This is a genomic window from Brevibacillus migulae, assembly GCF_004521915.1.
GTDB classification, from domain to species: domain Bacteria; phylum Bacillota; class Bacilli; order Brevibacillales; family Brevibacillaceae; genus Brevibacillus_F; species Brevibacillus_F migulae.
In genome coordinates this window covers 1-57,671 of the sequence record NZ_SDKD01000020.1, presented here as the reverse complement: position 1 = coordinate 57,671, position 57,671 = coordinate 1, and the positions used below count along the sequence as shown (strand labels likewise).

45 protein-coding genes (1 of these 45 running past the window's edge) are annotated in these 57,671 nt (G+C 50.7%); 38 read left to right on the top strand and 7 right to left on the bottom strand.

From position 1 onward, the window contains the following. The 9 genes from EIZ37_RS20035 to EIZ37_RS19995 form a co-directional block, all read left to right on the top strand. A protein-coding gene (locus EIZ37_RS20035; RefSeq protein WP_134686543.1) for a sensor histidine kinase crosses the window boundary here: on the top strand, window positions 1–526 show its 3' portion. It extends 749 nt beyond the left edge of the window; 526 of the gene's 1,275 nt are visible here — the last part of the coding sequence; its start codon lies beyond the left edge, outside the window; its stop codon occupies window positions 524–526. 139 nt (window positions 527–665) lie between these two features. After that, window positions 666–2,285 (top strand): response regulator transcription factor, encoded by a 1,620-nt coding sequence (locus EIZ37_RS20030; RefSeq protein ID WP_134686542.1) that lies wholly within the window; start codon window positions 666–668, stop codon window positions 2,283–2,285. Beyond that, window positions 2,286–4,043, top strand: a complete 1,758-nt coding sequence (locus EIZ37_RS20025) for a sensor histidine kinase (RefSeq protein ID WP_134686541.1) — start codon at window positions 2,286–2,288, stop codon at window positions 4,041–4,043. It abuts the gene before it with no gap. Window positions 4,044–4,054: 11 nt separating this feature from the next. Then, window positions 4,055–5,029: a substrate-binding domain-containing protein gene (locus EIZ37_RS20020; protein WP_235828118.1), complete on the top strand. Its 975-nt coding sequence runs from the start codon at window positions 4,055–4,057 to the stop codon at window positions 5,027–5,029. Between the two features lie 78 nt (window positions 5,030–5,107). After that, on the top strand, window positions 5,108–6,844 hold the full coding sequence (locus EIZ37_RS20015) for a methyl-accepting chemotaxis protein (protein ID WP_134686539.1): 1,737 nt from the start codon (window positions 5,108–5,110) through the stop codon (window positions 6,842–6,844). A gap of 203 nt (window positions 6,845–7,047) precedes the next feature. Further along, the gene (locus EIZ37_RS20010) at window positions 7,048–8,106 is read left to right on the top strand and encodes a galactose ABC transporter substrate-binding protein (RefSeq protein ID WP_134686538.1); all 1,059 of its coding nucleotides are present in this window, start codon (window positions 7,048–7,050) and stop codon (window positions 8,104–8,106) included. 147 nt (window positions 8,107–8,253) lie between these two features. Further along, a complete protein-coding gene (locus EIZ37_RS20005) occupies window positions 8,254–9,771 on the top strand; it encodes a sugar ABC transporter ATP-binding protein (RefSeq protein ID WP_134686537.1) in 1,518 nt (505 codons plus the stop codon). A 14-nt stretch (window positions 9,772–9,785) separates the two neighbouring features. Further along, window positions 9,786–10,805, top strand: a complete 1,020-nt coding sequence (gene mglC, locus EIZ37_RS20000; protein WP_134686536.1) for a galactose/methyl galactoside ABC transporter permease MglC — start codon at window positions 9,786–9,788, stop codon at window positions 10,803–10,805. Between the two features lie 190 nt (window positions 10,806–10,995). Continuing rightward, entirely contained in the window at window positions 10,996–11,580 is a 585-nt protein-coding gene (locus EIZ37_RS19995) for an acetylglutamate kinase (RefSeq protein ID WP_205683859.1), read from the top strand. A 108-nt stretch (window positions 11,581–11,688) separates the two neighbouring features. On the opposite strand, the gene EIZ37_RS19990 is transcribed toward EIZ37_RS19995, so the two are convergent. The 4 genes from EIZ37_RS19990 to EIZ37_RS19975 all read right to left on the bottom strand — a co-directional run bounded on the left by EIZ37_RS19990 (window position 11,689) and on the right by EIZ37_RS19975 (window position 18,948). Further along, on the bottom strand, window positions 11,689–11,883 hold the full coding sequence (locus EIZ37_RS19990; protein WP_134686535.1) for a hypothetical protein: 195 nt from the start codon (window positions 11,881–11,883) through the stop codon (window positions 11,689–11,691). A gap of 655 nt (window positions 11,884–12,538) precedes the next feature. After that, window positions 12,539–15,739 carry a S8 family serine peptidase gene (locus EIZ37_RS19985; protein ID WP_134686534.1) on the bottom strand — a complete coding sequence of 1,067 codons (3,201 nt, stop codon included), beginning with the start codon at window positions 15,737–15,739 and terminating at the stop codon, window positions 12,539–12,541. A gap of 236 nt (window positions 15,740–15,975) precedes the next feature. Further along, entirely contained in the window at window positions 15,976–17,646 is a 1,671-nt protein-coding gene (locus tag EIZ37_RS19980) for a DUF6583 family protein (RefSeq protein WP_134686533.1), read from the bottom strand. 261 nt (window positions 17,647–17,907) lie between these two features. Then, complete coding sequence (locus tag EIZ37_RS19975; protein WP_134686532.1) at window positions 17,908–18,948, bottom strand: hypothetical protein; 1,041 nt, start codon at window positions 18,946–18,948, stop codon at window positions 17,908–17,910. 229 nt (window positions 18,949–19,177) lie between these two features. On the opposite strand from EIZ37_RS19975, the gene EIZ37_RS19970 reads away from it, so the two are divergent. The 13 genes from EIZ37_RS19970 to EIZ37_RS19910 all read left to right on the top strand — a co-directional run bounded on the left by EIZ37_RS19970 (window position 19,178) and on the right by EIZ37_RS19910 (window position 35,219). Then, complete coding sequence (locus tag EIZ37_RS19970; RefSeq protein ID WP_134686531.1) at window positions 19,178–21,349, top strand: NAD-dependent epimerase/dehydratase family protein; 2,172 nt, start codon at window positions 19,178–19,180, stop codon at window positions 21,347–21,349. After that, window positions 21,342–22,244 carry a hypothetical protein gene (locus tag EIZ37_RS19965; RefSeq protein ID WP_134686530.1) on the top strand — a complete coding sequence of 301 codons (903 nt, stop codon included), beginning with the start codon at window positions 21,342–21,344 and terminating at the stop codon, window positions 22,242–22,244. The genes EIZ37_RS19970 and EIZ37_RS19965 overlap by 8 nt, the downstream gene beginning before the upstream one ends. Continuing rightward, window positions 22,234–24,075, top strand: a complete 1,842-nt coding sequence (locus EIZ37_RS19960; protein WP_134686529.1) for a DUF2194 domain-containing protein — start codon at window positions 22,234–22,236, stop codon at window positions 24,073–24,075. The genes EIZ37_RS19965 and EIZ37_RS19960 overlap by 11 nt, the downstream gene beginning before the upstream one ends. After that, a complete protein-coding gene (gene pelF / locus EIZ37_RS19955; RefSeq protein WP_134686528.1) occupies window positions 24,072–25,496 on the top strand; it encodes a GT4 family glycosyltransferase PelF in 1,425 nt (474 codons plus the stop codon). The genes EIZ37_RS19960 and pelF overlap by 4 nt, the downstream gene beginning before the upstream one ends. A 4-nt stretch (window positions 25,497–25,500) precedes the next feature. Further along, complete coding sequence (gene pelG / locus EIZ37_RS19950; RefSeq protein WP_134686527.1) at window positions 25,501–26,949, top strand: exopolysaccharide Pel transporter PelG; 1,449 nt, start codon at window positions 25,501–25,503, stop codon at window positions 26,947–26,949. After that, on the top strand, window positions 26,950–28,668 hold the full coding sequence (locus EIZ37_RS19945; protein ID WP_134686526.1) for a CotH kinase family protein: 1,719 nt from the start codon (window positions 26,950–26,952) through the stop codon (window positions 28,666–28,668). A 22-nt stretch (window positions 28,669–28,690) separates the two neighbouring features. Continuing rightward, window positions 28,691–29,398: a polyphosphate polymerase domain-containing protein gene (locus EIZ37_RS19940; protein WP_134686525.1), complete on the top strand. Its 708-nt coding sequence runs from the start codon at window positions 28,691–28,693 to the stop codon at window positions 29,396–29,398. Between the two features lie 14 nt (window positions 29,399–29,412). Next, window positions 29,413–30,093 (top strand): DUF4956 domain-containing protein, encoded by a 681-nt coding sequence (locus EIZ37_RS19935; RefSeq protein WP_134686524.1) that lies wholly within the window; start codon window positions 29,413–29,415, stop codon window positions 30,091–30,093. Window positions 30,094–30,177: 84 nt separating this feature from the next. Continuing rightward, window positions 30,178–30,825, top strand: coding sequence for a PAQR family membrane homeostasis protein TrhA (gene trhA / locus EIZ37_RS19930; protein ID WP_235828116.1), 648 nt, complete (start codon window positions 30,178–30,180; stop codon window positions 30,823–30,825). A 170-nt stretch (window positions 30,826–30,995) separates the two neighbouring features. Continuing rightward, a complete protein-coding gene (locus tag EIZ37_RS19925; protein ID WP_134686523.1) occupies window positions 30,996–31,655 on the top strand; it encodes a type 1 glutamine amidotransferase domain-containing protein in 660 nt (219 codons plus the stop codon). Window positions 31,656–31,694: 39 nt separating this feature from the next. Further along, a complete protein-coding gene (locus EIZ37_RS19920; protein WP_134686522.1) occupies window positions 31,695–32,906 on the top strand; it encodes an MFS transporter in 1,212 nt (403 codons plus the stop codon). 81 nt (window positions 32,907–32,987) lie between these two features. Further along, entirely contained in the window at window positions 32,988–33,857 is an 870-nt protein-coding gene (locus tag EIZ37_RS19915; protein ID WP_134686521.1) for a LysR family transcriptional regulator, read from the top strand. Between the two features lie 420 nt (window positions 33,858–34,277). Next, complete coding sequence (locus tag EIZ37_RS19910) at window positions 34,278–35,219, top strand: cation diffusion facilitator family transporter (RefSeq protein WP_134686520.1); 942 nt, start codon at window positions 34,278–34,280, stop codon at window positions 35,217–35,219. 244 nt (window positions 35,220–35,463) lie between these two features. Here EIZ37_RS19910 and EIZ37_RS19905 read toward each other — a convergent pair whose 3' ends face one another. Beyond that, the gene (locus tag EIZ37_RS19905; RefSeq protein ID WP_134686519.1) at window positions 35,464–36,522 is read right to left on the bottom strand and encodes a cation diffusion facilitator family transporter; all 1,059 of its coding nucleotides are present in this window, start codon (window positions 36,520–36,522) and stop codon (window positions 35,464–35,466) included. 164 nt (window positions 36,523–36,686) lie between these two features. Between EIZ37_RS19905 and EIZ37_RS19900 the strand changes: the two genes are divergently transcribed. Further along, window positions 36,687–36,890 (top strand): hypothetical protein, encoded by a 204-nt coding sequence (locus EIZ37_RS19900; RefSeq protein WP_134686518.1) that lies wholly within the window; start codon window positions 36,687–36,689, stop codon window positions 36,888–36,890. A 116-nt stretch (window positions 36,891–37,006) separates the two neighbouring features. Here the strand turns inward: EIZ37_RS19900 and EIZ37_RS19895 are convergent, their stop codons facing one another. Continuing rightward, window positions 37,007–37,777: an alpha/beta fold hydrolase gene (locus EIZ37_RS19895; RefSeq protein ID WP_134686517.1), complete on the bottom strand. Its 771-nt coding sequence runs from the start codon at window positions 37,775–37,777 to the stop codon at window positions 37,007–37,009. Window positions 37,778–37,924: 147 nt separating this feature from the next. Between EIZ37_RS19895 and EIZ37_RS19890 the strand changes: the two genes are divergently transcribed. Beyond that, complete coding sequence (locus EIZ37_RS19890; RefSeq protein ID WP_134686516.1) at window positions 37,925–38,626, top strand: metallophosphoesterase family protein; 702 nt, start codon at window positions 37,925–37,927, stop codon at window positions 38,624–38,626. Between the two features lie 69 nt (window positions 38,627–38,695). Here the strand turns inward: EIZ37_RS19890 and EIZ37_RS19885 are convergent, their stop codons facing one another. Continuing rightward, on the bottom strand, window positions 38,696–40,360 hold the full coding sequence (locus EIZ37_RS19885) for an MFS transporter (RefSeq protein WP_167569036.1): 1,665 nt from the start codon (window positions 40,358–40,360) through the stop codon (window positions 38,696–38,698). A gap of 156 nt (window positions 40,361–40,516) precedes the next feature. Between EIZ37_RS19885 and EIZ37_RS19880 the strand changes: the two genes are divergently transcribed. The 14 genes from EIZ37_RS19880 to EIZ37_RS19815 all read left to right on the top strand — a co-directional run bounded on the left by EIZ37_RS19880 (window position 40,517) and on the right by EIZ37_RS19815 (window position 57,578). Then, complete coding sequence (locus tag EIZ37_RS19880; RefSeq protein ID WP_134686514.1) at window positions 40,517–41,089, top strand: TetR/AcrR family transcriptional regulator; 573 nt, start codon at window positions 40,517–40,519, stop codon at window positions 41,087–41,089. A gap of 313 nt (window positions 41,090–41,402) precedes the next feature. Then, window positions 41,403–42,581, top strand: a complete 1,179-nt coding sequence (locus EIZ37_RS19875; RefSeq protein WP_134686513.1) for an ROK family transcriptional regulator — start codon at window positions 41,403–41,405, stop codon at window positions 42,579–42,581. 26 nt (window positions 42,582–42,607) lie between these two features. Beyond that, window positions 42,608–43,726, top strand: a complete 1,119-nt coding sequence (locus EIZ37_RS19870) for an extracellular solute-binding protein (protein WP_134686578.1) — start codon at window positions 42,608–42,610, stop codon at window positions 43,724–43,726. A gap of 138 nt (window positions 43,727–43,864) precedes the next feature. After that, entirely contained in the window at window positions 43,865–44,941 is a 1,077-nt protein-coding gene (locus EIZ37_RS19865) for an ABC transporter ATP-binding protein (protein WP_134686512.1), read from the top strand. A 12-nt stretch (window positions 44,942–44,953) separates the two neighbouring features. After that, window positions 44,954–46,687, top strand: coding sequence for an ABC transporter permease (locus EIZ37_RS19860; RefSeq protein ID WP_134686577.1), 1,734 nt, complete (start codon window positions 44,954–44,956; stop codon window positions 46,685–46,687). 112 nt (window positions 46,688–46,799) lie between these two features. Continuing rightward, complete coding sequence (locus EIZ37_RS19855) at window positions 46,800–49,304, top strand: NEW3 domain-containing protein (protein ID WP_134686576.1); 2,505 nt, start codon at window positions 46,800–46,802, stop codon at window positions 49,302–49,304. 76 nt (window positions 49,305–49,380) lie between these two features. Next, on the top strand, window positions 49,381–50,892 hold the full coding sequence (gene argH, locus EIZ37_RS19850) for an argininosuccinate lyase (protein WP_134686511.1): 1,512 nt from the start codon (window positions 49,381–49,383) through the stop codon (window positions 50,890–50,892). Then, entirely contained in the window at window positions 50,889–51,890 is a 1,002-nt protein-coding gene (locus EIZ37_RS19845) for an N-acetylglucosamine kinase (protein WP_134686510.1), read from the top strand. Before argH ends, EIZ37_RS19845 begins: the two co-directional genes overlap by 4 nt. A 4-nt stretch (window positions 51,891–51,894) precedes the next feature. After that, window positions 51,895–52,644: a PIG-L deacetylase family protein gene (locus tag EIZ37_RS19840; protein ID WP_134686509.1), complete on the top strand. Its 750-nt coding sequence runs from the start codon at window positions 51,895–51,897 to the stop codon at window positions 52,642–52,644. 142 nt (window positions 52,645–52,786) lie between these two features. Then, on the top strand, window positions 52,787–53,242 hold the full coding sequence (locus EIZ37_RS19835; protein WP_134686508.1) for a VOC family protein: 456 nt from the start codon (window positions 52,787–52,789) through the stop codon (window positions 53,240–53,242). Window positions 53,243–53,351: 109 nt separating this feature from the next. Continuing rightward, window positions 53,352–53,939 carry a TetR/AcrR family transcriptional regulator gene (locus EIZ37_RS19830; RefSeq protein ID WP_134686507.1) on the top strand — a complete coding sequence of 196 codons (588 nt, stop codon included), beginning with the start codon at window positions 53,352–53,354 and terminating at the stop codon, window positions 53,937–53,939. 138 nt (window positions 53,940–54,077) lie between these two features. Next, complete coding sequence (locus EIZ37_RS19825) at window positions 54,078–55,307, top strand: MFS transporter (protein WP_134686506.1); 1,230 nt, start codon at window positions 54,078–54,080, stop codon at window positions 55,305–55,307. A gap of 87 nt (window positions 55,308–55,394) precedes the next feature. Beyond that, the gene (locus EIZ37_RS19820; RefSeq protein WP_134686505.1) at window positions 55,395–55,850 is read left to right on the top strand and encodes a MarR family winged helix-turn-helix transcriptional regulator; all 456 of its coding nucleotides are present in this window, start codon (window positions 55,395–55,397) and stop codon (window positions 55,848–55,850) included. Between the two features lie 309 nt (window positions 55,851–56,159). Then, window positions 56,160–57,578: an MDR family MFS transporter gene (locus EIZ37_RS19815; protein ID WP_134686575.1), complete on the top strand. Its 1,419-nt coding sequence runs from the start codon at window positions 56,160–56,162 to the stop codon at window positions 57,576–57,578. Window positions 57,579–57,671 lie beyond the last annotated feature (93 nt).

Here is a 57,671-nt window from a genome sequence, read left to right as displayed (position 1 = left end):
GGTGGCTGATCTGCTTACCTTGGCGCGATCCGATTCCAATGAGATCCAGATCCTGCGCCAGCGCATCAGTGTCGATGAAATTGTGCAAAAAAGCGTGCAATCCTTCCGACCGCTTGCTGGGATGAAAGGGATCGAGATCGAGACGCATATCGAACAGGCATTGGAGACGATGGGAGACCCTGAGCGCCTCCATCAGCTGATGATCATCCTGCTGGACAATGCCTTGAAATATAACGAAGAGCAGGGGAAAATCCATGTAGCCTGCCAGCGAGACGGAAATTGGGTCTCTATCGTCGTCAAAGATACCGGGATCGGCATTTCCAGAGAAGAGCTGCCATTCATCTTTGATCGATTCTATCGCGGGGATAAAATGCGCTCCCGCAGCAAGGACGGGACGGGATTGGGGCTTTCTATCGCCAAGTGGATCGTGGATGCCCACGGCGGAAAAATTCGTGTAGAGAGCGAAGAGGGCAAAGGAAGCAGCTTTACCATCACGCTGCCGTTCAAAACGAAGGAAGCAGCCTGACAGCATGGGCAAGCAAGCCGGATTCCCGTGACACCAGTGGGGATCCGGCTTGCTGTGTTCTTCCACTTGCATCATGCGAACGTTTTCCTTCATTATAAGGAATACAGAGACTTCGGCAAAAGGAGGGGGAGCGACGGCCATGTATAAACTATTGCTTGTAGACGATGAAGCCGACGTACGCGAAGGCTTGATGCAAGAAATCGATTGGGAGGAAGAGGGGTTTGAGGTCGTCGGAACAGCCGAAAACGGAAAAGAAGCATTAGAGCTGATCGAAAAATATATGCCGGACGTTGTGGTCACGGATATTAAAATGCCTTTCATGGATGGCATGCAGCTGTCCGAGGCGGTTCGCAAGCAATATCCGACGACCAAAATCATTATCCTGACCGGCTTCGATGAATTTGAATATGCGCAAAAGGCGATCAAGCTCCACATCGACGAATACGTACTGAAGCCATTTTCGACCAAAGATCTGCTGCAGGCTGTCGGGAAGGTAAAAGGAAAGATAGCCGAAGAGATCGCGGAAAAAGAGAACATCCAAGCTTTGCAGGAGCATTATCGGGAAAGCTTGCCTGTCCTGCGGGAGGTATTTCTCGTTTCGCTGATCAACCGCGTGCTGCCCGAAAACGAAATCAGGGAGAAGGCCAGCAACTATCAGATTGATTTGGATGGAAAGCATTATTTACTATGTACGATCAGTATGGATCACCCGGGTGAGCATGCTCGTTTCTCACCGACGAATGAAAAAGAGCTGCTGCTGTTTGCGATTTTGAATATCACGGAAGAAGTGATCAATCGCGATCACCGTGCGATCGTCTTTATCCATCAGGATCGGGTCGTGATTCTCATGACATTCTCCGAGGATAACCAGCAGGACCTGTTGGGGAATACGTTGCCCGCGCTGGAGGAAATCCGGCTGAGCGTAGAAAAGTACCTGCGGCAAACGGTCACAGTCGGTGTTGGAACCTTGCGCAGCGAGCTCACCGAGATTCCGTATTCCTATGAAGATGCCATCTCGGCCCTCGATTATCGCTTGATTCTCGGGAATAATCGCATTATTTGCATCGATGACGTCGAGGAGCGTTCGGAAGATCAGCTCCGCTTTGATGAGCTCAAGGAGCAGGCCTTGGTACGCTGCTTGAAAGTGGGAACGCTTTCAGAGTTGAAGGAGATCGTGGAAGAGCTGTGCAGCAACATCGCCCACGCACATGTCTCGATCAAGGATTGTCAGATCTACCTGCTGGAAATCCTGACGGCCATCCTGAAGGTAGCGAAGAGTGCCAACCTGAATGTAGATGAGATTTTGGGCAGCAGCGTGCATTTGTTTGCGGAAATCAATAAGTTCCACACGCTGCAGGAGGCATCGGATTGGATTATCGGTGTGTGTACCAAGATTATGAACAGTATCGCCAATGAGCGCCAGTCTTCGTACAAGCATCTGGTGGAAAAGGCGATTGCCTACACCAAGGAGCATTTTCACGAGAGCGACATCTCGATCAACAAGGTGTGCAGCCACCTGCATATCAGCACAGGCTATTTCAGCAGCATTTTCAAGAAAGAAACCAAGATGACGTTTGTCAGCTACTTGATGCAAATCCGTATGGAGGCTGCCAAGGAGTATTTGCGGACGACCGATTTGAAAGCGTTTGAGATCGCTGAAAAGGTAGGGTATGCCGATCCCAACTATTTTAGCTTTTCGTTCCGCAAGATGTGCGGCATGTCGCCCAAAGAGTACAAAAACAGCGCTCGAGGGGAATAAATGAAAAAGCAGATACGCGCATTCATCGACCAGTTGAAGATCAAAAGCATCCAATTCATCATTACGGCTTCCTTTACCCTTGTCACTTTATTGGTGATGCTCTTTGTGGGTGTGATGCTGTACAGCAAATTCTCCGAGACATCCGAAGAAAACGCCATCTTGAATACCCAGCAGATGATCGAGCAGGTTCATTACAATCTGGAGGATTACCTGGCCAGCATGACCGGACTGTTCGAGCTGGTAGATGATAAGATCCATCAGTCGAAGCAATTTCCTGATGGGAATCTGACCAAGCAGCTGGAAATGATCCTCGAGACACGAGAGGACATCGTCTCGATGGCGGTGTTCAGCAAATATGGGGAGCTGCTGGCGGTTGTTCCGCAAGCGGATATGCGGCGCAATACGCGGTTGACGGAGCAAAGCTGGTTCCAATCGGCCCGCAGAGACCCCTATGATATTTCTTTCTCCTTGCCGCATATCGAAAACCTGTTTAAAGGGCCGTATACATGGGTGGTTTCCATGAGCAGGGGAACAACCATTGCACAGGGCGGGGAAAAGGCCGATGCCGTATTGTTGGTCGATGTCAATTTCAAAAAGCTGGACAACCTGTTCCAGCGGGTCAGCTTGGGGAAAAAGGGGTATGTCTATATCATCGATCTGGCCGGCAATATCGTATACCACCCCCAGCAGCCCATGATCTATGCAGGATTGAAAAATGAAAATCGCTCCATCGCCCTGCAAAATTCGTATGGCAGCTATGTGGATGAATCCACCGGGGAGAGACGGCTCATCACGATCAAGACGGTCGAGCATATCGGCTGGAAAATTGTCGGGGTCTCCTACATGGATGAGATCGCAACGACCAAGCAGGAGATCAGCGGCTTCATGTTTTGGCTCCTGGTGTTTGTGATTGTAACGGTTCTGTTTCTGCTGACGTATATTTCCGCCCGCATTTCCCGTCCGATCAAGATGCTGGAGAAATCGATGGAAAAAGTGGAGCGGGGAGATTTTACCGTCAACCTTTCCATTAAGGGCAGCCATGAGGTCGAACAGCTGTCGCGGCGGTTCAATGTGATGGTGAAAAGGGTCAGGGAGCTGATGGATCAGGTCATCTTGGAGCAGGAGCAGAAGCGCAAAAATGAACTGGAAGTGCTGCAGGCCCAGATCAATCCGCATTTTCTGTACAATACGCTGAATTCGGTGGTACGTATGGTGGGGATTGGGAAGAACGAGGAAGTCATCACGATGATTACGTCGTTATCCCGACTCTTCCGCATCAGCCTGAGCAGGGGGAAAAATATTATTTCCGTGCAGGAGGAGCTGGAGCATGTCCGTCACTACCTGATCATTCAAAAGATGCGATATAAAAATCAGTTCGAGTATGCGATTGATGCGCAGGAAGAGGTACTTCGCTGCAAGACCTTGAAGCTGATTTTGCAGCCGATCGTGGAAAACGCCATTTACCACGGGATTGAAAAGATGGCCGACCCCGGTATGATCTGGATCAAGGTGGAGAAGATCGACGACAACCTTCTGTTTCAAATCCGCGATAATGGCCTCGGCATGCCCGAACACGTCAGGGCGAACATTCTCACGGGTCAGTATAAAAGCGAGGACGGCTCGGGTGTTGGCACCCGCAATGTGCATGAACGAATCCAGCTGTTTTTCGGCACGGAATACGGACTGGAGATCGAAAGCGAACTGGAGAACGGCACGAATGTGAAAATCTGGCTTCCTGTGCTGAAGGATGAGGAGTAGGGGGGATGAGCATGAAAAGAACGACCCTGGCAGGCGGGTTGGTCCTCCTGCTCTTGACCATCATGGTAGCTGTCAGCTCATGTACAGTCGCGACCGATGATGCGGATAAGAAAAAGAACGTGGCGTTGATTGTCAAAATGAAGCACGGTGACTACTGGAATACCGTCAAAATGGCGGCGGAAGTGGCTGCCAAGGAGTTTGACGTCAATTTGAACTTCTATGCGCCCGATTATGAAGAGGATATTCTGGGGCAGGTGGAATTGATCAAACAAGCGATTCAGGATGGAACGGATGCGATTGTGCTTGCGCCAAGCGACCCGATGGCGTTGGAAACGGCCGCACAGCCTCGGGTGGGCAAAAGTATTCCCGTTATCATCATCGACTCGGAGATGGAGTCGGCCAAGGCGAAAAGCTTCATCGGCACCGACCAGTACGACTCCGGGCTAAAGGCGGGAGAACGGCTGGCGCAGCTTGTAGGAGAGTCAGGCAAGGTAGCGATTTTAAGCTATGTGACAAAAGCGGGGAATGCGGAGCACCGGGAGAAAGGTCTGCTTGAAGCGCTCCGCCGCCACCCGGGGATTACGATCGTGGCAAAGGAATATACGGCTTCGGATAAACAGTTGGCCAGTGATTTGACGAGCCAGCTCATCACGGAACATCCTGATCTGGACGGCATCGCCGCGCTGAATGCCACGCTTTCTCTTGGCGCAGCGGAGGAGATTGATAGAAGGGGCTTGGCAGGCAGCGTGCGGATCGTGGCCATTGACAGCCCATCAGAGGTTCTTTCCTATATTCAGGAGGGCGTGATACAGGCGACCATTACCCAACAGCCGTTCACCATGGGCTATCTGGGTGTAAAGCATGCGGTTGATTCCTTGCGGGGAGTACAGGTGCCTGCCCGCGTGGACACCGGTACCAAGGTCATTGATTTGGAAAATATGTTCTGGTCGGAAAATCAAAAGCTGCTGTTTCCGTTTGTGAAATAGTTTCCAAGGGATAATTATATTAATAAAAATTAGTTTATCTATATCGTGAGAAAGGGAAATCATCTTTATGCTTGATTTATGACAACTCTTAAAAGGAAAGAAGGCATAAGGACGATGCGGTTCAGTATTCGATTAAAACTTGCAGGTTGCCTATTATTGACCGGTATCATTTATATAGCAGCCTGTCTCATGGGTGTCATATTTATGGGGAATGTCGGTGAAAAAACAGAGGAGATCCAGAACGTCTGGGTACCCAATCTTGCTATTCTCGGGAAAATTAATGGACAAGTCGTCGACACCGAACGCTTGGTGCTGCGGATATTGTCCGAGCCGAAGCAGACCGAGAGAGATAGATTAACGACAGAAGTTAACGACACACTTGCGTCTCTTGAAAGCAATTTGAAAACCTATACGGCCAACGCCGTCACTGCGGAGGAAAAGCAAAAAATACAAGAATTCGAAGCGAAGTGGGGGGAATTTACTCAGCAAATCCCGCCCATTTTGAGCGCTATCAGCGCCAACAATCAATCGCAGGCATTGGATCAGTTTATGAAAGCTCATCCCATTTACCGAGAAGCCGATGATAAGATCGACGAATTGATTGAGACCAATAAAAAAGGTTCGGACGAGGCAACAGCAAGATCAATGGAATTAGTCCAATCAGGCCGAAGCCAATCAATCACGTTGATCATAGCGGCAGCCCTGATCGCCTTGGCGATCGGGAGTCTTGTATCACGAGCAATCGTCATTCCCATTCGAAAACTGGCGGTGCAAATCAAAACCGTTTCAGATGGGGATCTTACCGTGCAACCGCTCATCATCAAAAACAAGGATGAAATCGGGGACTTGGCCAATGCTTGCAACAAAATGGTCGGCGATCTGAAAAGCATTGTCAGCCAAGTGAAGGATGCCTCGATGCAGGTGGCTTCATCGTCTGAAGAGTTGACCGCCAGCGCAGAGGAAAGCGCACATGTCACAGAAAAAATCAATCTGGCCATGCAGCAATCTGCGGAAGGAATGGGTATGCAATTGCAAAAGGTAACCGAGGTTACTGATTATATTCAGCAGCTTTCCGCAGGCACCCAAAAAATTGCGGGCAATGGCGATGAAATGTCTATGCTGGCAGATACGGCATCCCGGGCATCCGAGAGTGGGATCAATGCGGTCAGTGAATTGATTGGGCAGATTGACAAGATCAATCGGGCGGCATTGGATACCGGCACCGCGATCAACACGCTGGGAGAAAGCTCTAAAGAGATCGGAAGCATCGTCAATCTGATCACAGATATCGCGAACCAGACCAATTTGCTGGCGCTGAACGCAGCGATTGAAGCGGCGCGTGCAGGGGAGCACGGACGCGGCTTTGCCGTCGTAGCTGATGAGGTACGCAAGCTTGCCGAGCAGTCTGCGGCTTCGGCACAGCAAATCGCGGGCTTGATTCAAGTGATTCAAAAAGAAGTGGAAAATGCCATGCAGTCCGGCGAGCAAAGCGCTCATGAAATTCAAGAAGGCCTGGGGAAAACACAGGAGGCAAGCCGTTCCTTTGCATTTGTTCAGGATGCAATCGCAAGCCTTACGTCGAAAGTGAAGGAAGTTTCGAAAGCGGTGGACCGCCTGAATGAAGGCAGCCAGCTTGTCGTCAAAGCAACCGATGAGGTCGCAGGGATGGTTTCCGAAGTGGGAAGTGCCAGCCAGCAAAATGCGGCGGCAACCGAGGAACAGCTTGCCATGATGGAGGAAATCGCCTCTTCCTCCAATGACCTTTCGCGCTTGGCGGAAGAGCTGCAGTCGACGTTAACAAAGTTTAAAGTATAGGAGAAAGGATCGAGAAAAGTGAGACGCCAGCCCTATCGGCCGGCGTCTTTTTTCTTAAATAAGGACAGTTGATAGGTAAATTCTCACATGATGAGAATTTTTATATTTTTGCTCGGAATATTCAATTACGAATTTTGCTGAAATCGCTTACATTAAATGTGTGACATAACACTTTTTTAAAGAGTCCAAAGGGGGATTCAATCGTGAAAAAGATCGTTTCGACCACTCTTATTGCCGCACTGGCTTTGTCCATCGTAGGATGCTCTAGCTCTGGTGGCGGCACTCAGTCTGGTGCAGGTGGAGGAGCAACTGGAGGCGAAGCTGCCGCTGGTCTTCCAAAAATCGGTGTAGCCATTTACAAATTTGACGATACTTTCATGACTGGCGTACGCAACGCGATTTCTGATGCTGCAAACGGGAAGGCAGAGGTTGACATCGTAGACAGCCAAAACTCCCAACCAACACAAAACGACAAGGTTGACCTGTTCATCACCAAGAAAGTGAATGCGCTTGCAATCAACCCGGTTGACCGTACGGCTGCTGGCGTCATCATCGACAAAGCGAAAACCGCAAACATTCCGGTTGTGTTCCTGAACCGTGAACCAATGCCGGAAGATATGCAAAAATACGACAAAGTGTACTACGTAGGGGCGAAAGCGGAAGAATCCGGAACCATGTCCGGTGAGCTGATCGTGGACTACTGGAAAGCACACCCAGAAGCTGACAAAAACAAAGACGGCGTACTGCAATACGTGATGCTGAAAGGTGAGCCAGGCCACCAAGACGCTGAGCTGCGCACCAAGTTCTCCGTAAAAGCGATTGAAGACGCTGGCATCAAAGTAGAAAAAGTAGCGGAAGACACTGCAATGTGGGATCGCGTAAAAGGCCAAGAGAAAATGGCAGCTTTCCTTGCTTCCTCCGGAGACAAGATCGAAGCGGTACTGGCTAACAACGACGATATGGCCCTCGGCGCGATCGAAGCGCTGAAAGCGGCTGGCTACTTTAAAGACGGCAAATACGTTCCGGTAGTAGGGGTTGACGCGACTGCTCCAGCTCTGAAAGAACTGGAAGCGGGCACACTCTTGGGTACAGTATTGAACGATGCGAAAAACCAAGGGAAAGCAACATTGGAAATCGCTGCAGTATTGGCAAAAGGTGAAACGCCAACCAAAGAAAACACTGGTTTCGATATCACTGACGGCAAATACGTATGGATTTCTTACAAAAAAATCACCAAGGATAACATGGCTGACGCGCAATAAGCCTACCATCTGACAGGCTTGCCAAGTGGCTTAAACCAGCAAGGGAGCAAACTTACACTGCTAACGTTGCTCCCTTGCTTTTACTTATTATGTGGGGATAACCCAGGCTCAGCCGTCGCCTAGTATTGACCTGTAGGAGGCGTTACGATGACTCAACATGAATTTTTATTGGAAATGAATAACATTTCTAAGGAATTCCCCGGAGTGAAGGCGCTCGACGGCGTGACCCTGAAGGTTCGTCCCGGTACCGTTCATGCGCTGATGGGGGAGAATGGCGCAGGAAAATCGACATTGATGAAATGTCTCTTTGGCATTTACAAGCCTGACGAGGGCGAAATTTTGATCAATGGCCAAAAAGTTGAGATTCAAAATTCGAAAGATGCGTTGAACAACGGGGTCTCCATGATCCACCAGGAGCTCCATCCAGTACCGTTTCGCAATGTAATGGAAAACATCTGGCTCGGCCGTTTTCCGGAAAGAAAGTTTGGTCCGATTTCCTTTGTGAATCATAAGAAAATGCTTGAGGATACACAAAAGCTGTTTGCAGACTTGAACATGGATCTGAATCCACATGACATTGTGAGAGATCTGTCTGTTTCCAAAATCCAATCGATTGAAATAGCGAAGGCTGTCTCCTTCCATTCCAAGATCATCGTCATGGACGAACCTACCTCCTCCTTGACCGGAAATGAAGTAGAGCAGCTGTTTACGATCATAAATGAGCTGAGAAGCCGCGGCGTTTCCATCATCTATATCTCCCACAAGATGGAGGAAATCCTCCGCATCTCGGACGAAGTGACCATCATGCGCGACGGTAAATACATCGGGACATGGGCGGCGAAAGAGCTGACCACCGACCTGATCATTTCCCGAATGGTAGGACGCGATTTGACCCAACGTTTCCCTCCGCGCAGCAATGTGCCGGGTGAGGATATTTTACAGGTGGAAGGGCTGACCTCGCCATTCCCGAACTCCTTCAAGAATGTCTCCTTCAATCTTCGCAAAGGGGAAATTCTCGGGGTCGGCGGACTGGTCGGGGCGCAGCGTACAGAGGTTATCGAGGCGCTGTTCGGATTGCGCTCGGTCGCTTCCGGAACCATCTCTATCAATGGCAAAAAGGTGAAAATCAAGTCGCCGACTGATGCGAAAAAGCACAAGATCGCACTGTTAACGGAAGAGCGTCGCGTAACAGGGATCTTCCCTGTACTGAACATCTTGGAAAATACGGTCATCGCGAATCAGAAGCGCTACGAGACACCTTATGGACTGCTTAACAGTAAAAAGCAAAGAGAAGAAACCGTCCAATATATCGAGATGCTGCGGACGAAAACACCTTCGTGGAAGACGCTGATCAAGAACCTGTCCGGGGGGAACCAGCAAAAGGTCCTGTTGGCGAGATGGCTGCTCACTGAACCGGATATTCTCCTGCTCGATGAGCCAACCCGAGGCATTGACGTAGGCGCCAAATATGAAATCTATTCCATTATTGCTGACCTGGCCAAGCAAGGCAAAAGCATCATCATGATCTCTTCGGAAATGCCGGAATTGCTCGGCATGTCCGACCGAATCATGGTGATGTGCGAAGGGAAAATGGCAGGTATCGTCGATGGCAAAGACGCGACAGAACAAGAAATCATGCGCCTTGCTACTAAGTATCTGGTTTAGGAGGAGAGAAAAACATGAATACCGTTGGTGTAAAACGCGTTCAACATTTCCTGACACAAAACGCCATCTATGTGGTATTGATCGTTCTCATTGCGGGAATCGCTTTATACGATAGCACATTCTTATCGTTTACTACATTTCGCGATATCTTGCTGCAATCATCTACACGCGCCATTATTGCTCTCGGCGCGGCCTTCATTCTGATTGCCGGAGGGACAGACCTTTCCTCCGGACGCGTAGTCGGTTTGACCGCGGTAATCTCGGCTTCCATGCTGCAAACCATGGATTATCCGCGACGCTTTTTCCCAGACATGCCGGAATTGCCGCTCTGGCTGCCGATCCTGCTGGCCGTCATCGCCGGCTTGATCGTAGGCTTGATCAACGGTGTGATCGTGGCAAAGTTCAACGTACCACCGTTCATCACTACGCTCGGTACGATGGTTATCGTATATGGCGTGAACTCCCTGTACTTTGACATGAAACCAAACGAATCCCAACCGATCGGTGGTCTGCGTGAAGACTTTGGTCATTTGGGGACCGGCTTCTTCGGACCAAGCGGACCATACTCAGTGCCCTACATCGTCGTCATCGCGATCGTGATCGCCGCTCTGGTCTGGGTTGTCTTTAACAAAACGAAGCTTGGCAAAAACATGTATGCCATCGGTGGCAACGTACAAGCGGCAACCGTATCCGGGATTAACGTAGCAGCCAACCTGATCATCATCTACGGAATCGCAGGTGCTCTTTACGGTATGGCTGGTGTGCTGGAAGCGGCGCGTACAGGCGGTGCAACCAACAACTACGGTAACATGTACGAGTTGGATGCGATCGCAGCCTGCGTGGTCGGTGGCGTATCCGTTAACGGCGGGGTAGGTACCGTTCCAGGCGTATTGGCTGGGGTATTGATCTTCAGCGTCATCAACTACGGTTTGACGTTCATCGGTGTCAGCCCATACTGGCAGCTGATCATCAAAGGTTTGATTATCGTCGCGGCTGTTGCGTTCGATATCCGTAAATATGTAGCAAAAAAATAAGCGATTGCTGATGTGAAATCCCCGGCAGGAGAGCCTGTCGGGGATTTTTGCGTCCATTGTACGGCATCGATCCTGGAAAGCGTGTTTCCACCCTTATCGCCTTTCTGTGAGGGCTGTAATCACGAAAGAGACTCTTAGCCCATATGCTGTATGAAAATCCAGTAAAAAAGGAGTTCGTGACAGCACATGAATGGCTATTTGCCATTATGGCGGATATGTCCTTGGACAGGTCTCTTACACCGCTTGGACGCCGTCTCAGGTACAATTGAACCAAAAGCTTCGGGCATTGTGGGAGCAGCATATCTATTGGACAAGGTTAGTGGTGAACAGCATAATCGGAGAAACTCCCGATCAAGGTGAAACAATCAAGCGACTTCTTTTTGCTGCTGTTCTGGAACCTTTTTATGGAACGGCGATTGCTTCTAAGTTTGCCGAGTTGTTGCGTGGCCATCTTACAATCGCGGCCGAGCTTGTCCAGGCGCTGCATAAAGGCAATTTTGCTGCAGCTGCCGATGCACAAAGACGGTGGTTCGCCAACGCCGACGACATCGCTATCTTCCTCGGCAGAATCAATCCATATTGGTCGACTGAGGAATGGAGAAGGATGATGCATGAACATCTAACCCTGCTCAGCAGTGAAGTGGCTTCTCGCATTGCGGGAAACTATGCGGAAAATATCGCACTCAATGATCGGATTGAACCACAGGTGCTTGGCATGGCAGACGTGATGACGGTCGGTATCATCCATCAGTTCCCGACGGCTTTTTTGGGTTAGTCAAAACGGATTCAACCATTTTTATTTATCCCTTTCATTTTCTTTTTGTATAATAAGGGAAGGGCTCCAAGGCGATACTTTCCAGGTGTACCTTGTGCCCATTCAAAGTTATTGGGGATTCCGTTCTTCTACCGGAGTCTCCTCTTTTTTTGAATCTTGTTCTTCTTCTACTTCGTTCTCTTTATTTGCCTTCAGGTTAACATCCAGGATGTTATTGATCCGAATTTGCAATTCGACGTGTTTAAAAGCGACCACAAGCACGAGGAAACAAACCACGATGGCTAAAACAGTTATCCAGTCCATCTTTTCTGCCCCCTAATCTCCCCATGGCGGATTCTCTTGTCATCTTCCATTTTTGGGCTACTTCTTCTTCTGTCTTTCCTTCAATGATTATGCTCTTGATGAAATCGGGTATTTGTTGCAACAGTTGCTGGATATTCATATCCGATAGACTCGACGACATCACATCCTTACCGTGGATTTCCTCCACCAATCCGTGTTCCCTATGGTGTTTGATTTTTGCATGATACGGAAGCTGCCATGCAACGCGTTTAAGGAGCTTACGACACTACTCTTTCATCTGTTCATCATTCATACCGATTGGATTCCTCCCTTCAGGGCATGGGAACACTTGTTCCTATTATAGCATATTTCTGGAAGTGGATGGGGAATACATCGCCCCCACTGATATAGGTAATTTTTTTGCGGAAAACGCAACCGACTTCCCCCAAAATTCTATTATTTCCTCATGCTTCTTTGACAAAAAAAGAATCGACTCCCTCCAGGGGTCGATTCTGAGAAGTGCAAAATATATAAACAGGAACATCAACAAAAAGGATTGCGTTTTATAAAAATAGAGTTTATAGAGACAATTGGACAAATGAATGGCAGTCCAGACCTGTTGACGGTCCGAGACTGCCATTTTGCCTTACAGATAAAAGAGGGGAGCGGTCCTCAATCAAGTGGTTTCAAGTGTTTCAGCTTGCTCTGCTTCTTCCTCTTGGATATCCTCTTCCTCCGGCGATTGCGGTTCAATCGTCACCTTCACCTTGACAGTTTCCTTGATCGACTCATCTTCGGTAGAGGAAATGGTCACAGTCAGGGTCACGGTTGCCTTCTTCTGGTTAGGGATGGCGGTCAGAACTCCCTCGTCGCTGATGAAAGATTCGTCCGAGCTGTTTGTCACTTTGAAGGTGAGTCCTTCTGCATCATTAGGCAGTTCCAGTACTTGTTCACCCAGCTCCGAAGTATTGACTACCTCCGCTTTGAAGGAATCCGCTGCTTGTCGGACCAATTGTTTTGCTGAACCGGAAGCAGGGGTCTGTGCTTGTTGATCCATGTCTTTGATTGCAAATGCTTTCCAAGCTTCGTACGTTTTGACGAGCTGCTGACCCTCTGGTTTGGATGGGTCAATCAACGCGCCGACCAGACGCAGCTTGTATTTGCCATTGCCCAGCTGCTTGGCTTCTTCCGTGCCGTCATAATAGGTGCCGTCCAGCTTGTTGAATTTGATTGGACCGCGCGGAATCAGCGCATAGTTGCGGAAGAGGGAAGCCATCGTGCCGATATAAGTGTCATCGTAGCTCCATACCTGGACTTCGATGGCGTTCACATCGGTGACTTGCAGGAGAGCCTCCAGAGTAAAGTCGTCTTCCTTGCCGTCGCCATTTGGCGAAATCGTCGTATCGGAGAGCCTGATATTGGCGAAACCAAAGTTGTTCTCTTCCGGTCTGTCCCCGATATGCACGGCAAATGGCAGGTGCAGGTCCGGATGGCCGTCCTTGCTCTTGAGCAGGACTTCCCCTTCGTATACGCCTACTTTTGTCCGGCGATCGGAGGACAGGCTCAGTGTGAACGTCTCGGTGTCGTTGCCACCAGCACGCACCTCATCGGTAGAGAGGCTGACTTTGATATTGTCCACATTTGGTGTCGGCTGTGGATTGTAGGGATCCGAGGTCACCTCATCGTGCATGATGACCTCGGCTTCATAGGCAGCATCCTCGTCTCCGGTATTTTTCAGCTGCAGCGTCTTGGTGATTTCCTTGCTGCCTGCACGCACAAGTCCAAAGGAGAGGTTCTCTCCATTGTACGTGATGGTTTTCGGTTCGAGATTTTCATCCAGGATGGTGATTTCCTCTACCGTCTGAAGCAGGGCAGGGGTTTGTGCCGCTGCAGCGCCGTCGACGCGGCCAGCGCCTTGCGAATAGACATCATACGGCGTGCCTTCCTCATCTTTGATCCGCTTGGCGGTATTGGACAAGGCAGCTTTCACATCAAATGGCGTCCAGTCCGGATGGGCCTGCTTGAGCAAGAGGGACAATCCGGTGACGTGCGGTGCCGACATGCTGGTCCCGTTGTAGCGGGCGTACGCGAGATTGTAGTTGGCATCATCGAGCTCTTTGCCCCATGCCGCCACGCTGGAGAGGACGGAGACGCCCGGTGCCGTCACATTTGGCTTGATGCTGTACTCTTCACCCAAAACCGGACCGCGGGAGCTGAAGCTGGCCATCAGGTCGCCGGAGCTTTGCGTCACTGGATAGTCGGACGAAAAGCTGAAGGTGAGGGTGCTTGCCTTTTCCGGATCGGCGAGCAGCTGCTTGGCCAGCTCACGTCCTTCCACGCCGACCATGTCAAAGGTGGGGATCGCCTCCAGCTGATCGCCCAAGACGGTGCCGATATAGCCGGCGCGATCAGGGAGATCAAGGTCGGCCTGGCCGTCGCCATTTGCATCATTGCCGTTGAAAATCACAATCGCTTTGGCACCTGCTTTTCGCGCATTGGCGATTTTGGCATCAAAGGCTAGCGTGCCGCGGGAGACGAGGGCCACTTTTCCATTGACATCCACCTTGGCAAAGTCGCTTTCCGAGCCGAGGTTGGCGTAAACGACAGGGAGAGGATCCGTGCCGAGAAGCTCGGCAAAGTTATCTTTGTTGATTTGATAGGCCATCACATGGAAGTCATAGCTTTCGCCAAAGGAGGATTGGGCGGAACCGTCATACAGGACGCTGGGCGAATCAACCGCGCCGACCGTGATCGGCAGCTTGGCGCCGGATGGGGAGCCCGCCGTATAAAAGTAACGGCCGACCTCATCGTCCGCAGAGTTTCCGCTGGAGACGACGGTCACGACACCTGCCAGCATCGCGTTGTTGACAGCGATCGCGTCAGGGGAGTCCGCATTTTTCTCCATGGCAGAGCCCAAGGAGAGGTTGATGACATCCATTCCATCCTGGACAGCCCGCTCGATTCCGTCGATGACTTGGGCAGTGCTGCCGCCATGACGACCCAATACACGGTAGACGTAGAGATCGGCCTCATAGGCGACCCCTTTCACCTGGATGTCGGAAGTCGGATTCGCAGCGCGGCCCGCGATGGTGCCGGAGACGTGCGTTCCATGCGCTGAGCCCTCGTACCCGGTGCCTTCCGGATCTTCCTCAACCGGGATAGGCGGCTCTTCGTATGGGTCGGAGTCTTTATCATAGGCGTCGTATCCGCCTTTATAGGCATCGGCGATATCCGGGTGCAGGTAGTCGACACCTGTATCGATGACGCCTACTTTTAACCCTTCCCCGGTCAGGCCTTGTTCCCACATATCCAGGACACCGATTTGTTTTAACGGACCAATATCGTACTTCGGTTTGTCCGTGCTGTCGTCGAGCATGTCAACTTTCACTTCAGGTGCCGCATACTGGGTATTTTCGTAAATGGCTTTTACGTTCGGGAGTTTGGCCAGTTCTTCAATTTTATTAGCGGGCAGCGTAAGCTCCACAGCATTCAGTACGTGCGAAAATTTACGTCCTACTTTAATCTTAATGTTTTCGCTTTTTGCTTTTTTCAAAAAGGCATCTTGCTCTTTGTCTACCTTCCGTTCCAGTTCTTTCGCGGACATGGAGCTTGCCTTTTTTCCTGCATGCTTGGCCACAATGCCTGGCTCGCTGGCAAGCTGGACGATGACGCTCACATTTTTGCTGGATTTTGTGTTGAGCTGAGGATCGATTGTGACTGAGCCTTCTGCATACTCAGCCTCCGCCTTGGTGACCTGGTTGACCTTTTCCAGATCATGCTGGAGCAGTTCCTCCGAGGCGTAGGCACTGTAGGGAATGCCGCCGAGGAGCATGGCTGCCGCAAGTGTGAGAGAGGACAAGCGGGTAATCTTCTTCATTTTTTTCAATCTCTCCTTTTCAGGAATAATGGTTGAAAAAAGCTAGACAACCATTTCCGTGGTAGGGGAGAGAATTCCTTTTACTGTAAAAAAGAGTTTTTCTTGGCTTTTCAACATGCTTTGACAGGACCTGATTATCATTACCGTCACTTTTCCTCGGAAAATTGCTAAAGATATCGAGGTGTCGAAAAAATAGGCCCCCCTTCCGTCCGAGGGACGAAAGAGGGGCTTTTGGCCTACATGCTTGGCATAACGCCAAGTTCTTGGAAGAGCTGCATATTGTTCATCATGAATTGTTGGACTGCAGGCATGGCTTCTTCTGCGATCTGATTCATTTCCGCATCTGTCGCCGTCGCCAGATTCACAGAGTTTTCCGCTGTGATGGATGGCAGCTTCACTTCACCGACGATCTCCGTAGAAGATTTCATGGAGAATCCAAGGCTGCGCGGCATATCAGGAGTGGTTGGTTCAAAAGTAAGCTTGAACGCCATGTCGCTATCCTGTTTTTTGTCCGCTTTCGTCACAGTGGAATCCAGAGTACCGGAGAATTTCACCGGATCGGTGCCAGCTTCTTCGGCGTTTACAGTGAAATCATACTTGCCGGTTTCCTTGTTATCCGCCTTGCTGGTCGAGAATTTGCTGGTCAAATCAAATTTGAACTCAGGTTCGCCATTTGTTTCTCCGTTAAAAGAAAGCGATACATTTCCTTGTTTTTCTGCATCTGTACCGGTTGCTTTATAGGAATAGACAATCTCACCGCTATCTTCAGCTGTGTCTGTGCCGGAGATCTTCACATAGACGTTTTCCTCGTCTTTGTTTTTCCAAGAAGCGATTTCCACGACATCGCCGGAATCCTTTGGCGTTGTGCTGATCAGCTTGCGGGACAGGATCTTGTCTTCGCTATCCACGAAGACGATCATCTTGGTGCCGTAATCGTATTCCTCGTCCTTCAGAGCTTCTTTCATTTCATTGATGGAATCAGTGAATTCCTTTTTCAGCTCTTCACGGTTGAGCGGCTCGATGTCAGGGGCTCCGCTGTCGATCAGCAGCTTGGTAACCTTATCGGCACGGCTGAAGTACAGGTCAAACAGCTTCTCATCTGCCAGCGCTTTGTCTAAGATCTTGCCGAGCAGGGTTTTCATTTCTTCGTTGCTGAAGGTGACGGTAATTTCCTGAGCAGAGGTTTTGAAGCCGTCGCGCTCGAAGGTTGCATTTTTGTTCACTGTGATCTGTTTGTCAGTAAGGGCATCCGCATACAGCTTCACATATTCTTGGAAAATCGGCATGATATCTTCTTTGCTTACCTTTACGGCTTCGATATACTCAGGTCCGGTTACGAAGCGTTTTGGCAAATCGCTAGTGCCGAGTTTCTGGTCAAGGGCTTCTCTATCATTCAAATCAAGAACCCCGTATTTTTTATAAAAGTCAGGGAGCAAAAAGCTGATGCGGGTTGGTTCCATCAAGGTCTCTGCTTTGAGGAAGTCCTTGTCTTTCAGCATCAGGTTCAGCTTGGAGTACTGTACTCCTTTTTTCTGATCCGCTTGGCTGTCTACCTGGAGCTTTGCTTGCTTCAGCAGGTCAAGCACCATCATGGCTTGCGGATCTGGAATATCGGCATCGATGGAGACATTGGACAGCTCCATCGTCGAATGGACAGGGTTATCGATGTAAGGTTTTACATCCGCGTCATAGCGGCTCATCATCTCATCAAAGCTGGACTCCAGCTCCTTGAGATTGTTGGCTTCGGCTTCCAAATAGATCGACTTTGTGCTTTTGAACAGATCAAGCTTGGCATACGCGGTTCCAAATCCGACCACCAGCACGATCGCAACCAGCACCCCGATGAGCAGCGCCTTTTTACTTGTGGATGGTGGCGATTTCTGTTCCACGTTAAGATTGGTTTCCATGTTTTCCTCCTTAAAATCTTTAAATACGGAAAAAATTTCCGAAACAACTCCAATATTGTAGCAAATAATTGGGAAATTGCTATCATTTGTGAAAAAAATAGGAGCTATGACCCATAGGAGGGCTTGTTTTATAGGTGATGAGAACTGCATGAAGGCATAAGGCGATAGGCGATTTTCGAAAGTGCTGCAGCCATTTTCGAAGTATGTCTGCATAAGCTGAAGGCCCGGAGAAAAGCTCCGGGCCTTAGAGGATGATGGTATCTAGTCGTAATAGGTAACCTCTGCGGGAAAATGGAAATAGTGGTCATTGGCTCTGGAATGGATGCGGAAGCCCTCTCTTGCAAAATCCTGATCCTGATATTTGGCCACGTAAGTAAAGTCGATATCATAAAAATCAAAATAATTTTTGATAAAAGGGAAGAAGCGGACTTCATTGGTGCTTTTACGCGGACTCGCACTGAAATGAAGAGGCGCCACGCCATAAGCGTCGAGTGAAAAGACGCCGGCTGCCGCTTCAGTCATCCGGAAAAACTTGCGGACAGCGTTTGTTGAGTAGGCAGTATAGTCGATCTCACTGACGGCCATCAGCTTGATTCCCAGTTCTTTTCGAAATGCAAGAGCCTTGTCCACTTTTTGGCGGAAAGACTTGCTGAACACGCTGGGAGCTTTTTTTGCTGTGATATCTGTCGGTTCCAGAAATTCTTCAAAAAGATAGATATCGTTTTTTCCCAATGCGGTGGCGACCCCTTTCGGATTGAAAACCGGATCAACCGTACTGGCAAAAATATCCTCAGGCTTCCAGGCGTTTGCAAAGACAGAAAGGTCGAGTTGGTGGATATATTGGACTATTTCGTTTAAGCGTTTGCGTGAAACCTTATAATCGTAGCCGGCATCATCCAAAAAGATGCCATCTACCCCCATGTCCTTCCACTGTTTGCTTCTGGACTTCAACTCAGCAGAGGAGTAGTTAACGGTGGTGACACCAAGATCGACATAACCAAAGATCTTTGCTTTTTGATTAAGGTCTTTGATCTGTTTGATAATGTTCTGGGTTGAGAGGTGGTGGGAATGAGATTTTTCTTCAAGGCTCTCCCCAAAAACAATCACGTCATAACGGGCAAATAGGTTGGCTGCCTCCGTGTCATCCCAGACCTGATTAATGCCCTGTGGAATGCCATAGTAGATGAGAAGTCTGTGACCGGTTGATTCCTCAGCCTCCGCATTGAAAGAGAAGGAAGTTATCCATAGCAAGTTGCATACAAGAAAAAGAAGCACTTTTCTAGCAATATGTCGCATCAACATCGAGTTATACGCCTCCTAGTCGCCAAACTTCCCCATAATACTATCAAAGCTAAGGACGTAATGGCTACGACAATTTTCCTGCTTGATTAGAAAATGTAGAGATTGAGTGTGTAGAATGAGGTGACAATTTCTTTCAGCGTGTTATATGATTGTAGTCATTGGGAACTATTGGAATTAGGTATTTAGAACTATTTGATGGAATGCAAAGTAGTTAGGATGGGGAATGCAAATGAACGTTTTAATCACTGGAGGCTATGGATTTATCGGTTCGGCGGTAGCCGAGAGATTCCACAAAGAAGGCTATAAGGTTTATATCATTGACAACCTGTCATCAGGAAATCAAAATAACTTGTCCATCCCGCACAAATCGTACCGGTTGAATGTGGAAGATCGAGGGTGTGAGGAGATTTTTCGCAGTGTTGGGTTTGACGTAGTGGTCCATCTGGCGGCACAGACAGATGTATCTACATCCATGGAGCGGCCCGTCAGCGATACACAGACCAACATTCTCGGATTGGTGAACATGCTAAACTGCTCCCGTCAGCATGGAGTCAAAAAATTCATTTTTGCTTCTTCAGCTGCGGTTTATGGCCACTGTGATGAGCTTCCGTTAAAGGAGGGCACCGTATGCGCTCCGATTTCTCCTTATGGCATGAATAAGCTGCTGGGCGAAATGTATTGTGAAAAGTGGAGAGACATGTACGATTTGCCCACACTATGTTTGCGTTTTGCGAATGTTTATGGACCCAGACAAAGCAGCAAGGGCGAGGGGGGAGTCATTTCCATTTTTCTGCGCCGCTTGCTGGAAGGGCAGCATCTGACTGTGTACGGCGATGGGAATCAAACTCGTGATTTTATTTTCGTTGATGATATTGCGGATGCCGTGTATCGTGGGGCAACTTCAGATGCAAGCGGGGTTTACAACGTATCGACTGGAAAAGAGACCAGCGTCAAAGAGCTTATAGAGGTCATGGGCTCGTTTGCCAAGATCCGACACGTTCAATATCTGGGGGAACGTCCAGGCGATATCGCCCGTTCTTCGATGGACAACACACGCATTAAGCATGATCTCGATTGGGTGCCGCTTTACTCCTTACAGGAAGGTCTGCACCGCACATTTGAATGGGCCAGCCAGCAAGAGGTAGCCGCTGCAGAAGAGGTTGTCCCTAAGCGAAAGAAGCCGCAGTGGTGGAAGAGCGTTCGTCCCTTCTTGGAGAACGCCGGGGCCTTTGCGATCGTTCTCTTTTTGTCTTGGGACCAAGGCGGATTTTTGTATCAGGATAACTTCGACTTCCGGCTTATTTATATTTTGCTGATGGGCCTGGTTTATGGAGCGCGTCAATCAACCTTGTCAGCTTTGCTGGTCATTGCATTGTACGTTGGGGATAGCTTTGCGAACGGGCGTGACTGGGCATCGCTCCTGTATGATCCGGAATCGCTCTTTATTTCTGCGATCTATCTGTTCTTTGGACTAGCTGTGGGATTTGTTACCGACAAGAACCGGAAAGAGCTTCAGTTTGCCCATAATGAGTTGGCGATTGAGCAACAGCGGTACAAATTGCTGCTGGAGGTTCACAGGGATACAAGGAATGTCAAGGATTCGCTGCAACGTCAGGTCCTTACGAACAGGGATAGTCTCGGACGATTGCACACGATATTGACAGAGCTGGAGAGTCAGGAGCCGGAGCAGGTCGTAAGTGGCGCTGTCAAGGTTCTTGAGGAATTAATGGAAACCAACCGGATCTGCATTTATTCTGTTTCCGGTTCAGACTATTTGCGATTGCGCCTGAAATCGAACGATACAGAATGGCATGTCTCTCGCTCGCTCCATGTAAAGGAAGCACCTGAGCTGGAGAAGATTATCAAAAAGCAGCGGATATGGGTCAATAAAAAACTTGTCCCGGATCTCCCGTTGCTGGCGGGTCCGGTTGTCCATGAAGGAAGAACGGTTGCATTGGTATGTGTCTATGAGCAAAATTTTGAGAACTTTACCTTGTATCATGAGAATCTGTTCAAGGTTGCGGTAGATCTGATCTCCCGTTCGCTTTCCCGTTCCTTTACATTTATCGATGTGACGCGCAACGATCGCTATGTAGAGGAAACACAAATCTTGAGAGAGGCAGCGTTTCAGGAGATATTGCGGAGCAAGCAGGCTGCCAAAGAGCGTTACCAAGCCGATTTCACGCTGCTTACGGTCCAGCTTCCTGATGAAAGGATGGCACAGATCGCTGAACGATTGTATGTCCAACTTCGTGAAACCGACTATATCGGTCTTTGGAAAGGACAATTGGTACTGCTCTTGTCCAATTCAGGGGTGGAAGAGGCTCAGGCAGCGATGAAGCGCCTCGAACGCCAAGGAATCCATACCGGACAGGTAAGCGAGGAAGCGTTGTATGCTTGAGTGGATGTTCGTTTTGTACTATCTGGTGGTCGCGGTTTACTCGGGTATCTTATACCGGGAACGAGGGTGGGCCGGGAGCAGCCTTGCTCTTACAGCCGTATTAATCCCGTTTGCGGGAATCATTTTGGCAACGACAGCCGACAAGGCAGCGGCCAAAACACTTTCAAAACCGATGAATCCCAGACGCTTTGAAGAGATCTTGGATATCAGTGAACAGGCGGAGATGATCAACCGGGTAGAGCTGCAAAAAGAATTATCCGTTATACCGATTGAAGAAGCATTGGCAATCGGCGACCTGACAACCCGGCGTCGGGTGATTCTTGATGCGTTAAAAGAGGAGTCGCTTGATTTGGTAAGTTTCCTTGCCAAAGCATCGCGGAATGAGGATAGTGAAACCTCCCACTATGCTGTTTCCGCCATTTTGGAGATGAAAAGGGGAATGCTTGCGGAATTGCAGCGATTCTCCGTGGTGATGGAGAGAAAAGGACATGATGCTGACTTTCTGTCTTCTTACGCTGCCGCGCTGAAAAAATATCTGGGCACGGGGTTGATGGATTCGGAGACAGAACGTACTTACAGATATTTACAAAGCGAAGTTCTTGAGCGATTGAGCAAGGATACAGATCCTGGGGAGGATGTATACGCCGAGTGGATCTCATGTGAGCTCAATCTGGGGAGATATGATCGTGCTGAACAAGCGAGCATGCTGTTTTTGGAAAAGCATCCTCGATCGGAGATGGCTTATTATATGGCACTTAAGCTTTACTTTACATTGCGTGCAGGAAATCGGTTTCAGGAAGTATTGGAGCTTTTGAAAAAGTCCCGGGTCCAAGTCTCACATCCTACATTGCAGTTGATTCGATATTGGGGTAAGGGTGCTACCTATGAGGATTAATTCAAAATCGTTAAACCGAATTCTGTTGTTTGTCCTGTGTGTATTGCTGCTAACGGTGCTGATGCAAATATCCCGATCAGACCTCTTGCTGCAGTGGAACCTTTCGAAAGAATCGCAACATACAACCCGTCCGCAGATAAAAAATGCCCTTACCGCCGAGGAGACAGCTCGATTGCAGACAGAGCGGTTCCTTATCATCTATGACTCCCAATGGCCGTTAAGCGAAAAAATCAAGTGGAATGCGGAACAAGTGCTCACAGCTATGAAAAAAAACTATCGGAGCGTGGAAGTGGGACAACTTCACCAGATGGGCGAACATCCGACGGCGATCATCGTAACCATGTCGGATTGGACGGCCCTCCTGCGTGACGATTGGATTGACTCATACGTAAGGGAAGGGGGCCGCGTTTTATTCGCTGCTGCCCCCGAAAATAACGATGCGCTGTTCGCTTTATACCGGAAGCTGGACATGCTCGAGGTAGGGGGCTATCTCGATACGTCCGAGGTCCATTTGAAAACAAGTATTCTACCGGGGTTCGCAGATCAAACATACAAGGATCAAGCGTTACTGAATACGGTGCTTAGGGTGAAGCTTGGTGAGAAAGCCATTATCCACGCGACGGCAGGAAACGGCCTGCCGTTATTGTGGGAGGTTCCTTACGAGAAAGGTTCATTTGCGATCTTTAACGGCACCGTTCTTCAGGATAAAGTCAACCGTGGATTGCTCTCAGGGGCGATTAGCGTACTGATACCGGATTTCATTTACCCCATCATGAATGCAAAGGTCATGTATATCGACGATTTTCCGGCTCCTTTTCCGCAGACAAGGGATCCAGCCCTGTTCCGGGACTATCACATGGATGTACCTTCCTTTTTCAAACGCGTATGGTGGCCAGATATGATTCGCCTGGCTCGTTCCTATGATCTGAAATATACAGGTGTGCTGATCGCAACTTACGACGATCGGGTCAGCCCCCCTTTTGATTGGACCACGGAGGTTGATAAGGAAAGTCTGGTCACGTACGGGCGTGAGTTGTTGCGGGATGGAGGGGAATTGGGTATCCACGGATACAACCATCAGTCATTGACCTCACAGTCTCGGCAATCGGATGCACTCGGCTACAAGGTGTGGAATGGGGAAAGAGAAATGTACGATTCACTGGTAGCCGTGCGGGATTATGTACATTCCATCTTTCCGAATCAAGAACTCCATACATATGTACCGCCTTCCAATTCCCTCGATGAAGAGGGGAGGAAGGCATTGAAAAGAGCGCTGCCGGATCTCAAGAATATCTCCTCCTTATACGGTGAGGACCCCCATGATATCTCCTACATTCAGGAATACGGAGTTGGCAGCGACGGAATCATCGATTTGCCAAGGGTAACGTACGGTTATCAGATTGGCACATACGAAAAGTGGATGATGGCCAATGCCGTCGCATCGGTTGGTGTTTTCTCCCACTTTGTCCATCCGGACGATATATTGGATCAGCAGCGAAGCAACGATGCATCCTGGTCTGAAATGTATGAGAACCTGGAGCGATTCTTGAGACAGGTGAAGGAGCGGGCAGGCTGGCTGCGGAGCATGACTGCCTCCGAAGCGAGTGATGAAGCGGAGCGGTGGATCAAAGGAGAGCCGGTCTTCGAATACCGGGACAACGCCCTGTTCGGCTACATCAATCATTTTGCCGGTACGCAGTACTTCTTGCTACGCTCAGATAAAAAGGTACGGCGGCTGCATGGCTGCGAAATACAAAAAATTGATTCCGATGTGTACCTGGTCAAAGCGAATCATGAGAAATTTTCGATCGAATGGATGGAAGGAAAATGAAGATTTGCCTTGTAGCGGAAGGGTCCTATCCGTACATTACCGGTGGTGTGTCCAGTTGGATTCATACACTGATTGCCTCGATGCCTCAGCATGAATTTTGTATTTTTGCGATTGGGGCTGAAGAAAAGAACCGCGGAAAGTTTCAATACAATCTGCCTGATAACCTCATAGAGGTGCGAGAAGTTTTTCTGGATGCCTACCTGCAGGAAGAAGGGCATTGGGGCCAATCCTACTCATTGAGCAGAGAAGAGAGGCTCGCAATGCAGGGCCTTATCTCCGGCGATAGCGATACCGATTGGGACGCGTTGTTTCAATTAATGCGAGACAAACGCTGGAAGAGCTCCACCGAATTTCTGATGAGCAAAGATTATTTCGACTTGCTTAGTGAATTGAGCCGCGAGCGTTATGAGGAGCTGCCGTTTCGAGAGATGTTTTGGACGGTGCGCTCGATGCTTCTGCCGCTTATGCAGATTGTCCGTCATGAGCTGCCCGAGGCTGATGTGTATCACACGGTATCGACGGGATACGCAGGGGTCATTGCCAGCCTCGGCAAGCATCTGTACAAAAAACCGATGATCCTGACAGAACACGGTATCTATTCACGGGAACGCGAAGAAGAAATCATTAAGGCTGACTGGGTAAAGGGATATTTTAAAGACCTGTGGATTCGATATTTCTACGGGTTGTCTCGATGCGCTTATGGCTATGCCGATCATGTGGTGAGCCTGTTTAACCGGAATAAAGAGATTCAAATGGAGCTTGGCTGTGAGGAATCGCTCATCAAGATTATTCCAAACGGGATCAAAATCAATGAGTATACGGCACTCCCTGCGAAGGAAGAGAATGACTCAACCCTTCATATCGGGGCGATTGTACGCGTGGTTCCCATCAAGGATATCAAGACCATGATCCAAAGCTTCGCGCGGGTGAAAAAAGAGATCCAGGAAGCGAAGTTTACGATCATGGGGCCAGTTGACGAAGACCCCGAATATTACCAAGAGTGTCTGGAACTTGTGAAGTTGTTGGGTGTCGAGGATATTACATTCACTGGCAGTGTAGCGGTTAAGGAATACATTGGGCGAATGGATGTGATCGTCCTCACCAGTATCAGTGAAGGTCAGCCGCTTGCGGTTCTCGAAGCGATGGCGGCTGCCAAGCCTGTCGTAGCAACGGATGTGGGCAGCTGCCGGGAATTGCTTTACGGGAATGAGGTCGACGGTGTCAGTGGGCGTGCTGGGTTAATCACGCCCGTGCTCGATGACAAGGAGATCGCTCGTGCCATTGTCCTATTAGGCAAAAACCCGGCGCTGCGTAAGGATATGGGGGAAACGGGACGGGCACGTGTTCTTCATGCGTATACACATGAACAGTTTATCTCCCAATACACCGAACTTTACGAAACATTGAAAGAGAAGGGGTGATACGGTGGCTGGTATCGGGTTTCAATTAAAGCGCTTGTTTGACCGAGAAGGATTGGTGGGGCGTGTTCAGGCGATCTCTTACGCATCCATGGTTACGGTTGGCCCCATTCTCAGCTGTATGCTGGCCGTTGCTTTCATTCATTGGTTACTGGTTTCCCATCGTGCCCCCTTCCTTGCTCGTGAATTGTTTCAAGGGGGAACCTCATACGCGTTTGCCTTCTCCTTTATCGTGACCGGGCCGTTTTCCATGTGGTTAACCCGCCTGGCTTCCGATCAACTATACGAGAACATGCATGATCAGCTGCTTCCTACCTTCTACCGATCGTTGCAGATAACCATGCTGTGTGCGGTTGTGCCAGCGATTCTTTTTCTGTTGTTGGTCCCGCTCACCTTCGGAGAAAAGCTGAGTCTGTTCATCTTGTACATGGAGCTCGTCGTCATTTGGATGGAAGTCGTCTATGTTTCAGCCATGAAAGCCTACCGGCGGATCGCCAATGCTTTCGCGGGAGGGATGGGGTTAGCGGTTATCAGCACATGGCTGTATATCTGGTTGGCAGCGGAACAGGTATCAGCTGCTGGGCTCTTTGCCTGCTTGGCGGTCGGCTTCCTTTTGACTGCTGCCGTATTGCTGTGGGAAATTGAGCGGTTTTTCCGTACCCCATATTCACATGCATCCTACGAATTAGGAAAAGAATTTCGAAAGTACCCTTCCCTGAAATTGATCGGATTGTGCACATCAATATCCATGTTTGAGCATCAGTTTGCTCAATGGGTGTTCAACGGGGTCTGGCTGAAAGACACCTTTCTTCTATCACCGGAATATGATGTCGCCACCTATTATGCCGTATTGTCGGTTCTGCCCACGCTTGTCTGGTTTGCAGTATCGGTAGAGACAGCCTTCTATCCAAAGTTTCGCCAATACTATGATCTCATTTTGGGCAAAGGGACGATTCACGATATCGATCGGGCAAGGAATGAAATGGAGAAGGTCTTGTTCGGGGAATTGGCCCGGATGATGGGGATACAATTCGCTTTTTCACTCGTTTCGGTAGCCTGCGGCATTCGGTTCTTGCCCTATATCGGGTTTACCGCGCAAATGATCGATACTTTCAATATTTTGGTAATGGCTTTTTACGTGTATATCATGACAAGCATTATGGTATTACTTCTGCTTTATTTTGACGATCGGAAAGGTGCCGGTGTTCTTGCGGTCATTTTTTTGGTCAGCAACATCACGGCATCGATATTATTGCGGGACGAGCAGTATCAGGGGCTATCCCTCTTTGCAGCATCGTTTCCGCTGTTGATTGCGACAATTGCCAGGTTGGTTTTCCGGTTGCGTCAGCTTCACTATGCGACGTTTAGTGCTCAGCCTCTTTATGAAAGGAAAGGACTAGATGTGCGAGTAAAATCCGGTCATCAACCGACTTTTCAAGGTAAGGGAGTAGGATGAATGAAACAATGGCAATATGGCGTGCATCTGATCCTCATCATGACGATGATCGTCTTTGGTGGGGGCTGTGCGCCGAATGGTGAAGGCAAACCTGCAGAAGTCAAGCAAGAGAATCAAGTTCAAGTACAGGCTTCACACTCCCCAAGCACATTGCAGGAAAACAGGCTCATCTACAAGGAGGATCAACCGGATTCCATTGTCCATTTCTACCTGACGATTACCGAGGATAATGTTACAGCCGACCCTCCCATGACATGGGCTGAGTTGAACCGGATTGCATTTGTGGAGCAGAAGAGTGACAAACGAAAAGTAAACGTCATTTTACAGGAGGGCACCGATCAGGGACCCGGCGCAGGAATGTTTGGATATGGGGAGTCACAGCCGAATGCCACTGCAAAGGTAAGGGGAAACTCGAGCATCAAGGCACCGCAGAAATCCTATAAAATCGATCTGTTTGATCACGCGGGATACTGGAGAAACCAGCAAACGATTAACCTGGTCAAGCACCCCTATGACTTTACGCGGATGCGCAACAAGCTGAGCTTTGACTTTTTCAAAAAGATCCCTCACTTCACCAGCTTGCGCACGCAATTTGTCAATCTGCATGTCAAGGATTTGACGGGTGGGGCGAAACAGGCAGAGTTCGTGGATTACGGACTGTATACACAAATTGAGCAGCCAAACAAAGCGTTTTTGAGACTGCACGGACTGGATCCGTATGGCCACTTGTATAAAGCCGTTTCATTTGAGTATTTCCGCTATGCAGATCAGCTGCGGGTGGTTGATGATCCGGCCTATAATGAAAAGCAATTCGAAACCATTCTGGAGATCAAAGGGTGGAATGATCATACCAAGCTGATTCGGATGCTTGCGGACATCAACGATTTGAATCAGGACTTTGATGTGGTCTTTGACAAGCATTTTGATCGGGACAATTTCATGACCTGGATGGCGGTTAATATTCTCATGGACAACGTGGATACCAATTCACAAAACTTCTATCTCTATTCACCGCTCAATTCGGAAAAATGGTATATACTCCCTTGGGATTACGATGGCGCGTGGGGGTATTATGATGGACCGCTGAAGTCAAATCGTCGAGCCCCATGGCAGCGGGGAATCGCCAATTATTGGGGGACGACCGTAGTCAAACGGTTATTCAAAAATCCGAAAAATGTCGATGAGCTGGTCGCCAAGGTACAGGAGCTGGGAACCATCATCACCCCTGAGGAAAGCAAGAAGATGATCGATACGTACAAGCCGATTGTCAGCCCCTATGTCCACCGAGCTCCAGATAGCCGGTTTTTGCCTGGGCCATTGGATATATATGAGAAGGAGCTTGCCCGGATTGCGCAAACCCCCAAGGACAGTGAGCAGAAATTCATGGAGAGTCTGCAGCGACCGATGCCCTTTCATCTGGGAGATGTGGAGCAGGCGAACGGCAAGCTGATATTCAGGTGGGACATGTCCTATGATCTGCAAGGCGATGAATTAACCTATCACTTTCAGTTGGCAAAAGACCCGTCCTTTAGTCGCCCGCTCATTGACCGTCAGAATTTGACTGGCACTACGCTGGAGGTACAGGAGACGGGGAAAGGGCGCTTTTATTGGCGGGTGATCGTGAAGGACGCGAAGGGAAATGAAATGACTGCCTTTGATACGTTCCAGGACGAAAATGATAATTTTTACCATGGTGTTCGCGAATTTTATGTGAAATGAAAAGGCAGGGGGAGGCTCCAGCATGCAATGGCATGGCAAAAAACTTCGGCATGAGTTGAAATACTATCTCAGTCACCATGAATATGTGGGGCTCCGCAATCGCATACGTTCCCTCCTCCCGCTCGATCGCCATTCGGTGACAGAGGACGGCTATCATATCCGAAGCCTTTATTTTGACGATATTCCGGAGAATGCCCTGCACGACAAGATTAATGGCGTTTTTCAGAGGAAAAAGTACCGCATTCGGATTTATAACGTCAGCGATCGGATGATTAAACTGGAGCGAAAGAGCAAATGGAATGAGTACGTGTCCAAGGAAGCAGCCCCCTTACAGCGAAAGCAGGTCGATCGGCTGCTTGAGGGGGATATCGATTGGCTGCAGGATGAGGAACATCGGTTGTGTCATGATTTTTACCAAGACCTGCAAAGAGGGACCATGAAACCGTCCGTGATCGTGGATTATGTACGGGAAGCATACATTGACGAACTGACGGATACACGGATCACCTTTGACAAACAACTGGCTTCCGGGCTACATTCCTATGACCTTTTTGATCCCGATCTTCCCACTTGGCAGGCAGTCGAAGGGCAGCGATTGATTCTCGAAGTGAAGTATAACAAATTCCTGCCCGGACAGGTCGCGGCCTTGCTGCAGATGTCCGCACATCAGCGTTCCACGATATCCAAATACGTGCTTTGCAAAGAACGGCAAAAAGTATATTGGTCATAACAGGGAGAGAAGATATGGACGATTTGGTCAATTTTCGAGATATTATCAAAAAAAGCGCGCTGAACTTGAATTCCTTTGAGAGCGTGTCCTATGTTGACATGCTGCTGGGATTACTGGCCTCTTTTCTCATCGGAATGTTTATCTACTATGTCTATCGAGCGTGCTATCGCGGGGTCGTTTACAGCCATAACTACAATGTAACCTTTGTTCTCATGACGATCATCACCAGTCTGATCATCATGACTATCAGTACGAATATTGTATTATCCCTTGGGATGGTAGGTGCGCTTAGCATCGTTCGTTTTCGGACAGCTGTAAAAGATCCGATGGACATCATCTATATGTTTTGGGCGGTGTCGGCCGGAATTGCGACGGGAGCCAAGATTTACCCTTTGGCGATAGTCGGCTCTCTCGTGGTGGGCGCCACGATCTGGTGGCTGTCTCGGAGGAAGGTTGCCACAGCCCCTTATCTTCTCATTCTCCACTATGAAGCCATTGCCGAGGAGGAAGTAAAGCGCTCAACCCGGAGGCTAAATGCCGTCGTCAAATCCAAAACGGTGCGAAAAGACCTGACGGAATTGACGGTAGAATTGCGGCTGCGTGGAGACAACACCTCTTTTGTCAATGAGCTATCCGCAGTGGAGGGTGTAAAGGATGTATCGCTCGTCAGTTATAACGGGGAATATGCGCAATAAGTGTTTTCTACCTTGTTCCTTGGAAGCAATTCGCCTATTGTTTAGGTAACGGATTGTGACAAGGTGAAGGGAGAGAGCTTACCAATGAAGTGGTGGAACATGAAAGAGCCTGTGAATACGTGGACGCATTTTGTTCCGTTTCTTGCGGGGATCGTTGGACTTGTATTCCTGGTGATCGAATCCAGGCATAATGCTTCCAAGCTGATCACGATGAGTATTTTTGGCGTCAGCATCATTTTGCTGTATGGGGCGAGTACAATCTACCATTGGATTCGGACTACCCCCTCCAAAGAATTGATTCTGCGAAAGATCGACCATATGGCTATCTTCGTGCTGATTGCAGGCACGTATACGCCGGTCCTCTACTATGGCTTGGAGGGCGGCTGGAGATGGACGATGCTTGTGGCCGTATGGGTGCTCTCAGCGATCGGAATTGCGATGAAGATCTGGTTCATGAATCTGCCCCGATCGGTATCGACGGTCTTCTACGTCGCTTTAGGCTGGCTGGCCGTTGTTCCTTTCTACAAGTTGATTGAAAATCTGCCGATACAGGCGATCATGCTGATGATAGCAGGCGGAGTTGCTTATACGGTAGGCGGAATAATCTATGGTACGAAAATATTTAACTTCGTCCCCAATAAATTTGGCTTCCATGAGGTGTTCCATCTCTTTGTCGCTGCAGGGACGCTGCTTCATTATTTGATGATTTTCATCTATGTCGTGCCGATGTAAATAATCAAAACGAGGGAAAGCGACCCTCGTTTTTTCTTTGTCCGCAATCAACGTGACTATTACCATAAATATATTTATGATTAAACCGATAAAACATAATTTGTTTTATAGCTATATCGGCCTTAGAATGACGCTGTAACCAAATACAGTACAAACAGGAGGCTTTACAAATGGCAAAGAAAGTATTAATCGTTGTCACGAATCATACAGAACTTCACGCAGGAAAGACGACGGGGATCTGGTTGTCCGAATTTGCGGAGGCATACACGGCATTCACAAAGAAAGGGTACGAGGTCACGGTAGCAAGCCCGCTTGGGGGAGAAGGTCCGGTCGACCCGGGCAGCGTGGATGAAAACACGCCGCAAGACATTCTGGAGGCAAAAAAACATTTGGAAAACACAGTGAAGCTTGAAGACGTATCCGCCCAAGATTTCCATGCGATTTTCTTGCCGGGCGGTCACGGGACCATGTTTGACCTTCCGAAAGATCGCAAGCTGCAGGAATTGCTCCGCGATTTCTATGAAGGAGAAAAGGTCGTTGCCGCTGTATGCCACGGACCGGCTGGACTGGTTGGGGCGACTCTGTCTAACGGCCAACCGCTCGTCGCCGGTAAACGGGTGAATGCGTTTACCGACAGTGAGGAAGCCGCCACAGGATTAGGTCCACATCTTCCGTTTCTGCTGGAAAGCAAGCTTCGCGAGTTGGGCGCTATTTATGTGGCGGCTCCGGATTGGTCCGCACATGTCGAGGTGGACGGCAAACTGGTTACAGGGCAAAATCCTCAATCGACGATGGCTGTCACAAAAGCTGTGATTGAATTACTGGGTTAAGGGAAGTATGGGAAAAAGAATGGAAGGGGAGGGAATCGTATGAGTGCAGATCAAGCTGCCCATCGTTCGGAAAGAGCAACCGTGCCTAAAGCGGCGACCATCGCCTTATATGCGCTCACGCTGGGGGCATTTGCCATCGGGATGACCGAATTTATTATCATGGGACTGCTTCCGGAAGTGGCCGAGAATCTCCAGGTCTCCATTCCGCTAGCGGGCCTGCTCATTACCGGATATGCACTGGGCGTGGCGGTCAGTGCTCCTTTCATCACGATTGCCACCCACAAGATGCCACGCAAGGCGCTGCTGCTCCTGCTGATGCTTATATTCATCGCAGGAAATGCGCTTGCCGCTCTCGCCCCGAACTACGGGGTGTTGATGGCGGCGCGCATTTTGGCTGCATTAACGCACGGGTCCTTTTTTGGAGTAGGGTCTGTCATCGCGGCGCAGCTGGTTCCGAAAGAAAAACGGGCGGGGGCCATCGCGATCATGTTTACGGGCTTGACGCTGGCAAACATTCTGGGAGTACCGATTGGAACGTTTTTGGGGCAAGCATACGGCTGGCGCTCTACCTTCTGGGCGATCACGGTGATCGGTCTGATCGCGTTCCTTGGTATCGTCATGCTCGTCCCGAAAGTGACAGCTGCGCCGTCCAGCCTCCGCCAAGAGCTTGGCGTGCTGCGGCGTTCTTCCGTCCAGATTGCGCTGTTGATGACCGTATTCGGCTTTGGAGGAGTTTTCACCGCATTCACCTATATTGCCCCGATCTTGGTCGAAATCACAGGCTTTGCCCCGAGTTCGGTATCTTACATCCTTGTGTTGTTTGGCATAGGGATCACGGTCGGAAATATTTATGGCGGGAAATTGGCTGACCGCAAATTGCTGCCTTCGCTTATCGGCATGATGGTCTTGCTGGCTGCTGTTCTCGCTTTATTCAGTCTGACGGATCAGCATAAGCTCCTCACATTACTCACCGTTTTCCTTTTAGGGATCGCCGCATTTGGTACCGTTCCGGGGTTGCAGCTCCATATGCTGAATACGGCCAAGGAAGCGCCTACTCTGGCTTCTACGCTTAACATTGCAGCCTTTAACCTGGGGAATGCGATGGGTGCTTATATAGGAGGCGTAGTGATCGATTTGGAGATTGGCGGGGGGCTGCATGCTGTGCCGTGGGTGGCTTCACTGGTGACCATCGTGGGAATCCTGTTTACTTTATGGGGGGCAAGGCAGCATAAAACAGAAGCTCGTCTGTGACGTTCGTGATCTGTTTGCTGAAAAGACCGGCTTTTCTCCTTTATAATGGATGGGACAATCACGGGATGAAAGGAAAAACGAATGGTTGACTTTGAATGGTACCGAAGTTTTATCTATATTTATAAATACAGCTCCGTATCAGAAGCAGCCAAGACCAGAATGATGACCCAGCCTGCCATGAGCCAGCATCTGGCGTCTTTGGAGGCAGAGGTGGGAGAACCATTATTTATTCGAACACCGAGAAAAATGGTTCCCACCGAAAGAGGAAAAGAGCTGTATACGCAGTTGGCTCCTCTGATTGAATCATTGGAAGAGACGACAAGAAACTTCAAGACGACTTCATCATCGACGGTGCCGGTAGTGAGAATCGGTGCAGCGCATGAATTTTTCCGGGAGAATATTGCCCCCAAGCTGGGGAGTTATCCGATGCGGGTCATTGCTTCCTACGGCATTGCCTCAAGCATTCTGGATTTGTTGATGGAAGATAAGCTCGACATCATCGTGACCTCGCAAAAGCTGGCGGCACCCGGGGTGGAATATATGCACTATGTGGAAGAAGAGTTTGTCGTGGTCGCCCCAGTGGATTTTTCCGAACCGGACTTTACGAAGCAGGAAGATCTTGAAGCTTGGCTTTGCAAACAACCGTGGATCAGCTATGGCCTTGAATTGCCGATCATTCGCAGGTTTTGGCGCCAGCACTTTCAAAAACGACCGCGTATACAACTCACGCATGTTCTGCCGGATCTCCACAGTATTTTGGCTGCTGTTGAACATGGAGGGGGGATTAGTTTATTGCCGGCGTACATGCTGGCAGATCCCCTTCAGCGAAACAAAGTGAAAATCATTTGTGAACCATATAAAGTAAAGAATGATTTATATCTCGCTTATCCGGTAAAAAATCGTAACTTGCCCAACTTGCAAGCCGTGATAAAGCTGCTTATGCAGATATAAAAAGTATGCAAAGCTCAGAAACAACCATCGTCTACTTTAAGGGTGACGGTGGTTGTTTTTTTCATATAACACAGGCAACGAGGAAAAGCGCATTTTCTGGTGGAGCGCCTGCGGAGTCCCGCCAAGCGAAGAGTCGAACACGTGGATCCGAAGGGCAAACTTGAGTCATCGTCGAATCATCCCTGCTTTTTGTCCTTCCCACGTGTTCGATTCGGAGCGGACAGTAAATACATCCTTGCGGGCGGAGAATGAAGCGGAGCCAGAAAATGCACTTCTCCCCAACCACTACAGCTACGAAAATAATTTTTCCGAAAATCACCAACAAACCGATGGACAAAATTATAAAAACTACTATATAATAATTATTATAAAAAAGAGCCTAAAACAAATTTCTGTGCAACACCAGGGAGGAGGGCAACGATGAAGTTCTATGATTATCATCATCTCAACCATATGAAGGAACAGGTTAAATCGAAAAAGACACTGTGGATCACACTGCTACTCACATTGTTTTTTACCATCGTCGAAATCGTTGGCGGACTGATGTCCAACTCACTCGCCTTGCTGTCTGATTCCGCTCATATGATTTCCGATGTCATCGCGTTGTGCTTGAGTATGGCGGCCATTTACATGGCGACGAGAAATCCCAACCGAAAATATACCTTTGGCTACCTGCGCTTTGAAATCATCGCCTCATTTTTAAACGGTTTGGCACTTGCCATCATTGCCATTGGAATCTTTGTCGAAGGGATTCAGCGGATGCTGCATCCACAGACGGTCGACCTGCAGCTGATGCTGACCATCGCCTCGATCGGACTGGTGATCAATATCATTTTGACGGCCGTGCTCAGCAGCAGCATGAAGGAAGAGGACAATCTGAATGTGAAGAGTGCGCTCTGGCATTTTATCGGGGATTTGCTCAGCTCGATTGGGGTCATCCTCTCAGGTGTCATTATCTATTTCACCGGATTTGTCATCTTCGACCCGATTATCAGCATGGTGATCGGAGCGATCATTTTTACAGGCGGTGCGAAAATTACACGGGAATCCTATTTGATCCTCATGGAGTCGGTACCTGAGAAATTTGATCTGGATGAAATCCGTGCTTCCATCGGCCAAGTGGAAGGTGTAGAGGATGTCCACGAGCTGCATCTCTGGGGCATCTCTACCGACCACTACTCCCTATCCGCTCACGTATTCATCCGCGGCGATATTCAACCATTCTGTGTGATCCTGGCGATTAATGAAGTCCTGAAGGAAAAATACGGGATCGAGCATTCGACCATTCAAATCGAAAATCCGGTCATCCATAATCATGGAGAGTACGGGAAACGGTTTGTGGCGGAAATGGCCGCTAAATGATATCGAAAAAGGAAAAAGCAAGATCGTATCGCTTGCGCGATGCGGATCTTGCTTTTTTNCGCTTGCGCGATGCGGATCTTGCTTTTTTTGGTCGATAAGAATTTATAAAATTCTCATCGACATAAGAGCAACTAAAGCTCCGCCAAGGACTTGGCGGAGCTTAGTTTTTTCTAAATGGATAAGAATAAGCACCGCCAAAGGTTTGGCGGTGCCAGGTTATTTGTTTGAGGTACCGATATGCTGGTCATTTATGGCTGTCTTCTTGCTCATGTGGGTGATCATGATGATGATGCTCGTGGTCATGGTCATGGTCATGATGCTCATGGCTATGTTCATGATGATCACGCGCATCCACATGGTTTGGCCCGGACTGGCACATCATTTCGGCATGAAACAGAGCGGAATTTTCAATTTGGATCGTGGAGTGCGTAATCCCGAATCGTTTTTTCAGCATTTCCAAGGCCTCACGCAGCACCTGATAACTGGAAACGTCGTCATCCACATGCAGATGGCAGGTAAGGGAGTCAAATCCGGATGTAACGGTCCAGACATGCAAGTCATGAACACTTTGCACGCCCGCAATTTCGCCCAGCGCACTGCTTACCTGTGTCGTGTCGATCGAGGAAGGCGTTCCTTCCATCAGGATATTCACCGAATCCTTGGTCACGCGCCAAGCGCTGGTAATAATCAGGATGGCAACGACGATACTGATGATCGGGTCGGCGATGTACCAGCCGAATTTCCACATGAGGAAGCCGGCCACGATAGCGCCGACAGAGCCAAGCATGTCGCCCAATACATGGAGAAAGGCGCTGCGCATGTTCAAATTGTTTTTAATGTCTCCGCGCATTAACACATAGGCGGCAGCAATATTGGCAAGCAGACCGACGAAGGCGATGCCCATCATTGACAGACTGGATACTTCGGGAGGGGCAAGCAGTCGCTCATATGCCTCCCAGAAGATGTATAAGGAAATCAAAACGAGTGTGACGCCATTAAATAATGCAGCCAGGATCTCAAAGCGATAAAAGCCATATGTCTTTTGCGGCGAAGGTGGTCTAGAAGCGAAGATCATGGCGATCAGACTGAGCAGAAGGGCGGAAGCGTCGCTCAGCATATGGCCGGCATCGGATAAAAGCGCAAGGCTATTTGTCAGAAAACCGCCGATCACCTCGACGATCAAAAATGCGGTAATGATGATGAGAGAGAAGAGCAACGCTTGTTTGTTTGCTCCTTTCCCGTGATGATGACCATGGCTGTGATCATGTCCGTGTCCATGACCGTGGTGATGATGAAGACCCATGGAAAAACGCCTCCCCGGAGTGTTCTCTAACGTATTATGTACTTTTTCAGTATAGTGTGCCAGCAACAAACATTCAAGTAAATGTTTGAATGTTTCTGCAAGACACCTGTCCCTCTTTTTTTGCTATAATGAAACAGAATTTGAGTTCGGAAGGTGGATATCACTTGGGTATTGTCGATTTAACCAGTTTAACATGGGAGCAGTTCTGGATTGGTGTGGCCTACATCATGATCAGCGGCACACTATTTAGCTTGGGGATTCTTCGGCTGGTGCAGCAGCGGGTGCGTGCGGGGCTTATCATGCTGGGCTCGGCTGTCGTAAGCGCGGTATTGATTTTTTCCGTTATTTATCACTTCTTCTTACCGTAAAAAGAGACAAGAGCTCAATGCTCCTGTCTCTTTTTTATTGAAAAATCCTCATCGGTTATAAGAGCTACTAAGCTCCGCCAAAGAATTGGTGGAGCTTACTTATTCAAGCGATTCAGCTAGCACGCTTCCTTTTGTTTCGACAGGAAGCGAAGATACATGGTGCGAAAGGCATCCGGCCGAAACAGATGAGCCGCATGACCAGCGAACGGGATTTCCCGATAGATGACATGCGGAATGAGCGTGGGCAGATCATACAGACAGGATTTATACAGATGGTCAAAGCCGCCCATCACCCACATCACGGGAAGGGTCAATTGTTTCAATCGCGCCTTAAGATCGAACTGAATGCGGTGGCGGAGAGATTCCACGATCACGGAGGGATGCATGGTTAACCCGAGACGGTAATAGACCTTTTTGGAAATGAAATAAAACGGATCAATGCCTTGGCTCCACAGGGGGAAAATCTTGCTCGTATAGTCATTCAGCCAATGGGAGTAGGGCTCATCACGACGGTTCCAGAACTCTTCAAAGACGGAAAATAAGGCGGAGGGATTGTTGTAGTGTCCGCCAATGCAGCACAGGCTGGTTACTTTTTGGGGAAAGAGGGTGGCGAAAATCGCGCCGATATAGCAGCCGTAGCTCAAAGTGCACAGATGCGCTTTCTCCACTTGGTGCAGGCGGTAAACGTCCTCCAGCTGCTGGACCAGATCGCCAAGCCGAAACGGTGCCTCTGTGCCTTTGTCGTTCCCATGGCCCAATAGATTGTAGGATATGACCCGATAATGGGGGGATAGGGCGATTTTCTCTTTTTTAAAAGCCCGATCATTTCCGACCAATCCATGGATAAAAATGATGGTTTCCTTCTCTCCAATCCGTTTGTTTGCCAAGCGAGACGTTCGCTCCTTTCCGTGTTCCGATGTCTCCTTTTGTACGAAACGAGGGGCAGGATGGTTTCACATTTTTCCGCATGTATTGTCAAGGCGTCCAAGATCCACTAGGGTAAAAGAGAGAAGAAGACGGAAAGAAGGGCAACCATGAAACGATATTTAGTCATCAGTGATATCCACGGGGAATTGGCTAAGCTGGAGACGCTCCTGCAGCTGGCTGCGTACCATCCGGAGGAGGATCAATTGATTTTGCTGGGAGATTATGTCGATCGGGGGCCGGATGCCAAGGGCGTATTGGACAAAGTGATGCAGCTGAAAGAGCAGGGCGCCATCGTGCTGAAAGGAAATCATGAGGACATGATGGTAAAAGCGATGAATGGCGACCGGCATGTCTGGAACCGCTGGACGAAGGTGAACGGCGGTGAACAGACGCTGAACAGCTATGGTGTCACGCTGCCGCTTGAGCCAGCTGAGGGAGAAGAAGAAACGATGCTCTCCCGCGGCGTATGTGCGGCACTGGACGAGCATGTCAATTTCATCGCGGAGTTGGATGTCTATCATGAAACCGAAGAATACATCTTCGTCCACGGCGGCGTTCATCCGAGCACGCCGCTTGCGGAAACGGACCCGTATCTGCTGCTCTGGATTCGCGACGAATTCCATAAAGGGTATGCGGGAGAAAAGCCGGTCATTTTTGGCCACACCTCTACCGATACGTTTCATGGAACCGGAAAATATGAGGTGTATTTTGGCTCCAATCAAATCATCGGCATCGATGGCGGTGCTGTCTATGGCGGCCGATTGAATTGTCTGGAACTGCCGAGCCGAAAGGTATTTCATGTCGAATAGCATCGATTGCTGATAGCAACGCGGCTTCGCCTCAAAGGGCAGGGAAGCCGCGTTCTTTCTATATGGTATTCATGTGCGCTTTGTTTTTTTGGCCAAGACAAGTACAGGCAAGAGGAGCAATGCCGTATAGGCAGCCAGCACAAATAAGACAAACACAAAGGAATGCGTATAATTACGTGCATTGGCCTGATGGATCCCATCATCAAACAAGCGTTTTGCTTCCACCGAAACGGCATCGAAGCGGCATTCGGATGGTACGGTGGCGAGATTGCCGGATCGCGCCATGATCGGATAACAGCCCTGCAATGTCTGCAATACGCGCTGTTTCTGTTCCTCGGAAAGCTGATAAGCTGCAGGGTTTTCTCCCAGCTGCTGTACAGCTGCAAGACTGGACTTTTCGGCATAATGACCGAGCGAGCCAAGCCATACCATGCCGATGATACTGATCCCGATCGCGAAGGATACCTGCATGCCCGTGGTCAAGATGCCAGAAGCCGAGCCGATATCGCTGCTGGGTATTTTGGAAAGGATGATGTTCGTTAAGGGAGCAGCGAGAAACCCTTGACCGGTGCCCAATACTGCCAGAGCAGGCAGCCAAATGAGGATGTCAGGGGAAGCGCCGGTCCCTTGTACGGAAAAGGCGAGCAGCAAATAGCCGCCTGTCGTCAACACGGAGCCGATGGTCAACACATGTGTCCCCCATTTTCCTGCAACCCTGGCGGAAAAAAGGGAAGCGAGAAAATAGCCGACGCCCATCGGCAAGATGACGAGGCCGGCTTGTAAAGCCGAAAAACCTAGTCCAATCTGCAGCAGGTAAGCGGCAACGAGGAAAAAAGCTGCCTGTGAGGACATCAGCAAAAAGACGACGAGCATGCCGAGGCTGAACACCGGTTGGCCAAACAGCGCCACATTCATCAGCGGTACCCGTTGGCGAAGGGATACCCGTTTTTCAAGCCAGATAAACAGCGCCAATACGGGGAAGGACAAGAGCAGGCAAATCGTGAGCATGAGCGGCCAGCCTTCCTTTTGACCTTGAACGAGCGGATACACGAGCATGAGCAGCCCGGCCGTAATCAGAACGGCACCGAGCCAATCAAGACTGATGCTTCCAGGTGATTTGGACTCAGGGATGAAAGGAGTCATGAGGAGGATCAAGATGCCGATCGGGACACAGAAGAAAAACACCCATTTCCAATCAAGTCCCCATAGATTGATTTGCAGCAGCCATCCGCCAATGATCTGTCCGGTCGAGGCGGCGAGACCTTGGGAAGCTCCATACAAGCCGAAAATCATCCCGCGTTTCTCCGGGGGATAGGTAGCCTGAATGAGCGATAGCACTTGAGGTGAAAACAGCGCGGCTCCAAGTCCTTGCAGTATACGTGCGATCGTCAGCATTTCCACGCTGGTGGACAATCCGCAAAGCAAGGAAGCGAGCGTAAAGCCTGCTACGCCGATTTGCAGCATCTTTTTGCGGCCAAATCTGTCGCCGAGCCGGCCGCCGATGATGAGCGTGACGGCATAAGCCAGCGTATAGCCGGTAATGACAAACTGGACATCGGAAAAGCTTGCATGCAACCCTAGCTGGATCGAGGGAGTCGCTACATTGACAATGAAGATGTTGGCAACCGCCATAAAGACAGACAAAAGCATGACCGCCAGCAATAGTCGCTGCCCGGATTGGGCCTTCGGAGCCGATTCCAAGCTGAGAGAAATTGATTTTGACGTTTGGGACATGGGACTGTCCTCCTTTTCGGGCATGTGAAGCAATTGACAAGCAAATCTGTTTTTTACTAAAATGAGGTAGACAGATCTGTCTCTTCCGAAATGATACAGACAGATCTGTCTCAAGTCAACACCCAAATACCCGCTAATTGGAAAAAGGTGAACACGATGGAAAAAAAGGAAACGGCAAAAGAGCGGATCCTCCGGGTAGCATCCGAGTTATTTTACCGGGAAGGCATTCGAGCGGTCGGAATCGATCGGATCATCGAAGAATCCGGAGTCGCAAAGGCGAGCTTTTACCGCAACTTCGCTACCAAGGATGATCTGATCGTAGCCTATCTGGAAAATAAGTCGCGTGAGAGCTTGGGGAGGGTCGACGAGGCCGAGCAGCGCTACCCGGATTCTCCGAAGATGGTGTTGAGCACGCTGCTCGACAATTTGATCGATCGTTTAAACGCCCCTGAGAATCGCGGTTGTGCCTTCATGAATACAGTGGTCGAGTTTCCGGATGCCAATCATCCCGGTCATCAGACAGCGGTCGAGCATCGCCACGAGCTGTGGAGACGAGTCGAAGAGATTGCTCGCAGGGGAGGCGCACAGCATCCTGAGGAATTGGCGAGCCAGCTGCGCATGTTATGCTCCGGCGCCATCATGGTCTCCTATACGGACAAGGCCGCTTTTCATGCTGAATATTTGCGTAATGCGATCCGGCTATTGATTGAGAAGCACGCTGTCCGCTAACTTCATGCTGCATGGAAAAACCACCAGGTTCCTTTCTGGTGGTTTTCGGCGTGTCCGATTGATCGCCCATTCTTGCGCCCATCCATCCAAGCCGCAGGGTGAAATATTTTGAACCGAGGCTGCATAGATTGATGGAAAAGCTTTAGTTGCCGGGTAACCCAGGGGAACGTGGCAATTGCCGCGTAAAGGAGAAAAATCCAAAGCGTTAAACGATCGATTAAATTAACAAAATTATTTGACTATTACAACGGGCGGATGTATGATTTTGGTAACTTTGTTAGTAATTTTAACTAACTGGGGGTGAAGCCGACCCGTGGGTGGTCCGAAAAAGCCGGTCAGCAATAAGCTTGTGAAACGCTTAAACAAACAAGAAATCTTGCAGCAAGTCATCCATCACGGGCAAATCTCCCGAGCGGATATAGCCAAGCGAGCCCAATTGAGCCGACCGTGCGTCTCCATGCTTGTCGATGAGATGATTCGTGACGGTTTGCTGCGGGAAGTCGGAGTGGGCGATTCCTCTGGCGGGCGAAAACCGATATTGCTTGCCTACAACTATCAGGCTTATGTAATCGCCGGAGCTGTGTTTGAAGGCAGCAAGCTGGAGATGGCGATCGCCGACCTGCAGGGAGAATTTCTGGCCCGCTGCCAAGCGCCCGTGATCCTGCCTGCCCGAGAGGAAGATGTGATCCGGGAGCTGGAGGCAGGGCTTAGCAAGCTTTTGCAAAAAAGCGGTCTTTCCCGCGACAGGCTCCTCGGGATTGGCATGGGCCTGCCTGGAGTCACCCAGCAGCACAGTGGCACGGTCAGCTTCTCGCCGACTACCGGATGGATGTCGCTGCCGATCCAGCAGCATCTGGAGGAGCGGCTTGGCATACCAGTCATGATCGACAATGACGTTAACATGATGACGTTGGGAGAGTGCGCCCGGGGGGCAGGTGCCGGCTGCGCGAATGTGGTCTACATGTATGTCGGTATGGGGATTGGTGCCGGCTTGATCATGGATGGCCAATTTTTTCGCGGCAGCCGTGAAGCGGCAGGAGAGATTGGCTACATGATGATTGGACCCAGCGATAGCCGGCAGGGGAGCGAATTCGGTGTATTCGAAAAGCATTACTCCGTCCCCGGCATCCTGCAAAAAGCAAAAGGCATGCGTATTGATTTGCATGCTGGCTCGAGTGTCGTCGAACAGCTGATCCAGCAAAAAGAGCAGGGTAATCCTGACGCGGCGGCGCTTTTGGAAGACACGCTGCGGCACTGGAGCTATTGTATGGCCAATATCATCAGCATGCTGAATCCGGAGCTGTTCATCCTCAGCGGAGAGATGGCCCGGATCGATCCGACAGGGTTGAGGCAAATGCACGAATGGCTGTCCGAGTGGGTTCCCGTGATGCCGCGACTGGTCAAAGCGAGTCTCGGCGAGGACGCGGGCCTGATCGGAGCGGTTCACAGTGTATTGGGAGCATTCCCGTTTGGAGAATTGATCGAAAAATAGAACAGTTAAGGGGGAACATGAAAGTGATGATGTTCATACGTCCATTGCGCACCTGGATGAAAGGTCTTTTCGTCAGCTCGCTTGCGATATCCTTGACGGCCTGTGGAGGAGGGGGACAACAACCTGCAGCCGCGCCGCCCGCATCCGGCAGCACCGAGCAGCCTGCGGCCCAACCGGCACCCTCTGCCGAACCGCAAAAACTGGTCATTTATACCGCCCGCGATAAGAACATTTTTGAAATCGTCCTTCCAAAATTCAAGGAAAAGCATCCGGAGGTTGAGGTGGAAACGCTGGAAATGGGCGCTCAGCAGATCCTGGAGCGCGTCCGTGCTGAAAAAGCAAATCCACAGGCCGATTTCTGGTGGGGCGGTACCTCTTCCGCATTGACTACAGCCGCCAATGAAGGTCTGCTGGAAAGCTACAAACCTACCTTTGCCGATAAAATCCCCGATCTCTACAAAGATCCGCAAGACCGCTGGTACGGCGAAATGCTTCTCCCCGAAGTCATCATGTACAACTCGCAAGCGATGAAAAAGGAAGATGCTCCCAAAGACTGGGATGAGCTGCTCGACCCCAAATACAAAGACAAGATCGTGATCCGCAATGTCCTGCCATCTGGTACGATGCGCACGATTTACTCCGCTATGATCTACCGCCAAGGCGCAGACACCCCCGAAAAAGGCTACGAATGGCTGAAAAAGCTCGATGCCAACACGAAGGAATATACCCAAGACCCGACCAACCTTTATCTCAAACTGGATCGTCAGGAAGGCCTCATCTCGCTTTGGAACCTGCAGGATATCCTGATCCAGAGCAAAAAGAACAACCATCCGTACGACTTTGTCTATCCTGCCAGCGGTGCGCCGATCCTCGTCGATGGTGTCGCACTCGTAAAAGGGGCAAAGAATCTGGATGCGGCGAAAAAGTTTTACGAGTTCCTGTTCAGCCCGGAGATCGCCGCCCAATTGGCGAAGGAACGATTCCAATTCCCTGCACGTACGGACATCAGCAAAGACGAGCTGCCTGATTTCATGAAAGAGCTGGAGCTGAAGCCTATGGACATCGATTGGAATGTCATGACGGAGAAAGAAAAGGAATGGATGCAGTACTGGGATGAAAACATCAAGGGAAAAGGCGGCAAGTAATTCGCTCATCCCCATCCTGCAAAATAACCGGAGCAGATCAACCGTAAAACGGCAGTACGGGCAGCGGTCATTCCTCGGGGAGGCCGCTGTCCCGAGGTTGATCAGCTTCATCGCATACGAAAGAGGGGAGGAATCCGGATGAGCAGCGTCACATTGGACCATGTCACCAAGCGCTTCGGCACGGCAAAAGGTGTCGAAGACGTACATATACAGATCCGTTCTGGGGAATTTTTTACGTTCCTCGGGCCCAGCGGATGCGGCAAAACGACTACGCTGCGCATGATCGCTGGCTTTTATTTTCCAACCGAGGGACGCATTCGTTTTGGCGAAAACGATGTGACCACTCTCCCGCCCAACATGCGCAATACCGGGATGGTGTTTCAAAACTACGCCTTGTTCCCCCATATGACCGTCTTTGAAAATATCGCCTTTGGCCTGCAGGTGCGCAAGCTGTCCAAGAGCGAGATCAAGGAGCGGGTCGAGCGGATCCAGCGGCTTGTCCATCTGGAAGGGTATGGAGAGCGCCGGATCGATCAGCTCTCTGGCGGACAGCAGCAGCGGGTGGCGTTGGCACGCGCGTTGGTCATTGAACCGCAGATACTCTTGCTGGACGAACCGCTTTCCAATCTGGATGCGAAGCTGCGGGAGGAGACCCGCTTTGAAATCAAGCGGCTGCAAGTCGAGCTGGGCATCACGACGATCTATGTCACCCATGATCAGGCAGAGGCGATGGCCATGTCCGACCGCGTGATGGTGATGCAGGGTGGCCAGGTGCAGCAGATCGGCACGCCGTCGGAAATCTATCATCAGCCGGTCAACCGCTTCGTCGCCTCGTTTATTGGAGAGACCAATCTGCTGGAGGGCACCGTCACACGGATAGAGGGCGGTGAGGTGGACGTGCGGCTCAGCCCGGATGTTGTCGTGACCGGACTGGCCAAAAATGCGTCGCCTGCCTGCCAGCCCAGGGTGGGAGAAAAGCTGACCTTGTCCGTTCGTCCCGAGCTGGTGAAAGAATGGGAGGGCGAAGAAACGGAAAATCTGCTGCGCGGCCGGATCCTGCTGTCCGAATTTACCGGCGCATGCGTCAACTATATTACCCAGGCCGGCCCTATCCAGCTGCGCAGCATGCTGATCAATCTGGGCAGGTCGGTGAAACAGCGCGGGGATGAGATCACTCTATTACTGCCCAAAGAGAGCATCTATCTGATCGGATGAGGAGGGGACATGATGAAAGCAGAACTGCATAAACAAAGCCCAGCTCCGGCAAGGCGGCGTCTGGCGCTGATGTCATCTCCCTCCTTCATCTACGTGCTGGTCTCTCCCCTGTACGTGATCCTGCTGGCTTACGTGATATATCCGTTATATGAAACGTTTCTGGCGAGCATGAAAATCGAGGAGAAGTTTTCCTTTGCCAACTATGCGCGCTTTTTCAGCCTGGAGCATACCGCCAATCTGGAGGCACTGTGGACCAGCTTGTACATCTCGGTTCTCAGTGTGATTACCTGTGGCATCGTCGGCGTGACGATGGCGTTTCTACTGGAACGTTATGAATTTCCGGGGCGCCGCATCCTGTCTGTCCTCGCTTTGGTGCCGATGGCTTTGCCGCCGCTGATCGGGGTTTTGTCGTTTACCTTCTTGTACGGAGAGAGCGGCATCATTCCGCGGGCATTGAAGGAATTGTTCCAGCTGGAGCAGGTGCCTTTTTCGCTGAAGGGTGTCGGCGGGGTGCTCGTCGTCCACACGTTTACCATGTACACGTATTTTTACATGACGGCATCCGCCGCGATCAAGGGCTTGGATCCTTCCTTGGAAGAAGCAGCCGCAAGTCTCGGAGCAAGCCGATTCACGATCTGGCGGCGTGTCATCCTGCCGATGCTGACGCCGGCGATGGTCGCATCGTCGCTATTGGTGTTTATGATCGCGATGGCTTCCTATACGGCGCCGCTGATTTTCGGCATCGACCGGACGATGACCATGCAAATCTATCTCTCCCGGACGAACGGCGATCTGGATATGGCAGCGACGCAATCTACGATCCTATCGGTGGTGTCGATTTTGTTTCTGCTGCTCATGCGCTGGTATCAGGGGGCGAGAAACTATCAAAATCTGAGCAAAGGTATCAGTGTCCACCGTACAGAGATTACGAGCAAGCTGGGCAAATATGTGTCGATGGTATTGTCCTTTATCGGTACGATCGTCCTGATGCTGCCGATTCTCGTGCTCGTGCTGATCTCCTTTTCGGTCAACAGCACATGGACGATACAAGTATTGCCGCCAGAGTACACGGTGCAGCACTATATCGACCTGTTCACGGACAGCAAGACGTGGCGGCCGATCGCCAACAGCTTGCAGCTCAGCGCGATCGCCACCATCGGGATTATCATCTTCGGCGTGGCGGCGGCCTACGTGATGGTTCGTCTCCCGATTCGCGGCAAGACTTTGCTGGATGTGCTGATCATGCTGCCATGGGCGCTGCCCGGCACAGTCGTCGCGATCAATCTCATCGCGGCATTCAGCCAGCCAAATGTGTTCAGCTTCGGTCAGGTGCTCATCGGTTCCTTTTGGATCATTCCGCTCGCGTATTTTGTCCGCCACCTGCCGCTCGTGTTTCGTTCCACCTCCGCTACGCTGATGCAAATGGATGGCTCGGTGGAGGAGGCGGCACGCAATCTTGGGGCAAGCTGGTGGTACAGCTTCCGACGCGTGGTGTTCCCGATGGCCTTTGGCGGGGTGCTGGCCGGGGCGCTGCTGGCCTTTGTCCAATGCATCGGCGAGTTCGTCGCCTCCATCCTGATCTTCACTCCGAGCACCACACCGCTATCCGTTGCGATCTTCCAGCGGATGTACAATTTTGAGTTTGGCACGGCGTGCGCCTATGGCGTCCTGCAAATCATCGTGATCATCATCGTCCTCTTTCTTTCGCAAAAGCTGGCTGGAGACAAAGCCAACACCGCCGTGTAACGATTTTCCTGTTAACGGTCACCATGATCTCCACTACATAGAGAAAGGCAAGATTGATGAAGAGGAGGAGTGTTCATTGAGTAAGGTCAACCGTCTCAAGAAGCTGTTCTCCATGGCGGCCGCCACCGCTTTGGCCAGCACCTTGGCCATTCCCGTCATGCCACAGACTGCTCATGCGGATCGCGGGGTTGTCGATCTATGGAAAGCGATCAAGCCGCTGACCACGATCGCCAGTGCGATGAATACGGGCGCCCATCCGGATGATGAGCACAGCGCCATGCTGGCTTATCTGTCACTGGGCAAGGGGGTCAACACATCCAGTGTCATCGCCAATCGGGGTGAAGGCGGGCAAAACGAGATCGGCAGCGAGCTGGGCAACGCGCTTGGCATCATCCGTACACGCGAGCTGCAGGAAGCTTCAAAGGTAACGAATGTCACGCTTGGCATTTTAAGCGAGGAGATCAATGACGCGATTTTTGACTTCGGGTTTTCCAAAAGCCCGGATGAGACGTTGAGCAAATGGGGCGAGCAGGTCGTCTACGAGCGCCTGATCCGAAAAATTCGCGAGCTGCGTCCCGATGTAGTCATCCCAGCCTTTCTCAATGAGCCTTCCACGCACGGACACCACCGGGCGATCAACGTGATTACGGTCAAAGCCTTTACGGACGCAGCGAATCCCGCTGTTTTTCCGGAGCATTTGAAGCAGGGACTGCAGCCATGGCAGGTGAAAAAGCTGTACGTGCCGGCGAATAAGGACGACTACGATGTAGCCATTCCTGTTGGCGAGTATGACGAGCTGTACGGCGCCTCTTATCTGCAGCTTGGTGAAGAATCGCGCTTCATGCATAAAAGCCAGGGGATGGGCCGCCATTATGATGAAGGCCCCAGCTTCAACTACTACAAGCTGGAGAAGACGACGGTGCTGCAGGCGCCGCAGGAAAAGGACTTCTTCACCGGCATCGCCTATACGTATGAGGATCTGGCGAAGGAGGTCGCCGCGAATAACGGGGGAGCCGAAGTAGCCGCGAAACTGCGCGTCCTCCAAAAGGATGCCGACGAAGTGATCGCCGCGTATCCGCAGTTCGCCAAGGTAGCCAAAGAAGTCCACGAGATGAAGGCCGATGTGGATCAGACCGTCAAGCTGGTGAATGCCTCGAGACTGCCGCAAGCAACCAAGGTCGACGTGCTGCATCGCCTCAAGGTGAAAGAGCAGCAGCTGAACAAGGCAAGCGCGGAGGCGCTCTCACTCGTAGTCAAGGTTCGGCCGGAGACTGGGGAATTGGTGGCAGGCCAGACCAGCAAAATCAAGGTAACCGCTTATAACGGCGGCCAAGTGAAGATCAATGGAGGCAGCTTCCGGCTGAATGCACCCGCAGGTTGGAAGGTAAAGCCTGTCGGTGTCACCGCTTTTGCGAATTGGGATTATAACGAAACGGTGACGGCAACCTTTGAGGTGACCGTTCCTGCCAATGCCCCCTATTTCCATCCGTATCATGCGCCCATCATCACCGCTGATCTGATGTATCAGCCGGCGCAAGCGAAGACGATGGTTACTCATCGTGCGGTGTCGGCAGACCCGATCGCGGTATTGCCGCCGTATTCGCTGGCGGTCAGTCCGGAAGCAGCGGTGCTGAATACATTAAAGGCGGAGGAACCGATTCCGGTGAAAGTGACCGTACGGAATTATACGCCAGGAGAGGCAAGTGCCAACATCTCCCTGCAGGTACCGCAGGGCTGGAAGGTAGAGCCTGCATCCCAACCGCTCACCTTTGCAGCAAAAGGAGAAACCAAATCGGTGGCCTTCACTGTGCAACCCACAGCTGCTGTACAAAAAGGGAAGCACACCATTACGGCAGTGGCAAATGGCGGAACACTGCAAAGTCAGCACGGCGCCCAGATTATCCATTATCCGCATATCGGCAAGACCTATTTGATCCAGCCTGCCCAAGTGACAATCCAGGCATTTGATCTGGAGGTCCCCGAGGGCCTGAAGGTTGGCTATGTGTCCAGCGGCTTCGATAATATCGATCAGTATCTGCAGCAGGTAGGGGTCGATGTCACGAAGCTCTCTGCCAAGGACATTGAATCGGGAGACCTGAGCCAGTATGACACGATCGTGCTGGGCATCCGCGCTTATGGCTTCCGTCCGGAGCTGATTCCAAGCAATGCCCGGCTGTTGAAATATGTGGAAAATGGCGGCAACCTGGTCGTCCAATACCACAAGCCGGAGGACAAATGGTCGCCGGGGCTGGCTCCGTATCCGATCACAATCGGCACGCCGCTGATTCAATGGCGGGTAACGGATGAAAATTCGAAGGTCACGATGCTGGCTCCTGACCATCCCTTGTTTAACCAGCCGAATAAAATAACAGAGGAAGACTGGAACAACTGGATTCAGGATCGCTCGGCGTACAACCCTGCGCAGTGGGGCGGTGAATACACCGAGCTGATTTCCAACGGCGATCCCGGCGAGAAAGAATTTACCGGCACCTATCTGACCGCGAAGTACGGAAAAGGCACCTATACGTACAGTTCGCTCGTCTGGTATCGGGAAATTCCGGCGCTGGTGCCGGGAGCAATCCGGATGTTTGTCAATATGGTCAGCTTGCATCAGTAAACTTGCACGCAAAGCAGGGAGGCTCCCTTTTCGGATGGGGAGCCCTCTGCCTATCCGGGAGAGGAGAGGGAGAAAGATGGACTACCGTGAGCTCATTTTTCAGCGAGAGGGGCGTACTTTTCCAGGAAAGACCTATACGGAGACCGTACTGGAACCCGCTTATAACGAAGCAAAGCAGCATCTGCTGCAGCCGATGATGGCGATCAACAAGGCACATCTGATCATGCTGCGTGAGAGAGAGCTGCTTTCGGAGCAGGAAGCAGGGACCATCGCAAAGGCGATTTGCGGCTTGGATCTGGAGGCGCTGCGCCAGTCCACCTACACGGGACAGTTTGAGGACCTGTTTTTTCAGGTGGAAAGTGAGCTGCTCGAGAAAGCGGGAGAGGTAGCAGGCAACCTGCATCTTGCTCGCAGCCGCAATGATATGGGGGTCACCATGTATCGGATGGTGCTGCGGGAAAAGCTGCTGACGGCGATCCAGTCCGGTCTTCATTTGCAGGAGCATTTACTCCAGTTTGCCAAAGAGCATGCGGAGACCGTGATGATCGGCTATACGCATACCCAGCAGGCACAGCCGACCACGCTGGCTCATTATATCCTGGCGGTCGTGGACAGCATCAGCCGTGATCTGGAACGGCTCACCCATGCGTATCAGACGTGCAATCACAGCAGCATGGGCGCTGCAGCGTTGACCACATCCGGCTTTCCGATCAGCAGGGAGCGGATGCAGCAGCTGCTGGCCTTTGAAGGGCTGGTCGAAAACTCCTACGATGCGATTGGCGGAGCGGATTACTTGGGCGAAGCGGCGACGGCTACACAGCTTGCGGCGATTACGCTGGGCAGGGTCGTACAAGATTTTTTGCTATGGTGCACCCAGGAATTTGCCGTGCTGAAAGTAGCCAGCCCGTATGTGCAGATCAGCTCCATCATGCCGCAAAAACGCAATCCGGTGTCGTTCGAGCATATGCGTTCGCTGCTTTCCAGCGCGGTTGGCAATGCTTCCGCTGTCCTGACGATGATGCACAACACCCCGTTTGGTGATATCGTGGATACGGAAGACGATATGCAGCCGTATGTGTGGCGGGGACTGTCCGTACTCGAGCAGGTGTATCGCTTGCTAGCTTGCGTAGTGGGAACGATGGAGGTAAACAAGGAGGGACTGCTGGCCAGGGCGAAAGGCAGCTATGCGACGGTTACCGAACTCGCCGATATGCTGGTCCGAACAAATCGGCTCTCGTTTCGTACCTCCCATCGGATCGTCAGCCAAGTGGTCAAACAGGCGCTTGCTGCCGGTCTGCGGGCAGATGAGATCACCCTGTCACTCATAAACGAATCAGCAGTAAACGTGCTTGGCCATCCTCTCCAGCTCACGGAGGAGCAGGTGAAGCAATCGCTGGACCCCACCCATTTTGTCCAGATTCGCAGCTTGCCGGGAGGACCTGGCCCGGATGAAGTCCGCCGGATGATCCAGGTGCGCGAACAAAAGCTGGTGGACAAAGAGCGCTGGCGAAAACAAGCGGTACAGACATGGCAGGATGCGCAGCAGCAGATGGACCAGATCGTAGCGGAATGGAGTGGATATGCATGAGGGAAAGGAAGCTGCCGCTATTGGCGGTAGACGGCGGGGGAACGAAGTGCTTGGCGGTTTTTGCCGATCGCGAGGAGCACATCCTGGGACAAGGGCGTTCCGGCTCCTGCAATTATCAAGGGATTGGCATCGAGGCCGCTTCACGTGAAATCACCGCAGCCATTCGTGCAGCCATGGAGGAAGTCCGGCAATCAGAACCGCAAATCGCAGGAGATGGCCCCTGGAAAGTGGAATGCGCTGTTTTCGGCTTGGCGGGTCTGGACACGGAGCATGACAGGACCATTCTTGACGCGATGATTCATAACATTCTGGCCGAGCTGGATATCCAGGTCGATCAGCTGCTGGTGGAAAACGACGGGTTTGCCGCATTGCTGGGGGCGACCGGTGGAGAAGCGGGCATCCTGGTCGTGGCGGGAACCGGCTCCATCGCTTTTGGCATCAATGAAGCGGGGATGACCGCGCGTGCCGGCGGCTGGGGACACAGGGTCGGTGATGAGGGAAGCGGTTATTGGATCGGCAAGCAGGCGATCACGGCGATTCTCAAAAGCGCGGATGGACGGGAGCAAGCAACCGCGCTGACGAATGAGATTCACAGCTATCTCGGTTTGGCGAATACGGATGCGCTGGTCAATTGGACGTATGGACCGGACTATTCGATCGAAAAGGTTGCGGAGCTGTCGCAGCTGGTCAGCCAAGCGGCCGAGCAAGGGGACAAGGTAGCTGCGGGCATATTGCGCATGGCGGCAGAGGAGCTGGTGCAGACGGCAAAAGCGGTGATCGATCGGTTATCGCTGGGGCCGCAGCGGTTTGCCATGGTGCTGCAGGGCGGCGTCTTGCAAAACGCGCGTATGGTCAGAGCGTACGTAGAACAGCAAGTGAAGCTGTATGCGCCAAACGTGCAAATCGATACCGCCAGGAGAGACCCGATCTACGGTGTGATCGCGCAGGGGATGTTCCTTTTGCGCCATCAAAAGCAGGACAGCGAAAAAGAGGTGTAGCAAGATGAAGAGGCTCTTATTTCTCTTTCCCCATCCCGATGATGAGTCCTTTGCCTGCGGAGGAACGTTGGCCAAATATCATGCGGCAGGCTATGAAACGTATCTGGTCAGCGCGACTTCGGGCTGCAAAGGAAGGCCAGGGCCGTTTTCCCTCACTTGCCGAGAAGAGGTGGCACGCCACCGGGAACGGGAGCTGCAAGCGGCTGCTGCGATATTAGGCATCACTCGGCTGATTTTTTACCGCATTCCCGATGGGTCCCTGGCCGCGCAGGATACCGGGGAGCTGGTGAATCGTATAATGGAAACCATGAGGGAGCTTCAGCCCCATGTCGTCGTCACGTTTCCGCCGGATGGCGTGACCGGACACCCGGATCATATCGCGCTTTCCCAGGCGACCTACCAAGCCGTGCAGCAATTCGAGCAGGAGAGTGCCCGTGATGGGGCGTGTAAGCTGGACCTGTACTATGTCTCGATCCCGCATTACTATGATCACTGCCCGGACAAAGGGCCGAATCCAGCCGTCCCGATTACCGGAAAAGTAGATATCAGCGCATATCGCCAGAAAAAGGGGGAAGCGCTGCAGGCCCATCGCAGCCAGGTCTACTCGGTCAATCGCGCCTATCCTGGCGTGATGGACGGGGATTTTGGCGTGATTGGAAGCTATGAATACTATACGTTGGTCAGGTCGAATGGCCGGGAGATAGCGATTGCGTCTGGTGGAAACGGCAAAGGGATTCCGTTGATCGAGTTATAGAGTAGGGTCGATTGCTGAGGCAGTCGGCCTTTTTTCGTCGATAATTCCAATCATCCGTTCAAATTTCCTCGTAGTCTGATATTTACATACATACTGTATGTATGTTACGTTATGGCTATTACATGCGAAGGAGAATGTGGATATGAAAATTTCCAGTTTTTATCCGGTTATTTTATCCAGACAGGTAGCGGCAAGCGCAGCGTTTTATCAAAATTTGTTTGGATTTGAGACGGTATTCGAGTCTGACTGGTATGTAAGCCTTCGATCGCCACAGCATGCTGAACGGGCATTTGAGCTGGCTATTTTGGAATTTGGGCATCCTACCATACCTGAAGGCTATCGTCATTCGGTAACCGGATTAATTCTCAATTTTGAAGTGGATGATGTAGATGCCGAGTACGAAAGACTGATAAAGTTGGAGAAGCTTCCCCTTCACCTCGACATCCGAGATGAAGAGTTCGGACAAAGGCATTTCATTACGAGCGATCCAAATGGCGTATTGATCGATGTGATCAAGATCATCCCTCCTTCCGAAGCTTATAGCAAACAGTACAATGAGCAGTTGTGGGATGATGAGAAGGCAGGCAGTAAGGAATAAGTTATATCGGGACCGAACTGGCCGAGCGGCTCGCTGGACGAATCCAGGAAAGCGATCCAGCTCTTGAAGCTTGTCGAGAAAGACCGGAAAACAGGAGAATGAAACGAATATGAAAAGAAGCAAGGAAGAAGCATACGAAACGATTGTCAAGCTGTTGGAGGTGGCCAGACAGCATTTTGCTGAGCATGGGTACGCGGACTCCTCTATGGAGGAAATGGTAGCTGAGGCTAGGCTTACGCGAGGTGCTCTCTACCATCATTTTGGCAGCAAAAAAGGTTTGTTTCATGCTGTGTTGGAGTCGGTTCAGGCCGAGATCGGCGAGCGGGTTGAAGCCGAGGCCAGCCAAAGCAACGATCCATGGGAGCAACTGCTTCTGGGATGCCGCGCTTTTGTCGCAGCAGCTGTCGAGCAGCGAAATAGACGAATTTTGCTCATAGATGGCCCTTCAGTTTTGGGGTGGGAAGCCTGGCGCAGGATGGATCAGGAGAACTCGATGAGACACTTGCGTGAACAACTGCTGCTGATGCAGCAACAAGGATATCTTAAGCCGGTACCTCTTGATGCTATGACTCATTTTCTTTCGGGAGCACTGAATGAATCCGCATTGTGGATCGCACAAAGTCCAGATGACGATCAATCGTTGGAAGAAACGATGTCCGTGATCTCTCATTTTCTGAAAGGCTTCAACAACGATTGAATCAAGAACCATTGTGTAGACAACGGTCTCCCGCCGGAATTTTGGAGTAGCCAAGCGGTTTTCATTGACTTTCCCGCACGATTATGACTATAAGTTATTAGGCAAAAATTCGGTCATAGGCGAAAGTGAGGACGGAAAATGAGAGTAGTGTTTGGCAACCCCAATTTTCGCAAGCTGTTCTTTTCCAATTTGTTTAACGGATTTGGCCAAGGGATGACGATGATCGGGATCGCCTGGTATCTGGTCGAAACGACGGGGACAGGCAAATTGCTGGGCTCGACGATGCTGTTTTCCTCAATCTTGGCGTTTCTCATCGGGCCGTATGTCGGTACCGTGATCGATTGTTTTTCCCGCAAGAAGATCATGCAGACCGAACAGCTGGGTGGCTTTGCGGTTTTGGCGGTCATGGCGGCATGGGGATTCTGGGGTGATTATCAGATCTGGATGCTAATCCTCATTTACCTGGTGACCAATTTCATGTATCAAATCCGTTATCCGACCCAGTCTGCGCTGGTACAGGAAACTTTTGAAAAAAAGCACTATAACGATATCAATTCCTTGCTGGAGATTGAGAACCAGACTGCCGCGGTGCTGTCAGGAGGCCTTGCCGGGTTGCTTTTGGGCCAGTTTGGTCTTCAGCCGGTCCTCATGCTGAACGCATTGACCTATCTCATCGCCTTTCTGTTGATGGCACCTATGGATTATGTGTTTACGGCGGAAAAGCAAGCCAAGCAGCAGGTGCGGACATCCTGGTGGGAGCAGTTTTCCCAAAGCTGGAGGTTCATCCGGGAAAAAAGGGGCTTTATGGTCTTTGGGGTTTCCTCGTTGATGCCGTTTATTTCGATCATGATGATCAATTTGCTCAATCCGGTCTTTGTGAACGAAGCGTTGGGAGGAGATGTCAGCATCTTCTCGCTTGGAGAAGTAACGTACTCCATAGGCGCAGCGGGAGCGGGTCTGCTGGTGGCAGGGGTGATTCGCAAATTTGGCGGGTTCCCTTCGATGGTCAGCAATATCCTTTTGATGGCTGTCGCCTATGTGCTCATCGTCGCGCTCCCGAACAGCTGGGTGTTCGTGATTATGTCCGCCTTTTTGGGCTGGTGCAATGCGTCCACCCGTCTGATCAGGCAGGGTCTCTACATGGAGCTGCTGCCCAATCATTTTATGGGGCGGGTGATGAGCTTCCTGCATTCGCTTGGCACATTGATGAGGCTGACCTTGCTCGCCTTGTTTACGTTCATGATTGATTTGACCGGAGCTTCAGCAGGATACCTCGTATTGGCTGTTCTTTTGTTGTTCGCGATGTTGGGGATTATCGTCTCCATGCGCTTGCTGATGGGCCAGATTGAACCGGTGCGAGAGGAATAGTCATTTGTGTGCAATTCAATTTGACAATCGCAAATGCAGGAGGCTATCATTTCGTGTAAATAGCACCGGTAAACGGAGTGAATAGCCATGAATACGGACGAATCCGTAAAGCTGGAGAATCAGCTCTGCTTTACGTTTTACGCTGCATCTCGCGAAATATCCCGCATGTATCGCCCCTATTTGGAGACGATGGGGATCACCTATCCGCAATATTTGGTCTTGCTTGTTCTCTGGGAGAAGGCGGCATGCACGGTAAAAGAGCTTGGGGAGCATTTGTTTCTGGATTCAGGGACGTTGACCCCTCTGCTGAAAAGAATGGAAGAAGCCGGGCTGGTTACCCGTCAGCGCTCAAAAGAGGATGAGCGGGTGGTCGTCATCGGTTTAACCGAAAAAGGACATTCTCTCCGGGAGCAGGCTTGCAAGCTTCCGGAAACCTTGCTGCGCGGCAGCGGGCTTGGGACTGAGGAGTATCTGGATTTTCTCCGTCGTGCCAAGCAGCTCCTCGGGCATATTCATCAGCTTAATGAAAATGGAGCCAGATAAAGCAAAGCACCCCTCCACGATGGTATCGGAGAACGTTGGTAACCGATGCATACGGTAGGGGTGCTTTTATCGCTGCTGGTCTCAACAGCCGATTGGTGTAATCGGAAATTATATTGGTTGGCAAGTGCGGGAGGGCGGTCTGGGGATCCTGGTTGCAAGTACCGCAATTGGTAAGAAATCGCCATGTATGGATCGTGCTAGAATAAGGGAGTTCAAATCGTTACAGAGAGATCGGAAGCAAAGGGAGGAGAGAAAAAAGTGGAGAACCAAACAGGAACATTTGGGAGCAAAAGCAATTTTGTCGTGATCATGGTCATGATCCTGGGTGTATTTGTTGCGATTTTGAATGAAACGCTGCTGAATGTGGCTTTGTCCAAAATCATGCATGACATCGGCATTGAGCCGAGCACCGCGCAGTGGCTGACAACCGGATATCTGCTCGTGATCGGTGTGCTGATACCGGTCACGGCCTACCTCCTCCAACGGTTTACGACCAGAAGCATGTTCCTGGGGGCCATGGCTTTGTTTACGGCTGGCACTTTCGTGGCGGCGATTGCACCGGGATTTGCGCTGCTGTTGATCGGGAGGGTGCTGCAAGCAGCGGGGACGGGACTGCTTTTTCCGCTGCTGACCAATGTGGTTTTTGCACTGGTCCCGCTGGAAAAAAGAGGCTCAGCCATGGGGACGATCGGCATCGTGATTACATTTGCTCCTGCGATCGGTCCCACTCTTTCGGGAATCATCGTGGAGCATTTCAGCTGGCGTCTGCTCTTTTACGGTGTACTTCCGATCGCCTTGTTCGTCATGGGCTTTGCCTTCGCAAAGCTGAAAAATGTGACGGAAACAAGCAAGCCGCAGATTGACTTGTTATCATTGCTTCTGTCCACGGTTGGATTCGGCGGGATCGTCTACGGCTTCAGCAGCGCTGGTGAAGGGCATGGGGAATGGGGGAGCAATAAGGTCTTGGTCCCCATCGTGGTCGGAATCATTTCGCTGGGGCTGTTTACGTGGAGACAACTGATTATCCCGCAGCCGTTGCTCAATCTGCGCGCATTTGGGTATGGCATTTTTCGGACATCGACACTGATCATGATGATTGTCATGATGGCCATGTTCTCGGCAATGATGCTGCTGCCTATTTTTCTGCAAAGCGCGTTGGGGTACAGCCCGCTGCAGGCAGGTCTGATCATGCTGCCAGGAGGCGTGGTCATGGGGATCATGTCGCCGATTACCGGCCGTCTCTTTGATAAATTTGGGGCCAAGTGGCTGGCGGTGGTCGGATTGGCGCTGATTGGCAATACGCTTTGGCAATTTGCCTTTATTACGCCGGAAACCACCTACAGCAAAATCATGATCTTAAACACGCTCTTGATGCTGGGCATTTCCATGCTCATGATGCCGGTCATGACCAATGCGCTGAATGAGCTGCCGCCTCCGCTCTATCCGCACGGAACCGCGATTATCGGTACGCTCCAGCAGGTGTCCGGAGCTGTCGGGACGGCCCTGCTGGTGACGGTGATGACGACAAGCTCGGAGCAATTTTTGGAGCATCCGACGAGTACACAAGGAGACGCGGCACAGCAAATTCTGGCGATCACGGCTGGGATGAAAAGTGCGTTCTTGCTGGCATTTGCACTTGTCGCGATCGCGTGGGCAGTCTCATTTTTCCTGAAACGGGCAGCTCCTCCGAGAAGCGAGCTCGAAGGGGAGCGGGCATCTGTCCATTGAGAGCATCGGTGAGGCTTGAGCTTGTGCCAATAAAATAAAAAAGCTGCCTGGAATGAACTGCACCCCAATTGTTAGACACACCTAACAAGAGGA

Excerpts from the sequence above, each read along its gene's own strand:
- EIZ37_RS20030 (WP_134686542.1), top strand. The coding sequence starts at position 666 with ATGTATAAACTATTGCTTGTAGACGATGAAGCCGACGTACGCGAAGGC.
- EIZ37_RS20025 (WP_134686541.1), top strand. The coding sequence starts at position 2,286 with ATGAAAAAGCAGATACGCGCATTCATCGACCAGTTGAAGATCAAAAGC.
- EIZ37_RS20020 (WP_235828118.1), top strand. The coding sequence starts at position 4,055 with ATGAAAAGAACGACCCTGGCAGGCGGGTTGGTCCTCCTGCTCTTGACC.
- EIZ37_RS20015 (WP_134686539.1), top strand. The coding sequence starts at position 5,108 with ATGACAACTCTTAAAAGGAAAGAAGGCATAAGGACGATGCGGTTCAGT.
- EIZ37_RS20005 (WP_134686537.1), top strand. The coding sequence starts at position 8,254 with ATGACTCAACATGAATTTTTATTGGAAATGAATAACATTTCTAAGGAA.
- mglC (WP_134686536.1), top strand. The coding sequence starts at position 9,786 with ATGAATACCGTTGGTGTAAAACGCGTTCAACATTTCCTGACACAAAAC.
- EIZ37_RS19995 (WP_205683859.1), top strand. The coding sequence starts at position 10,996 with ATGGCTATTTGCCATTATGGCGGATATGTCCTTGGACAGGTCTCTTAC.
- EIZ37_RS19990 (WP_134686535.1), bottom strand. The coding sequence starts at position 11,883 with ATGGACTGGATAACTGTTTTAGCCATCGTGGTTTGTTTCCTCGTGCTT.
- EIZ37_RS19985 (WP_134686534.1), bottom strand. The coding sequence starts at position 15,739 with ATGAAGAAGATTACCCGCTTGTCCTCTCTCACACTTGCGGCAGCCATG.
- EIZ37_RS19980 (WP_134686533.1), bottom strand. The coding sequence starts at position 17,646 with ATGGAAACCAATCTTAACGTGGAACAGAAATCGCCACCATCCACAAGT.
- EIZ37_RS19975 (WP_134686532.1), bottom strand. The coding sequence starts at position 18,948 with ATGTTGATGCGACATATTGCTAGAAAAGTGCTTCTTTTTCTTGTATGC.
- EIZ37_RS19970 (WP_134686531.1), top strand. The coding sequence starts at position 19,178 with ATGAACGTTTTAATCACTGGAGGCTATGGATTTATCGGTTCGGCGGTA.
- EIZ37_RS19965 (WP_134686530.1), top strand. The coding sequence starts at position 21,342 with ATGCTTGAGTGGATGTTCGTTTTGTACTATCTGGTGGTCGCGGTTTAC.
- EIZ37_RS19960 (WP_134686529.1), top strand. The coding sequence starts at position 22,234 with ATGAGGATTAATTCAAAATCGTTAAACCGAATTCTGTTGTTTGTCCTG.
- pelF (WP_134686528.1), top strand. The coding sequence starts at position 24,072 with ATGAAGATTTGCCTTGTAGCGGAAGGGTCCTATCCGTACATTACCGGT.
- EIZ37_RS19945 (WP_134686526.1), top strand. The coding sequence starts at position 26,950 with ATGAAACAATGGCAATATGGCGTGCATCTGATCCTCATCATGACGATG.
- EIZ37_RS19940 (WP_134686525.1), top strand. The coding sequence starts at position 28,691 with ATGCAATGGCATGGCAAAAAACTTCGGCATGAGTTGAAATACTATCTC.
- EIZ37_RS19935 (WP_134686524.1), top strand. The coding sequence starts at position 29,413 with ATGGACGATTTGGTCAATTTTCGAGATATTATCAAAAAAAGCGCGCTG.
- trhA (WP_235828116.1), top strand. The coding sequence starts at position 30,178 with ATGAAGTGGTGGAACATGAAAGAGCCTGTGAATACGTGGACGCATTTT.
- EIZ37_RS19925 (WP_134686523.1), top strand. The coding sequence starts at position 30,996 with ATGGCAAAGAAAGTATTAATCGTTGTCACGAATCATACAGAACTTCAC.
- EIZ37_RS19920 (WP_134686522.1), top strand. The coding sequence starts at position 31,695 with ATGAGTGCAGATCAAGCTGCCCATCGTTCGGAAAGAGCAACCGTGCCT.
- EIZ37_RS19915 (WP_134686521.1), top strand. The coding sequence starts at position 32,988 with ATGGTTGACTTTGAATGGTACCGAAGTTTTATCTATATTTATAAATAC.
- EIZ37_RS19910 (WP_134686520.1), top strand. The coding sequence starts at position 34,278 with ATGAAGTTCTATGATTATCATCATCTCAACCATATGAAGGAACAGGTT.
- EIZ37_RS19905 (WP_134686519.1), bottom strand. The coding sequence starts at position 36,522 with ATGGGTCTTCATCATCACCACGGTCATGGACACGGACATGATCACAGC.
- EIZ37_RS19890 (WP_134686516.1), top strand. The coding sequence starts at position 37,925 with ATGAAACGATATTTAGTCATCAGTGATATCCACGGGGAATTGGCTAAG.
- EIZ37_RS19885 (WP_167569036.1), bottom strand. The coding sequence starts at position 40,360 with ATGTCCCAAACGTCAAAATCAATTTCTCTCAGCTTGGAATCGGCTCCG.
- EIZ37_RS19880 (WP_134686514.1), top strand. The coding sequence starts at position 40,517 with ATGGAAAAAAAGGAAACGGCAAAAGAGCGGATCCTCCGGGTAGCATCC.
- EIZ37_RS19870 (WP_134686578.1), top strand. The coding sequence starts at position 42,608 with ATGATGTTCATACGTCCATTGCGCACCTGGATGAAAGGTCTTTTCGTC.
- EIZ37_RS19865 (WP_134686512.1), top strand. The coding sequence starts at position 43,865 with ATGAGCAGCGTCACATTGGACCATGTCACCAAGCGCTTCGGCACGGCA.
- EIZ37_RS19860 (WP_134686577.1), top strand. The coding sequence starts at position 44,954 with ATGAAAGCAGAACTGCATAAACAAAGCCCAGCTCCGGCAAGGCGGCGT.
- EIZ37_RS19855 (WP_134686576.1), top strand. The coding sequence starts at position 46,800 with ATGGCGGCCGCCACCGCTTTGGCCAGCACCTTGGCCATTCCCGTCATG.
- argH (WP_134686511.1), top strand. The coding sequence starts at position 49,381 with ATGGACTACCGTGAGCTCATTTTTCAGCGAGAGGGGCGTACTTTTCCA.
- EIZ37_RS19845 (WP_134686510.1), top strand. The coding sequence starts at position 50,889 with ATGAGGGAAAGGAAGCTGCCGCTATTGGCGGTAGACGGCGGGGGAACG.
- EIZ37_RS19840 (WP_134686509.1), top strand. The coding sequence starts at position 51,895 with ATGAAGAGGCTCTTATTTCTCTTTCCCCATCCCGATGATGAGTCCTTT.
- EIZ37_RS19835 (WP_134686508.1), top strand. The coding sequence starts at position 52,787 with ATGAAAATTTCCAGTTTTTATCCGGTTATTTTATCCAGACAGGTAGCG.
- EIZ37_RS19830 (WP_134686507.1), top strand. The coding sequence starts at position 53,352 with ATGAAAAGAAGCAAGGAAGAAGCATACGAAACGATTGTCAAGCTGTTG.
- EIZ37_RS19825 (WP_134686506.1), top strand. The coding sequence starts at position 54,078 with ATGAGAGTAGTGTTTGGCAACCCCAATTTTCGCAAGCTGTTCTTTTCC.
- EIZ37_RS19820 (WP_134686505.1), top strand. The coding sequence starts at position 55,395 with ATGAATACGGACGAATCCGTAAAGCTGGAGAATCAGCTCTGCTTTACG.
- EIZ37_RS19815 (WP_134686575.1), top strand. The coding sequence starts at position 56,160 with ATGGTCATGATCCTGGGTGTATTTGTTGCGATTTTGAATGAAACGCTG.